Genomic DNA, 56,662 nt, shown 5'->3' on the forward strand with positions numbered 1-56,662 from the left:
AACTGGCCGACGTCCAGCACCGCCTGCTGGATGCCGCCGCCGAACGGGTCAAGCCGGGCGGACGTCTGGTCTATTGCGTCTGTTCGCTGGAACGCGAGGAGGGCGAAACGCAAGTGATCGCCTTCCTGCGCCGCAACCCGGCCTTCCGCACGACGCCTGCCGTGCCCGCCGACATCGGCGCGCCCGAAGAGGCCCTGACCCCCGAAGGCTGGCTGCGCATCCTGCCGTCCATGTGGGCAGAGAAGGGCGGGCTGGACGGCTTCTTCGTCGCCCGGCTGGAGCGCATTCAAAAGTCTTGACGGATAAATCTACCTATGTAGATTTATCTCATGCCTCGCTCCCGCGCGCCATCTCCTGCCACCCGTCGTCTCCTTCAGGAGCTGGCCAGCCCGTGGGCCTGGCGTCACGGCTATGACCTGGCACGCGTCACCGGGCTGAAGTCCGGAACCCTCTATCCGCTGCTGATCCGATTGAATGCGGACGGCCTGCTGGAGGCGGAGTGGCGGGCATCGGATGAGCCAGGTCGCCCGCCTCGACACGTCTATCGACTGACCCAGAGCGGTCTGCAGTTCGCCCACGCCCTGGCCGAAGAGAGCCCGGATGCGGCAGTGTCTCCAACGCCGGAAAGCGTACGGTGACGCCCCCCCGGTGGCGGTCCATTGCCGGAGGTATCGCTCGTCTCGCTCTTCATCTCATGCCGCCCGGCCAGCGCGATTGGGCCGAGGCGATGGTGCACGAGACCGCGTCCATTGCTGAAGGACCCCGGGCGGTCGCGTTTGCGCTGGGCTGCGTCTGGACCGCCTTGTGTGCTGCGGTCAGGGACCGGGTCGCGTCCCTTATCCAGCGTGCCCGATCTCGCTCACCGTCCGGCAACCCAGGAGACGCCGATATGAACCCGCAATCCTTCGGCACTGCGTCGCGCGACCCGATCATCGGCATCGCCTGTGCGATCGCCGCCGTCGGTCTGGGCACCGTCTATATGACCCTGGGCGGCGCGCCGGACCGTCTGATCATCATCAATCTGGCCGCCCTGTTGATCGGGATAGGTCTTTGCCTATGGCTGTCTCAGTCACGGAGCCTGAAGGCAGAGCGGATCGCGCTGATCGCGCCGCTGCTGGGGACCAGCCTGCTGGCGACAGCGCTGCTGGGCCTTCAGGCCGACGGGTCATCCCGCTGGATCGGTGTCGGCGGACTGATCGTGCAGCCGAGTCTGCTGTTCGTGCCCCTTCTGGTCATGCTGCACGTCCGAAGTGGCAGCGGGTGGACGGCGGCGGGACTGGCGCTGTCAATCGCGGGCACGGCGGCCCAGCCCGATCGCGCCATGGCCGGGGTTCTGGTCGGATCGCTGGTCGTCCTTGCGCTGATGCGACGCGAGCGCCGCGACCTGTGGCTGGCCCTCGGCGCGCTCGTCGGCTTCGTGGTGACGGTCGTCCGTCCTGATCGAGGCGGCATCTCGCCCTTCGTCGACCAGATCCTGTTTTCGTCCTTCGAGGTGCACCCACTCGTCGGCACCGGCCTGGCGATAGGGGTTCTGCTGCTGGTCGCCCCGGCGGCGGCTCAGGCGATGCGAGCGGGCGACCGAACGACGGGCCTGGTTTTCGGATCCATCTGGTCGCTGGTGGTCATCGCCGCGATGATGGGCAACTATCCCACGCCGCTGGTGGGCTATGGCGGCAGCGCCATCATCGGCTATCTGCTGAGCGTCGTCTTCATGAGGCCGGCGGCACCAGTCCAAACGGGTCGGGCGGCATCGATCGGGACAGCCTCTAGCGATAGCGAGGCCGACGCCCCCAGGATGATGCCTGCCGCCTGAGCGACCGGCGGCCTCACCCCCGCCAGAATCCAACGATCTTCTTCACCTCATCCACCACCGGATCGGCGATGGCGGAGGCGCGTTCGGCACCGTCTTTCAGAATCCGATCGATCTCGGCGGGGTCGGCCATCAGGCGGCGCATTTCGGCGGTGACGGGAGCCATGGCCTCGACGGCCCGTTCGGCCAGGGCGGGCTTGAAGGCCCCGAAACCCTGACCGGCGTACCGGGCCAGAACCTGTTCGCGGGTCAGGTCGGCCAGGGCCGCATAGATGGTGACCAGGTTCTTCGCCTCGGGCCGGTCGTTCAGCCCCTCCAGGGTGTCCGGCAGGACATCGGCGTCGGAGCGGGCCTTGCGGATCTTGGCTACGATGGTGTCGGCGTCGTCGGTCAGGTTGATGCGCGACTGGTCTGACGGGTCGGACTTGCTCATCTTGGCCGAGCCGTCGCGCAGGGACATGACCCGCGGCGCAGGCCCTTGGGTCAGGGGTTCGGGCAAGGGGAAGAAGCCGGGCACGCCGAAGTCGTTGTTGAACTTCTGGGCGATGTCGCGGGTCAGTTCCAGATGCTGTTTCTGGTCCTCGCCAGTCGGCACCTCGGTGGCCTTGTACAGCAGGATGTCGGCCGCCTGGAGCACCGGGTAGGTGTAGAGGCCGACCGAGGACCGCTCCTTGTGCTTGCCCGACTTCTCCTTGAACTGGGTCATCCGGTCCAGCCAGCCGAGGCGGGCGACGCAGTTGAACACCCAGGCCAGGTCCGCATGGGCGCGCACGGCCGACTGCGGGAAGATGATCGAGCGAGCGGGATCGAGGCCGCTGGCCAGATAGGCGGCGGCGATCTCTCGCGTCTGGTCGGCCAGTTTGGCCGGTTCCTGCCAGACGGTGATCGCGTGCATATCGGCCACGAACAGGAAGCAGGGCGCGCCCTGATCCTGGAGCTCGGTGAACCGCTTCAACGCCCCCAGATAGTTGCCCAGATGCAGGGCACCGGAGGCCTGGATGCCGGACAGGATGCGGCGAGGGCCTTGATAGGCTGATGCGGTTGGAGCGGTGGTCGGGGCGGTGTCGGTCATGGCCTCGCGCTTATCGCCTCGTGCCATGGACGGCAAGGCAAAGACCTAGCGGCTTCGTCGCAGCAGACCGCGCACCTCGGCGACCGTGACGGCACGCGTGAGGAAGGCGAGGGCCAGATAGGTCAGACCGCCGACCGCCGTGACCAGCAGCAAGGCGACCTCCTTGGCTCCGACGCTCAGGTTCAACGCCGACAGGCCTTGCGCGACGGGCGCTTCGATCATCGGTCGCGCCGAGGTCGCCATGGCCACGACGACGGCCAGACCAGCAGCCGCCAGCCCGATCCGCACGAGCCGCGACAGGGCCTGCGCACTGGGCCGATAGAGACCCCGACGCCACAGGGTGCCGCCCAGCAGCAGCACATTGGCCCAGGCGGCGCCCGACACCGCCGCCGCGATCCCGGCGATGCCCCAGCCCAGCTGGAACAGGCCGATGGCCAGCACAGCATTCACCACGACCGAGACCAGGGCATATTTCATCGGCGTGCGCGTATCGCCCCGCGCGAAGAAGGCCGGGGCCAGGATGCGGATCAGCACGAAGGCCGGTACACCCCAGCCGAACTGGAACAGGGCATGCGCCGTGTTGATAGCGTCGACCTGCAGAAAGGCCCCGCGCGTGAACAGGGCATCGATCAGGAAATAGGGCATGGCCATAAGGGCCGCCGCCGCAGGTAACGTCAGCGCCATCGATAAGGTCAGGGCCTCGTCCATCGAGGCCTGCTGCTGGCCCAGATCCTGTGACGCCACGGCCCGGGACAGGCGCGGCAAAAGGGCGATGCCGATGGCCACCCCGACCAATCCCAGAGGCAGCTGATACAGGCGATCCGCCGTGGCCAGCCAGGTCCGACCGCCCGCGATGAAGCTGGACAGATTGCCCGAGATGAAGACGTTGATCTGGGTCGCGGAATTACCGATGGCGGCGGGCACGGCGGTGATGATGATGGCCTTCACCGGCGGGGTCAGGCGCGGCAGGCTCAGGCGGATGTCGGCCCCGGCCTTGCGCGCCGCCCACCAGCAGACGCCGGCCTGCGAAATCCCGGCGGCCAGCACGGCCCAGGAGGCGGCATAGGCGGCCCCGATCTGGTCGCCCTGGGCCGGAATGACGGCGGCCAGCATGATCAGGTTCAGCAGGATCGGATAGGCCCCCGAGACGATGAACCGGCCCCGCGCGTTCAGCACGCCGGACAACAAGGCTGCGATGGCCATGCAAGGCAGATAGGGCATGGTGATCTGGGTCAGGATCACCGCCAGCTTGAACCGGGCCGGATCGTCGAGAAAGCCGACGTTGATGACGGTCATCAGCCACGGCATCGTCAGCTGGGCGACGACGGTCAGGATGACGGTGGCGAAGGCGACGGCGGCCAGGGCATCGGTGGCCACCTTGTCGGCGACGGCCTCGCCCTCGGTCTCCAGAGTCTTGGCATAGGCGGGCACGAAGGCGGCGGCGAAAGCCCCCTCGGCGAAGATGCGCCGGAACAGGTTGGGGAAGTTCAGGGCGGTGTTGTAGGCATCGGCCGCCGGTCCCGCCGAGGCCCCCAGCGCCGCCGAGATGACCACGTCGCGTGCGAAACCGGCGAACCGGCTGACCAGGGTCAGGCCGCTGAAGATGGCCGACGACCGCATCATGCCGCCGCCCTTGCCGGACGTCGGCCCCGAGGCGGGCGGTTGGACCAACGGCTCCGTCGTGGCCGAGGCCGTGGGCACGGCAGCGGCGGGCTCGATCGGCTCGGAGGCGTTGCTGGAAGCCGTCGGCTTGTCGGTCGGGGTCAAGGCCATGGTCCGGTGGAGGATATCAGGCGCGGTTTAGACCGCTTCCGGCGGGCGCGATACGGGCATTGATTTGCGCTCTCGCCCCAGATCGGAGACGTCGCGCACGCTGGCGCGGACGGGGGCGGACTGGCGTGGGCCCGGCTCGGCCTGTCGATCCAGTACGAGCTCGAGATCGCGCCGCAGGGCATCCAGCGCCTTGCCGGGCTTTGGCGTCCGGCCCTTCGCGTCCGTGACGTAGAAACTGTCCACCGCCCGCTCGCCGAAACCGGCGATATGAGCCGAGCGGATCGACAGGCGATGGTCGGCCAAGGTGCGGGCCAGATCGGCCAGCAGGCCGGGGCGGTCGGCCCCGGACACCTCTACCACCGCTGCGCCCGGCGTCTGGTCCAGATCGATGATGACGGTGGGGCGCACGTCGAAGGCGGCCCGGCGAGGGTTGGGTGCGGAAGTGGGCAGGTTTGCGGCACGGCTCTTGCCCCGCGCGGCGGCTTCCAGGGTTGCGATCAGCCGCGTGAGACGACGCGGCTCGGCCTGGCCATAGGGGGCACCTGCCCCGTCCTGAAGCTCGAACACGTCCAGCGCCATACCGTCCGCAGCGGTGGCCACCCGGGCCCCGACGACGTCCGCCCCCGCCTCGGCCAGGGCCCGCGCCAGATCGACGAACAGGCCGGGCCGGTCGCGCGCGGCCACCGCCACCCGCGTCGCGGCGCTGGCGGTTTCGGAATCGGTCGTCGTCAGCACCTGCGCCGATGCGCCCTTGTCCAGGGCCTCGGCCACCAGCTCGGGATGGTCATCCAGAGGCTCGGCCCCCGTCACCGTCTCTCCCCGGAACACTGCCTCCGTCCGCTGATAAAGGTCGCGGATCAGCTGGCCCTTCCAGCCGTTCCAGACGCCCGGTCCGACGGCGCGGATGTCGGCCACGGTCAGCACCAGCAGTGTCCGCAGCCGTTCCGGATCGCCGACCAGATCGGCAAAGGCCCGCACCGTCGCCGGGTCCGAGACGTCGCGTTTCTGGGCATAATCACTGAGAGCCAGATGGTTCAGGACCAGCCAGACCACGAACTCGGTCCGGCGCGGGTCCAGCCCCAGCCGGTAGCAGGCCCGGCGCGCGGCGATGGCTCCGTCCTCCAGCTGGCCCCTATCGCCGCCCTTACCCACGTCATGCAGCAACATGGCCAGCATCAGGGCCTCGAAGTCGTCGATGCGGTGGACGATCTCGGTCGCGGTCGGATGGTCGGCCTTCAGCTTGCCACGCCAGATGTCGTTGATGATGCCGATGGCCTGGAGCGTGTGCTCGTCGACCGTATAGGCGTGGTACATGTTGAACTGGGTCTGACCGACGATCCGCCCCCATTCCGGCAGGAACCGGCCCAGCAGGCCCGTCTCGTTCATCAGGGTCAGGACGCGATATGGCCTTTGACCCTGCGCCAGGATGTCGAGGAAGGCCCGCGTCGCCTCCGGGTCCCGTCGCAGCGACGGGGTGACCAGCGACAGGGAGCGCGTCACCGCGGAAAAGGCATCGGGGTGCAGGTCCAGATCATGCTGGTCCGCCACCCGGAACAGATAGAGCAGCTTCTCCGGGGTCTGGGCGAAGACGTCCGCCCCCGTGACCGACAGCCGGCCCGCATCCTCGATGAAACCCTCCACGCCCAGCTTTCGCCTGCGGCCGGGGATCAGGCGCGACAGGCTCATCGTCCGCTTCTGGTGCCGGGCCTCCAGCTTGGCCGACATGGCCCGGGTCAGAGCCCCGACATCGCGCGCGACCAGAAAGTAGCGCCGCATGAACCGCTCCACCGCCGGCTCGTCCCCCCGCCCGTGCCAGCCCATGCGGCGAGCGATCTCGGGCTGGAGGTCGAAGGTCAGCTTCTCTTCGGCCCGTCCCGCCACCCGGTGCAGATGCGCCCGCGTGCGCCACAGGAAGTCGAACGCCTCCTCGAACGTCCGCCGCTCTCGCGCCGTCAGCAGGTCATCGAGAACGCGCGCGCCCAGCGGGCTTTCAGGAGCCAGCGAACGGGCGATCCAGAACAGGGTGTTGAGGTCGCGCAGGCCGCCCTTGCCGTCCTTGACGTTCGGCTCGACGCGATAGCGGACGGCACCGGTCTTCTGGTGGCGGACGTCGCGCTCCTCCAGCTTGGCGGCGATGAAGGCACGAGGGTCGGCCTTTTCGACCAGAGCCCGGAATTTCTGCTCGAACTCCTCGGCCAGGGCCACATCCCCGGCCAGATAGCGCGCTTCCAGCAGGGTGGTGCGGATGGTCATGTCGGTCCTTGCCAAGGCCAGGCATTCATCCAACGACCGCGCGGACTGACCCACCTTCAACCCCAGATCCCACAGGACATGGAGCATGAACTCGATCACCTGCTCGGTGCGCGGACTGGACTTCCAGGGCCGCAGGAACAGCAGGTCCAGGTCCGAATAGGGGGCCAGAACGCCGCGTCCGTAGCCCCCGACCGTGATCAGGCTCAGACGTTCGGCCGCCGTCGGATTGTGCGCGGGATAGAGGGTCTCCGTCGTCACCCGCCACAGCGCCGTCAGCAGGTCGTCAGCGGCGGCGCAATACAGCCGGGCCACTTCGACGCCTTCGCCGCCTGCTTCCAGACGCCGTCCTGCGCGAGCACGCGCGGCCTCCCAGGTTTCTCGCAGGATGGCAGCGACGGCGGTCGGGCCACTTGAAGAAGCGGCCGCCTCGACAAGTCGCGCATCGAGGGCGTCTATCACCGGCCCGCCAGACCCTTCAGCCGGTACAGGGCCTCCAGCGCCTCACGCGGCGACAGCTCATCCGGCTCGATCCCCTTCAGCGCGTCCTCGACGACGGAGGGGGGCGGCGGGGCAGGCGGCTCGGCGATAGCGAACAAGGGCAGGTCGGACAGATTGCTGACCGCGGCCTTCTCGCCCTCCAGCCGATCCAGCACTTCGCGGGCGCGGCTGACCACGGCAGTCGGCACACCGGCCAGCCGGGCGACCTGCACACCATAGGAGCGGTCGGCGGCCCCTGGCGCGGCCTCGTGCAGGAAGACCAGTTCGCCGTTCCACTCCCGCGCCTTCATGGACAGGTTGCAGACATGGGCCAGCCGCGTCTCCAGCCCAGCCAGCTCGTGATAGTGGGTGGCGAACAGAGTGCGGGCCCGGTTGCGGTCATGCAGGGCCTCGGCCACGGCCCAGGCGATGGCCAGGCCGTCATAGGTGGCGGTGCCGCGCCCGATCTCGTCCAGCACGACGAAGCTGGCGTCCGTCGCCTGGGTCAGGATGGCGGCGGTCTCTACCATCTCCATCATGAAGGTCGAGCGACCACGCGCCAAGTCGTCGCCGGCTCCCACGCGGCTGAATAGCCGATCAACGACGCCCAGCCGCATGGCGCGGGCGGGCACGAAGACCCCGGCTTGAGCCAGCACGACCAGCAGAGCGTTCTGGCGCAGGAAGGTCGATTTACCCGCCATATTGGGCCCGGTGACGATCGACAGGCGGGCGCAGGCGCTACCGGAGCCATCCAGTCGGCAGTCGTTGGGCGTGTAAGGTTCGCCTGACTTCTTGACCGCCGCCTCGACCACCGGATGGCGACCCGCGGTGACTTCGAAACAGGTGGTGTCGTCCACAACGGGTCGGACCGCCCCCACCTCCTCGGACCATTCGGAAAGGGCGGCATGGGCGTCCAGTTCGGCCAGGGCCTCGGCCACGTCCTGAAGCGGCAGGGCGAGCGCCTGGACCGTGCGCCGCCAGCCCTCGAAGGTCTCGCCCTCGATGGCCAGGGCGCGGTGACCGGCCTGGCTTATCTTCGCATCCAGTTCGGACAGTTCGACGGTGGTGAACCGCACCTGATTGGCCAAGGTCTGGCGGTGGATGAAGGGGCTGGCCTCCGAGGGGCGCAGCAGTGGCTCGGCCGCCTTGGCTGAGGTCTCCAGGAAATAGCCCAGCACGGCATTGTGCCTGATCTTGAAGGGCACGCCGCTGTCGGCGACGGCCCTGGCTTCCAGATCGGCGACGACGCGGCGGCTGTCGTCGCGCAGGGTGCGGGCCGCCTCCAGTTCCGGGCGATAGCCGGGTGCCACGAAGCCGCCGTCGCGGGCCAGATGCGGCGGCTCGGCGACCAGACCCTCGGTCAGGTCGATCTGCAGCCGCGCCAGGTCTGGCGACAGGCTGAGCCGGTCCAGACAGGCGGCGATGCGGGCGGGCGCGCCGGTCAGGGGATCGCGCTCGGGCGGAAAGAGGCCCGCGATCCGTTCGGCAGTGGCCAGGGCCGTGCGCACGGCGGCCAGGTCGCGCGGCCCGCCCCGCCCCAGCACCAGCCGCGAGGTCGCGCGCGCCACATCGGCCGAGGCGCGCAATGTGTCGCGCAGATCGCGCCGCAGGTCTCGGCGCTCCAGCAGCCATTCGACCGCATCCAGGCCGTGATTGATGGCGACGGGATCGCGCAGGGGCCGGGCGATCCGCTCGGCCAGGGCCCGCGCGCCGCCGGACGTTACCGTCCGGTCGATACAGGCCAGCAGCGACCCCTCACGCTCGCCGCGCTGGGTGCGGTCGATCTCCAGGCTCTGGCGTGTGGCCGGATCGATGGCCAGAAAGCCGGTCTCGCCCGAGCGGCGCGGCGGGGTCAGGGCCGGGATGCGGCCGGCCTGCGTCGTGTCCAGATAGGCGGCGATCAGGCCCAAGGCCGAGACCTCCGCCTCCTCGAACGCGCCGAACCCGTCCAGCGAGGCGACGCCATACAGCCGCTCGATCCGCACCCGCGCCCCGACGGGTTCGGCCAGGGCCTGGGGTAGGGCCTGCACCACCCCGCCCGAGCCGTTCAGCGCATCCTTGGTGGCCTCGTCCGAAAACAGGCGGTCCGGCACAAGCACCTCGGAGGGCCGGAATGACGCCAGGGTCGCACCCAGATCCTCCAGCGCACAGGCGACGGCATCGACGGTCCCGGCCGACAGCTCGACCACCGCCACAGCCGCCCGGCCCTTGCGCACCGCCACCGCCGCCAGCCGGTTGGCCCCGCGGGCGTCCAGCAGACTGTCCTCGGTCAGGGTGCCGGGCGTCACCACCCGCACGATGTCGCGGTGGACCACGGCCTTGGAGCCGCGTTTGCGGGCCTCGGACGGCGCCTCCATCTGTTCGCAGATGGCGGCCTTGAACCCCTGGCGGATCAGCCGTGCCAGATAGCCGTCCAGCGCATGCACCGGCACCCCGGCCATGGGAATGTCCTCGCCCTGGTGCTTCCCCCGCTTGGTCAGGGTGATGCCGAGCGCCGCCGAAGCGATCTCCGCATCCTTGAAAAACAGCTCGTAGAAGTCGCCCATGCGGAAGAAGACGATGGCATCCGGCTGGCTGGCCTTGGCCGCCAGAAACTGGGCCATGACCGGCGTCGTTCCCTCAGCAGAGGGTACGGGATCGACTTTCGGCGGATGGACGAGGGGAGCGTTCATGGGAGCGCCACAGGGTGGCGGATTGTGCGGATCGCCTCAAGCTGGAAAGGTGACCTGATCCATCATGGAGGCCAGGATGGGCAGCTTCGAATCCATGCTCAGCGGCGGTCACCCCAATTCCTTGGGGCGCACCGTCGAGGTCGTCGATTTGGTGCTGGCCGACAGAGAGCGGTTGGGCGAGCTGTTCGCCTGCTACGGTAGCGCCGACCCGGTGGTCCGCCTGCGGGTCTCGAATGCCATGAAGCGGATCGAGGCCGAGCGCCACGACTGGCTGGTGCCGCTGATCGACCCCCTGATCGACGATGTGGGACGGCTGGATCAGGATTCGGCGCGATGGACCCTGGCGCAGCTTTTCCAGCGCCTGGCCGACGACATGAGCGAGGATCAGAGGGCGAGGGCCAGGAGGCTGCTGAAGTCCAACCTGGCGTCCGCAACGGACTGGATCGTCCTGATCTGCACGCTGGAGACCTTGGCCGAATGGGCGAGGACCGACCCCGAGCTCGATCGCTGGCTCGTCCCGCATATCGCGCGGTTGATGGCCGATCCGCGCAAGTCCGTCGCCCGGCGCGCGGCCAAGGTGCAGGCGCGGCGCGGCTGACCCTCTTGCGCAACACGTGTTGCACTGCGACAAACACGACAGGCGGTTAAGGGAACGCGGTCAGATACCGCGGCTGTGCCCGCAACTGTAGGCGGGGAGGTCCGTCGTTCGATCCGGGCGCAATCCCGGCACCACTGGGCGTCGTCAAGACAACTGGGAAGGTGTGGACATGGACCGCCGATCCGCAAGCCAGGAGACCTGGCCGCCCCCCGTCGCTCGTCCGCTGTCCGGGACCAGACAGAGGCGTGGGGCCTGCCCCCTGCTGACACCGGCAGGGATGTTCCGTCGAAGCGACCCGATCTCTGCGCCGTTCCGGACCTGTCCGGAGCGGGTTGGTCGCTTTCATCGTCCCGTCGCGCGCGACGCCGGGGCCATACGGAGCCGCTCACATGAAGCGTCATCTCTTCCTCTCGACCGCCCTGGCGGCGGTCGGTTTCGCCGCGCCTGCCTGGTCTCAGGATGTTCCTGAACTCCAAGAGGTGGTCGTCACGGCCACCCGCATCCCCGCCATCGTCGCCGAGACGCCCGGGGCGCGCGTCATCGACCGCGCGACCATCGAACAGCGCGGCGCGGTCTTTGCCGCCGATATCCTGGCCGACGTGCCCGGCCTGTCGGTCGTTCGCAGCGGAGCCTTCGGCGGCGTAGCCCAGGTCCGCATGCGCGGGGCCGTGCCGGGCAAGACCTTGGTCCTGGTCGATGGCGTGCCGGTCAACGACCCCGCCGAAATCGCCGGGGCCTATGACTTTTCCGGCTTCGAGCTGGGCGACATCGACCGTATCGAGGTGCTGTCGGGACCGCAGTCGTCGCTGTGGGGGTCCGACGCCATCGGCGGGGTGATTGCCTTCACCACCCAGGAGGTGGACGGGATGCGTGCCGAGGCAGAGGCGGGGTCGTTCGGCACCCTGCGCGGGCGACTGGCGGCAGGCATGGCCAATGAGACCTATGCCTTCGGGGCCTGGGTCTCGCGCTTCGACACGGACGGGATCAGTGCCGCGGACGAGGCCGACGGCAACCCCGAGGCCGACGGGTTCGAGAACACCACCGTCGGGGCCAAGGGCCGCTATGCCTTTACCGATACCGTCTCAATCGACGGGGCGGCGCGCTGGTCGAACAGCCAAGCCGATTTGGACGGCTTTCCTGCCCCGAGCTTCGCCCTGGCCGACACGCTGGACACCACCGAGAGCGAGCAATGGTCCGGCTTTGGACGCGTGCGTCTGAAGGCCCTGGGCCTGGACCACCAGTTCAGCGTCTCGGCCTCCGACATCGTGCGCGACACCATCTCCGACTTCCCCTCGCGCTTCGAGGCGGATCGCCAGGTCTATCGCTGGCAGGCGGATGGCCAATCTGGTGACACCCTGAACTATGCGTTCGGCGTGGAGCGCGAGGAGACGTCAGGCAGTCTATCCAGCGGGTTGGAAGACGATCTGGGCACCACCTCGATCTTCGGCGTCGCCCGCTATGACGCGACCGAGCGGCTGAACCTGTCCGGGGCCCTGCGCTGGGACGACACTGACGACTTCGGCTCGGAGACGACGGGGCGGGTCTCGGCGGCCTACAGGCTGGACGGCGGTTTCATCGTCTCGGGCGCTTACGGCACCGGCTTCAAGGCTCCGTCGGTCAGCCAGGCGGTGTGCGATTTCTGCTTTGCACCCCTGCCCTATCCCGAACTGGTTCCGGAGACGGCCGACAGCTTCGAACTGACTGTGGGATGGGCGTCGTCCGATGGCCGTATCGAGGGCCGGGCCACCGTCTATCGCCTGAACGTCGAGAACCAGATCAGCTATGTCGCGGGCCGCTACATCAATGTGGCCGAGACGCGGTCCGATGGCGTGGAGCTGGAGGGACGCGCCCTGCTGGGCGGCGGTTTCAACCTGACGCTCGCCTATGCCTGGACCGATGCCGAGGATCGCACGACCGGTGCCCGCTTGCTGCGCGTACCGGAACACGCGGGCTCGGCCACCCTGGGCTGGACTGGCGAGCGGCTGTCGGGGGCTTTGACCGTCAGGGCTGAAGGCGATCAGGACGACTCGGGCGGATTCGCCACGGCCACTCGCGAGGGCTTCGTCACGGCCAATCTGAATGCGGCCTATGCCCTGACGGATGCGGTGACGCTGACCGCGCGGATCGAGAACCTGGCGGACGAGCGATATCAGCAGGTGCTGGGTTATGGCGAGCCGGGGCGCTCCGGCTACGTCGGGATCAGGCTGCGCTACTGATCCGGGCGGCGGAGCCGGTGGCGATGGTCGCCGGCTCCAGCTGCAGCGCTTCCCAGTCCAGGCCCGGCGCGGGCGCATGGGCGGCGGCGATGGTGGCACGCAGTTCGGCGGCCGAGGCCACGCTGGCGACCACGGCGGACACTTCCGGCAATCCAAGGGCATAGGCCAGGGTCGCCTGCATGGGATCGACCCGTGTTTCGGCCAGGCGGCGGCGGATGCGCGACAGGGCATGGCTGTGCCGCGCCATGTCCGGCGGCAAGGCCTCGCCGCTCACGAAAAGCAGGCCGTCCGCAAACACCGACGAGGCATGGATATCGACGCCGAGCGCCGCCAGTTCGCTCAGCACGCCGGTGCGATGCGCGCGCTGGTCCAGCATATTGACGGGCAGTTGCACGATGTCGGGCTGGAACCGCCGGGCCAGCAGGGCCGGGCCGTCCTCGACGGTGGCGCAGAAGCCGATCCGCTTGAACAGGCCGCGATCCTTCAGCGCCGAGAGACGGTCCCACAGGGCGCGACCCTCGGCCCCGGCCAGGTCGGCGGCGCTGGAAATCAGCAGGGCGTCGCCGCGCGGCAGACCCAGTCGCTCCAGCGAGCGACGCGCCCGCGCCTCGATCCGGTCCACGCCGTCGGAAATGGGCATGGTGCGGACCGTGACTTGAAACGGCGAGGGGAACGGCCAGGCCTGACCCAGCCAGCGTTCGCCGTCACCGTCGGGGCGGGTGGCGACCTTGGTGATCTTCGCATCGGCAGCGGTCTGAAGCAGGAACCGCAGGGCGTCCTCGCGCGCACCCGACGGCGGAACTTGCGCGCGCTCGGGCTGATGCACGACGGCGATCGCCAGTTTGTCGATCGGAGAGGGCGCACAATTCAGGATCACCCGGCGACCCTGCACCCAAAAGTTTAAGGCGAGATTGGCAAAGCCTTGCCTTATGGTTACCGACCGAACGCGGGTCTCAGGCCCCGACCTGACTCAAGGTATCCAGTACGGCCTTGCCATACCGGTCCAATTTGGTCTGACCGACCCCGGCGATATGGCCCAGAGTGTTAAGATCGCCCGGCTCGGCCAAGGCGATTTCCAGCAAGGTCTTGTCCTGGAAGATGACATAGGGCGGCACCCGCTGTTCGGCGGCGCGGTCGCGGCGCCAGGCGCGCAGGGCCTCGAACCGAGCGCGGACATCGGCCTCCATCGTCTCCAACGCGGCGTTACGGCCCGTGCGGGTGCGCTCGCGCGGGGACGATGAGGCGCGGGCCGGGGCATTGCGGACCTCCACGACCCGCTCGCCACGATAGACGGCGCGCACGGCCTCAGGCTCACCCAGCCGGATCAGCGGCTTGCCATCGTTGGGGTCCTCGACCAGCAGGCCGTCGAACATCAGGTGATCGACCACGTCGCGCCAGGTGTGACTGGCGGCGTCCGCCCCGATGCCCCAGGTCGACAGCGCCGTCTCCCAGCCCTGCACATCCCGCGTCTTGCCCAGCAGATGGTCGACGACTCGGGTCTTGCCGAACCGCTCGCCCAGCCGCTGGACCGCCGCCAGGGCTTTTTGGGCCAGCACCGTCGCATCGAAGACGGCGGGCGGATCGAGACACAGGTCGCAGACGCCGCAAATCTGGGCATCGGTCTCGCCAAAATAACGCCGCACCGCCTGGGGTCGGCAGGTGGCTCCGTCCAGCATGGCATAGAGGCGGCGGGCCTTCGACACCTGGACCGCCTTGACCTCCTCGGCCATCGGGCGACCGTCCAGCCGCTTCAGCGTCCAGGCGATGTCGGAGGGACCATACAGGGTGATGCCTTCGGCCGGTTCGCCGTCGCGGCCCGCGCGCCCGATCTCCTGCCAATAGGCCTCCAGTGACCCGGGCGGATCGGCGTGGATGACGAAGCGGACGTCCGCCTTGTCCACCCCCATGCCGAAGGCGATGGTGGCGACCATGACCGCCCCGTCCTCGGCCAGGAAACGCGCCAGTAGGCGGTCGCGCTGCCGCGCATCCATGCCCGCATGATAGGCGATGGCATTGACGCCGGCGTCGCGCAGGGCCCCGGCCACGCGCTCGCAGCCGTCGCGACTGCCGCAATAGACGACGCCCGACTTCCCCCGCCTCTGGCGGACCAGCTCGATCACATGGGCATCGGCCTTGGCGCGCGAGCCGTTCTCCTTGCGCTCGGCGGACAGTTGCAGGTTCGGGCGGGCGAAGCTGTCGACCAGAACCCGGGCCCCGTCCAGGCGCAGGGAGGCGACGATGTCTTCGCGCGTCCTGGCATCGGCGGTGGCCGTCACGGCAATGCGCGGCACACACGGGAACAGCTCCGCCAACCGCCCCAGACCGCGATAGTCGGGTCGGAAATCATGTCCCCATTGCGAGACACAGTGGGCCTCGTCGATGGCTATGAGGGACAGTGGCAGGTCGCGCAGCCGATCGATCAGATGCGGCTGGGCCAATCCCTCGGGTGAGACATAGAGCAGGTCCAGCTGACCCGCCCGCGCTTGCCGCCAGATTTCGGACCGGTCGTCCATCGAGACGCCGGAGTCCAGTCGCGCCGCCGCCACCCCCTGCTGTTTCAGCGCCTCGACCTGATCGGTCATCAGGGCGATCAGCGGCGAGACAACCAGACCCAGGCCGGGCCGCAGAATGGCCGGTATCTGATAACAGACCGACTTGCCTCCGCCGGTCGGCAGGACGGCCAGCACGTTTCGGCCCGCCAGAATCTCGGCGACCACCTGTGACTGCAGCCCCCGAAAATCGGCATGCCCCCAAACCCGCTCCAGGGTTTCGCGGGCGTCGTCCAGGGTCGGCGAGGGGGCGTTACGGACTGAGTCGGCCAGCATCGGGGCCTTGTGCCGGATTTGTTCCGGGGTCGCCAGCTTCGCCTGAGCGCAGAAAGGGGATAAGAGCCGCGCGATGACAACGACGCTCCTTTATGGCCGCCCGCCCGCCGTCTTCGATCCGCCCGGCGATGCGACCCAGGTCTCGCCCCTGATCCCCGGTTCGGCCTCGCTGGAGGACGCCGCGCCCGGCTCGGTCGACGACATCATGATCTATGCCCCGCCCGGCGTGCTGGAGCGGCGCTACACCCTGGGCCTGGCATTACGGGCACTGAAGCCCGGTGGACGGCTGGATGTCATGGCACCCAAGGACAAGGGCGGCTCGCGCCTGAAGAAGGAGCTGGAGGCGCTGGGTGTCACCGTCGGCGAGACGGCCAAGGCCCACCATCGGCGCTGCGTCGTCACCGCGCCCGAGACGGCGACGGGTCTGGACGCGGCCATCGCGGCCGGGGCCCCGCGTCTGGTCGAGGGGCTGGACGCCTGGTCCCAGCCCGGGGTCTTTGCCTGGGACCGGATCGATGCCGGATCGCTGCTGTTGGCCCAGCACCTGCCGCCCATGAAGGGCCGCGGGGCGGACCTGGGCTGCGGCTATGGGGCGCTGAGCACCGTCGTTCTGAAGTCGCCCACCGTGACGGCCCTGCACATGGTCGATCTGGACCGGCGCGCGGTCGAGGCGGCCCGGCGCAATGTCGAGGATGCCCGCGTCACAATCGACTGGGGCGATGTTCGCTCGCTGGACGCCGCGGGCGATCTGGACTTCGTGGTCATGAACCCGCCCTTCCATGACGGTGGAAGCGAGGACAGACGCCTGGGTCAGGCCTTCATCCGCAAGGCGGCCGAAATGCTGGGCAAGGGCAGCGTCCTGTGGTGCGTCGCCAACCGGCACCTGCCCTATGAGGCCGAGCTCAACGCCGCCTTCAAGCGCGTGCGCATGGTCGCCGATGCGGGCGGCTACAAGCTGTTCGAGGCGGTGAAGTGACCCTGCCCTCAACTAGCCCGACGGGCGATAGGGCACCCAAAAAAGTCCCCACAAGCCGAGTGGACAAGCTTTTGGGCTCCCTCGGCTATGGGTCCCGCACCGAGATGGCGCGGCTGGGTCGGGCGGGCGGCATCGTGCTGGACGGGGTTGAACTGACCGATGTGGCCAGGCGCATTCCCGTCACACCCGACCTGCCGAGCCGGATGCAGGTGGACGGCCGACCGCTGGACCCGCCCGCCGGCCTGGTCATGATGCTGCACAAGCCCCTGGGCATGACCTGTTCGCGCAAGGAGGACGGGGCGCTGGTCTATGATGTCCTGCCCGATCGCTGGCGCAGGCGCGACCCGGCCATTTCGACCATAGGCCGGCTGGACAAGCAGACGACAGGTCTGCTGCTGCTAACCGACGACGGCGACCTGCTGCATCGGGTGATTTCGCCCAGACGCCATGTGGCCAAGGTTTACCGCGCCACCCTGGCCCGACCGCTGGTCGGCACCGAACAGGCGGTATTCGAGGCGGGCGGTCTGGTGCTGGAGGGCGAGGACAAGCCCCTGTCGCCCGCCGTTCTGGAGGTGCTGTCGCCGACCGAGGCGCGACTGACCGTGACGGAGGGGCGCTATCATATGGTGCGGCGGATGTTCGCGGCGGTCGGCAATCATGTCGAGGCCCTGCACCGCGAGCGGATCGGGGGTCTGAGCCTGCCGGGCGATCTGGAGCCCGGTCAGTGGCGGCTGATGACGCCGGACGAGATTGCGCTGATCTTCGCCTGACGGAACCGCAAGGCTTGTCGCCGCTTTAGCCTGCGCCCTGGAGACGACGGACATGAGCGGCGCGACACACAAGCGGGATTTGCGAACCAGCCGACCGCTCTGGGCGGACAGCCCGGGCCTGGGCGTCCCTGTGCATCCCCTGAAGGCGGCTATCTCTGTCGATGTCGCCATCGTGGGGGCCGGCATCACCGGGGCCTTCATGGCGCGCGAACTGAGCCGCGATCATTCCGTCGCCGTGCTGGATCGCCGCCCCCCGCTGACAGGGTCGACCCTGGCCTCGACCGCCATGCTGCAGTGGGAGATCGACCTTCCGCTGACCGCCCTGACCGACAAGATCGGGGCGGAGCAGGCGCGTCGCGCCTATCTGCGGTCCTTCGACGCGGTCCAGGCCCTGAAGCGGATCGTGGCGGAGGAGCGGATCGTCTGCGGCCTGAAGGAACAGTCGTCGCTGTATCTGGCCGGCGACACCTATGGGCACCGCGCGCTGGAAGCCGAGGCCGAGGCCCGCGCCGCCATCGGCTTGGACAGCAGCTACGTCGGGCCCGCCGAACTGCGCGACAGGTTCGGCATCGATCGCACCGGGGCCATCTTCAACACGGGCTCGGCCAGCGCCGATCCTGGCCGACTGGCTGCCGGTCTGTTGCGACGGGCCCAAGCGAACGGGACCAAGGTCTATTCCCCTGTCGAGGTCATGAAGGCGGTCAGCGATCCGGACGGGGTTACCCTGCTGACCGACGCCGGCCATGCGGTGCGGACGAAACATCTGATCTTCTGCTGCGGCTATGAGTTCCCCGAGGGTGTGCCGACGCCGGGCGCGAAGATCATTTCCTCCTGGGCCCTGGCCTCGAAGCCGCGCGCGACCTGCCCCCGGTGGCTTAAGGACACCCTCGTCTGGGAAGGGTCCGACCCCTATCTCTATTTCCGCATGGGGGGTGACGGTCGGCTGATCGTCGGCGGCGAGGACGAGGAATCGCCCGACGCCCATGAGGACCTGGCCAAGCTGAAGCGCAAGCGCGACACCATTGCCGCCAAGCTCAAAGGCTTGCTCCCCGATCTGGAGTTCGAAGTGGATTACAGCTGGGCCGCCGCCTTCGGCGAAAGCAGCGACAGCCTGCCGTCTATCGCCCCCGTTCCCGACATGGCCCACAGCTGGGCCGTCATGGGCCTGGGCGGTAACGGCATCACCTATTCGGTGATCGCCAGCCAGGTCGTCGCGGCGGCGATCCGTGGGAAGACCGATCCGGATGCGGACCTGTACAGGCCGTGACTCGACCATGGCCATCCAGATGGCTATATTGCACCCATGACCCACTACTCCGTCGCGGAAGCCAAGAATAATCTGCCCAAGCTGCTGGACCGCATGCTGGCGGGCGAAGATGTGGTCATCACCCGTCGCGGAAAAGCAATCGCTCGGCTGGAGCCGGAGTCCAGGCCGGAAACCGGCTTCAAACTCGATCTGGAGTGGCTTGACGCCAATCGGGTCGAACCTGCATCCGGTCCTGTCGATACGGCTGCGCATGTTGCCGAGATGCGGCGCGGATATCGGTATTGAGGACCTATCTGGATACCAGTGTGGTCGTCTCCTTTTTCATCAGCGACGCGCATGCCACGGTCACCCGGACATGGGCGGCAACCGCGCCCGCCGTCGCGCTGAGCGACTGGACACTGACAGAATTCACATCGGCCCTGTCGCACCTCGTTCGCGCCAGAATACTGAGCGAGCGCGAGCGCAACATCGCCGAGATGGCGTTCGACCGATGGGCCCAGGGAGGGACCGTTCTGGAAGTTCACCGCGAGCGATTTCATGAAGCCCGGATGCTGATGCGGAGACATCCGCGTCTTCGCGCACCTGACGCCCTTCATCTGGCCATTGCGCGGCAGGCAGGACTGGCTGTGGCGACGCTCGATCACGATATGCGGGAAGCGGCGATGATCGAAGGCATGGACACGATCGACCTATGACCAGCGTCAAGATCTGCGGGCTCACGACGCCTGATACTCTGGATGCCGCGCTGGACCATGGCGCAGCGTTCGTGGGAGCGGTGGTGTTTCCGAAAAGTCCGCGCCACATCGCCCCCTTGCATGCCGCGACGCTGTTCGAGCGGGCACGAGGGCGGGCCAAGATCGTGGCCGTCACCGTCAATGCGGATGACGCTCTGCTGACCGAGATCGCCCTGATCCTGAAGCCGGACCTGATCCAGCTCCACGGCTCTGAAACGCCTGAGCGGGCGAAGCAGGTGCGCCGTCTGACCGGCGCCGGGATCATCAAGGCCCTGCCGGTTTCGACGCCTGAGGATCTCCAGGCCGCCGATAGTTGGGACACCGTCGCCGACCATCTGATGTTTGACGCGCGACCGCCCGAGGGCTCGGACCTGCCCGGCGGCATGGGCGCACGGTTCGACTGGGCCATGATGCAGGGCCGCACCTATCGCCGTCCCTGGTTCCTCGCCGGTGGGCTGAATCCCGAGAATGCGGCCCAGGCTGCGGCGATCAGCGGCGCACCGCTGCTGGACGTGTCCTCTGGCGTCGAAAGCGCGCCCGGTGTTAAGGACGCAGCCCGGATCGCGGCGTTCCTTCAGGCTGTGTGACGGAGACCGCATTTCCGCCTTCGCTGCCTGCGAGACCACGCCCGTGAACGCCATCATCCCCAACCAGTACGCCATGCCCGACGCCGAGGGCCGGTTTGGCCCCTATGGCGGGCGATTCGTCGCCGAGACCTTGATGCCGCTCGTGCACGAGCTGACGGCGGCCTATGATGCGGCCAAGGCCGATCCCTCGTTCCAGGCCGAGCTCGACGGCTTTCTGACCGACTATGTCGGCCGGCCCAGCCCGCTGTATCTGGCCGAGCGACTGACGGACCATTTCGAGGGGGCGAATATCTGGTTCAAGCGCGACGAGCTGAACCACACGGGCGCGCACAAGGTGAACAACTGCATGGGGCAGATCCTGCTGGCCATGCGGATGGGCAAGACCCGGATCATCGCCGAGACCGGGGCCGGTCAGCACGGCGTGGCCACCGCCACCGTCTGTGCCCGCTTCGGCCTGAAATGCGTCGTCTACATGGGCGCGACCGATGTCGAGCGTCAGTCGCCCAACGTCTTCCGCATGAAGTTGCTGGGGGCCGAGGTGGTGCCGGTGACCTCCGGCCGCGGCACGCTGAAGGACGCGATGAACGAGGCGATGCGCGACTGGGTCACCAATGTCGAGGACACCTATTATCTGATCGGCACGGCGGCGGGCCCGCATCCCTATCCGGCCATGGTTCGCGATTTCCAGAGCGTGATCGGCAAGGAGACGCGCGCCGCCATGCTGGCCCGCAAGGGCAAGCTGCCGGACGCCTGCGTCGCGGCTATTGGCGGCGGCTCGAACGCCATCGGCCTGTTCCATCCGTTCATCGACGATGCGGGGGTAAGGCTGATCGGGGTCGAGGCGGCAGGGCGCGGCCTGGATGGGCCCGATCATGCGGCCTCGCTGCAGGGCGGTCGGCCTGGCGTACTTCACGGCAACCGCACCTATCTGCTTCAGGACGACGACGGCCAGATTCTTGAGGGCCATTCGATCTCGGCCGGTCTAGACTATCCCGGCATCGGGCCGGAGCATGCTTGGCTTAAGGACATGGGCCGCGCCGAGTATCGCGCCGCCACCGACGCCGAGGCGCTGGAGGCGTTCCAGCTGTGCGCGAGATTGGAAGGCATCATTCCGGCCCTTGAACCCAGCCACGCCCTGGCTCGCATCGGCGAGATCGCCCATGAAATCGGCAAGGACGGCGACGTCGTGCTGAACATGTGCGGGCGGGGCGACAAGGATATCTTTGCCGTAGCGGCCCATCTGGGCGTGGAGCTTTGACCGTGAAAACCATGATGATGATCGCCGTGGGGGCGCTTCTGGCGGCACCCGCACTGGCCCAGACGGCCCCGACACCCGCCCCATCAGCGCCTCCCGCCCAGACCGTCGAACTGCCCGAGGTGCCAGGTGCGACTGCGGACCCGACCTGCGGCGGCCGGGCAGAACTGGCCCGCATCGCCTTCTGCATCTCCTCGACCCAAGCCGGCATGCAGAGCGTGGCCGACGCCTATTCCGCCGAGTTCGCCAAACAGGGCTGGCTGGTCGGTGCCGGCGACGCCAATCTGATCGTCTATGTCCGCCGCAAGCCCGCGGGCGGCTGCGAGGCCTTCCAGATGCAGGCCTTCGCTGCAGACGATCGCGTGCCCGCGCCGGGCGCACCCGCCTATCTGGCCTTCGCCACCATCCCTGGCGACATCTGCAGCGATCGCCCCGCCGGGGCAGGAGCGGCACCCCAGTGACGACCGCCCGCATCGACGCCCGCTTTGCCGCACTGAAGGCCGAGGGCCGCGCTGGTTTCGTCGCCTATGTCATGGCGGGAGACCCCACGCGCGATCAGGCGCTGGAGATCCTGCGCGGCCTGCCCGCCGCCGGGGCAGACATCATCGAGCTGGGCTTTCCGTTCAGCGATCCGATGGCCGAGGGGCCGCCGATCCAGCGTGCTGCATTGCGGGGATTGAAGGCTGGCCTGACGCTGAAGGGTACGCTCGATCTGGCCGCCGCCTTCCGCCAGGGGGATGCGGATACCCCCCTGATCCTGATGGGCTATCTGAACCCGATCGAATCCTATGGCTACGAAGCCTTCGCCCGCGATGCGGCCGCCAGCGGTGTGGACGGGGTCATCGTCGTGGACTGTCCGCCGGAAGAGGCCGCACCCTTGAGTGATGCGCTGGATGCGGCCCAGGTCTCGCTGATCCGCCTGGCCACGCCGACATCCGACGACGCGCGGCTGAAGATCATCGCCGAGCGGACCTCGGGCTTCGTCTACTATGTCTCGGTCGCAGGTGTGACCGGGGTCAAGGAAGCCCAGGCCCTTTCGGTGGCCCCGGCCGTGGAGCGGGTTCGCAAAGCGTCCGGCCTGCCGGTCGCCGTCGGCTTCGGCGTCAAGACGCCCGAGCGGGCCGCCGAGATCGCCCGCGTCGCCGATGCCGTCGTCGCCGGCTCGGTCCTGGTCGACGAGGTCGCCGCCGCGCTGGACGCGAACGAAGCCCCCGCCCCGCGCGTTCTGGCCAAGGTCCGCCAACTGGCCGATGCGGTCAGGGGTGCGCGGACGCCGGAAACCGTCTAAAGCCGCGTCATGATCGACAAGACCAAACCCGCCGCCGCCGTCGCAAAGCCCGAGGCCGCCAAGCCCGCCGAGAAGCGCGGCGGCTGGCTGTCACGCTTCGCCCCCGGCGTGCGCAAGATCGTCAACCGCCGCGATGCGACGCCGGACAATCTGTGGGTCAAGGACCCCGACAGCGGCGAGATGCTGTACCGCCCGGACCTGGAGGCCAGCCTGTGGGTCACGCCGTCCGGCCGTCATATGCGCATCGACGCCCCGACCCGCCTGGCCGCCACTTTCGACGAAGGCAAATATCAGTCGATCGACACGCCCGACGTGCCCGAGGATCCGCTGAAGTTCTCGGACGGCAAGCCCTACAAGGATCGTCTGGCGGCCGCGCGCAAGGCCGCGGGCCGCAAGGATACCATGGCCATCGGCTTCGGCACCCTGGACGGAACACCCGCCGTGGTCATCGTCCAGGACTTCACCTTCATGGGGGGCTCGCTGGGCATGGCGGCGGGCGAGGCCTTCATCAAGGCCGCGCAGGAGGCCGTGAAGCGCGGTGTGCCGCTGGTCTGCTATACCGCCGCCGGCGGGGCCCGCATGCAGGAGGGCGCGCTCAGCCTGATGCAGATGGCCCGCACCACCCTGGCCATCCAGGAACTGAAGGCGGTCAAACTGCCCTTCGTCGTCGTCCTGACCGACCCGACCACCGGGGGCGTGACCGCCAGCTATGCCATGCTGGGTGATGTCCATCTGGCCGAGCCGGGTGCCCTGATCGGCTTTGCCGGTCCGCGCGTGATCGAGGCGACCATCCGCGAGAAACTGCCGCCGGGTTTCCAGCGCGCCGAATACCTTCAGGAAAAAGGCATGGTCGACAAGGTCGTGGCCCGCGCCGATCTGCCGGCCACCCTGGGGCGCATCCTGTCGATGCTGATGGACGGCCAGCGCCGCGCGGCCTGATCCCGCGGCCATGGACCCCATCTCCGCACGCCTGCGCGCCCGCCACCCCCAGCGGATCGACCTGTCGCTGGACCGGATGCGTCTTCTCTGCGCGGCTCTGGGTGATCCGCAGGAGCGGTTGCCGCCTGTGATCCATGTGGCCGGGACCAACGGCAAGGGCTCGACCGTCGCCTTCATCCGCGCCATCGCCGAGGCGGCGGGGCTGACGGTCCACACCTATACCTCGCCGCATCTGGTGCGCTTCAACGAGCGCATCCGGCTGGCGGGCCGGCTGATAGAGGACGCGCCGTTGAACGCCATTCTGGACCGGATCGAGCGCGTGGCGGGCGAAGCCACCGTCTTTGAAAGCACAACCGCCGCCGCCTTTCTGGCCATGAGCGAGACACCCGCCGACCTGGCCATCGTCGAGGTCGGCCTGGGGGGCGTGCTGGACGCCACCAACGTCATCGCGCGCCCGCTGCTCAGCGTCATCACTCCCGTCGATCTGGACCACGCCGAGTTTCTGGGCACCTCCATGCGTGGCATTGCGGTGGAGAAGGCGGGCATCCTCAAGCCCGGCGCGCGCGGCCTGATCGGTCGCCAGTCCGACGAGGCGATGGACGCCATTACCGTGGCCGCCGAGGCCGTGCACAGCCCCCTGACCGTCATGGGCACGGACTTCGACGCCTTCGCCGAGCGTGGCGGCATGGCGTTTCAGGATCAGGAGCGGTTTCTGGACCTGCCGCTGCCCGCACTCGCCGGCGCGCATCAGATCGACAATGCCGGGCTGGCCGTCGCGGTCGCTCTGGAACTGGATCTGCCGGAGGACGCCATCGTCGAGGGCCTGACCGCCGTTCGTTGGCCCGCCCGCATGCAGCGGCTGACGGCGGGGCCCTTTGGCGATATGGCGCGCGCCGCCGACGCTGAGCTGTGGCTGGACGGGGGCCATAACCCGCACGCGGCCCGCGCCCTGGCCGAGGCCTTGGCCCAGCGCCAGGCGAAAGCGCCGCGCCCGCTGGCCCTGATCGTCGGCATGCTTGGCAACAAGGATGCCGGTGGCTTTTTCGACGCCTTCGGTAACAGCACCGCCCACGTCTTCACCGTACCCTTCGACGGCGCGGCGGCGGAGCCGGAAGCGCTCGCAGCGGTGGCGCGTGGTCACGGCCTGGGGGCGACGCCCATGACCTCGGTGAAAGAGGCTCTGTCGCGCGCGCTCACTTTGGAAGCCGGGCGCGTCGTTATCTGCGGCTCGCTGTATCTCGCAGGCGAGGTGCTGGGGGCCAGCCGCGAGACCTGGCCGGACTGACCGGCCAGGCGCTCTAACCGATCAGGCGGCGGACGGACCGATGCCGGCCTCGGCCAGCCATTCGACGATCTTGCCCTTGGGCATGGCACCGACCTTCATGGAGGTCATCTGACCGTCTTTGAACAGCATCAGAGTCGGGATGCCCTTCACGCCCAGTTTCGACGGCACCATGGGGCTGTCGTCTATATTGACCTTGGCGATCGTCACCTGGCCGTTCAGTTCGTCGGCGATCTGCTCCAGCGCCGGGCCGATCTGTTTGCACGGACCGCACCATTCGGCCCAGAAATCGACCAGCACGGGGGTGCTGGATTTCAGGACGTCGGCGTCGAAGCTGTCGTCGGTGACTTTTACCGTCGCCATAAAAGAACACTCCTTTGGGGTGCTATCGCTCACGACGCGGTCGCTCGCTGCTTGAGCACGGATGTCTGGCCGCCGCGCATATGCGATTCGGCCCAAGACATCCGATGTGGGAGCGATTGCGCAGAAAATCAACGCGCCGCGACAAGGGCTGCGTCGAGAAGAGGCACAGGCACCGGCATCAGCCTGGGCCCATCGGTCCAGACCAGAGCAGCCTCGACCGGGCGATCCGGATAAAGCTGTCGCAGGATGGAGACATACAGCGCCGCCTGAAGCACATAGGCCGGATCGGCGTCTTCGATCCGGTCCGGTGCGGGTCGGTTGCTCTTGAAATCGACGACCAGAATGCGGGTCGGCTCAATGACCAGACGGTCCATGCGCCCTGAGATGGGCACGCCATCCACCACGCCGGTCAGAGCCACTTCCGCGCGCGAGCCCGGCCCGAACACGGGCGCGAACCGGGGATCGTCGAGAACGCCGAAAGCCGCCTCGATCATCTCCTGTCGCTGCGCCTCGTCGATGTCCCGCTCGCGAGACAGCATGCGCGAAGCCGCTTTAGCGCGGTCGACAGGTGCGATATCAGGGAGCCGTTCCAATAGGCGGTGGATAAGGTCGCCGCGGCGGAACCGGCCCAGCGACGCACCTGACCCCGCGAGCGGCGACGGCGCGGCGATGCGGACTGCGCCCTCCATCGTCGAAGGCGAGGCGAACCGGGCGGCGGTGTCGGGCGCGGGGTCTGTGCGTGCCCAGGCCGGGACCTCGATCCTGTCAGCGATAGCGCCGACACCTGCCGCAAGAATGTCCGGATCGACGCCGAACCGCTGTCGCCCGTCGCCGATGTCGCGCACCTGCCCGCCCATCCGCTCGAAGGTCTCCGTCAGCACGGCCCACCAGCTGCCCTCGTCATAGCCCAGTTTCGACTTTCCGCTGCCGCGCCCCAGGATCACGATCCGGTCCCGCGCCCGCGTCAGGGCGACGTAAAGCAGTCGCAGCGTCTCGGCATCGACCCGGTCCTGACGCGCCTGACGCGCTTCGCCCGAGGCCTCGCAGTCTTCTTTCTCTGAGCCAGGGCACATCAGCCAGGCCTCGGTTCCGTCCGGTTGCTCGATCGGCATCAGGGTCGGCCCCTGCGCCTTGGCCCGTGCGGTCGTGTCGGGCAGGATCACGATCGGGGCCTCCAGCCCCTTGGCCCCGTGCACCGTCATGACGCGCACCTCGCCCCGCGCCCCCTCCAGCTCGCGTTTCACTTCGACGTCGGCCGCCTCCAGCATGGCCAGGCAGGTTTCCAGATCGGTCGCGCCGCGCTGTTCGGCGGCCAGAACCTGGTTCAGGGTCTCGTCGATGGCCTCCTCCGCCTCGCGGCCCAGCCGGGTCAGGAAACGAGCCCGGCCTGAGACGCCCGTCTCGTCCACCCGGTTCAGTAGGGCCGAAAAGAAGGCGAAGGGGTCACCACGATCCCGGGCCTCGATCGCAAAGGCCAGAAGGTCGCGCGCCCGACGCCATTCCGGCCGTTCGTCGGCCCGCGCCTGCAGCTCGCGCCACAGCCTGAGTCGCTTTGGATTGGCCCCGGCCAGTTCGTACAGGCCGTCCTCGTCCACGTCGCAGAAGGGGCTGCGCAGTATGCCCGCCAGGCTGAGATCGTCATCGGGATACAAGACGAACCGCGCCATCGCGATCAGGTCGTCGAACACGATATGCGACGACAACTTCAGCCGATCCGCCCCCGCGACCGGCACGCCTGTGGACTTCAGGGCGCGGATAATCTCCTCGAACGTCGCATCGCGGCGGCGGACCAGCACCAGAAAGTCGCCGTAGCCACAGGGACGAAGTTCCCGTTTGGCCTTATCCTGCACCGCCACCCCGGTCTCGACCTGTCGTCGGATCTCACGGGCCAGATCAGTCGCCATCCGCTTGCGCGCGCTCTGAACCGGCTCCTGATCCAGCGGGTCGTCCCAGGCGTCGCGCTCGGGTGGCTTTTCGTCGATGTAGAGGGGCCACAGGTCGATGCAACCGTGATCGTCCGCCCGCATCGCCTTGTGCGGCGGAATGGCCGCGATCTCCTGACCGACCAGGGCCCGCGTCCGCTCCGGCCCCTCGAACACCGCATCGACGAAGGCCAGAACCTCGGGCGTGGAGCGGAAGGAGGTCGCCAGTTCGACACCCTGGAACGCCTGACCCGCCCCGCGCACCAGGCTGTCGTATCGCTGGGCTTCCTGACGCAAGCGTTCCGGCCGTGCGCCCTGGAAGGAATAGATAGACTGTTTCTCGTCGCCGACGGCGAAGACGGAGCGGTCCACCTTGCCGGCCCCGAACCGCTGTGAGCCCTCGCCCGCGAAGAAGCCCTCGGTCAGGGCGCGCAGGATGTCCCATTGCTCGGGGGCCGTGTCCTGGGCCTCGTCTATCAGGACGTGTTCGATGCCGCCGTCCAGCTTGTACAGAACCCAGGCGGCGCTGGCCCGAACGGTCAGCAGCTCGACCGTCCGCGCGACCAGATCGCCGAAGTCCAGCGCGCCCTTCTTTTCCTTGGCCTGGTCATAGAGGGCCCCATGCGCCTGGGCCAGGGTCAGGACGTGGACGGTGTCCTCGGCGCCTCGCGCCTTGCGCACCTGTCCCAGGGCCGAGACCACCTTGTCCTGCATCGCCGTCAGCCAATCGCGGGCCTGAGGCGGGGCACTCTTGGTCGCCATCGACTTGCGTGGCGAACCGCTGGTCAGGAAGACGGACGAGACATCGGGGAAGGTCCAACCGGCAGACCACATCCGGTCGGCGCAGGCCTGATCCGTGACCGAGCCGGTCGCCATCTGTTCGGCGACGGCCAGCCATTCGGACCGGTCCAGCCAGCGCATGAAGTCGTCCTGGATCGCCGCGACATCCCGGTCGGGATCGGCCCCGACCAGGGCGTGCGGACCCGGAGCCAGCCCCTCAGCGACGCGGCGGGTGTAGTCGATCAGACGAACGCGATCCTGCTCCACTCGGGCCAGCAAGGCCTCGAAATCGGGCCAGCTCAGCTCGACCGCGAAATGGGCATAGGCCCGGCCGATCGCGCCGTCCTCGTCCTTCAAGGCTTCACGCGCGAGATCCTCGCGCGCGCCGTGCGACAGGGCCGTCGCCGCCTGATCTTCCAGCACGGTGAAGCCCGGCGTGACACCCGCCTCGATCGGAAACCGCCGCAGCAGCTTTTCGCAGAAGGCATGCAGGGTCTGGATCTTCAGCCCGCCCGGCGTATCCAGCGCCTTGGCGAAAAGTTGGCGCGCCTTGGACAGGTCCAGGTCCGACAGCGCCGCCTCATCGCGCCCGTCCAGATCCGCCAGCGAACGGGCCAGCGCCCGGTCATCCATGACCGCCCAGGCCCCCAGCCGGTCGAACAGCCGGGCCTGCATCTCTGCCGCGGCGGCCTTGGTATAGGTGACGCACAGGATCTCGCCGGGCTGGACCTCCTGCAGCAGCAGCCGCGCCACCCGATCGACCAACGTCGACGTCTTGCCCGAACCCGCATTGGCCGTGACGAAGACCGACTGGCGCGGGTCCGCCGCCGCGATCTGATAGGGGTCGGGCAGGATGCGGGCTGAGGGATTCGCGCTCATGTCTCGCCCTCCTCGCCGCCGACGACATGCCATTCCCAGACGCGGGCCAGGTGATCGTAGTTGCCGCCGAAATTACCCATGAACTGGGGCGCGACCCAGCTCAGATAGGGGGTTCGTTCGCTGTCGAACCGCGCCACCCGCGCTTTCAGACCGGCGAGCGCGGCCTCAGACAGATGCACCGCCTCCGCCCCCTCCGCCAAAGTCTTCGCCTCGCCTGGCACCTTGCGACCGACGACGCGGACATAGGTCAGCTCCTCCGGCTCGACCGGTCCGGAGGTCTTCGATCCGGCCTCGGCCAGGATGGCCCCGGTCAGGGTCAATTGCGGCGCAAAGCCGGTCTTGAGCTGTTTGGCCGAGGGGATCTGTCCGGTCTTGAAATCCAGAACCGCCGCGCCCGAGCCCGACAGTTCGATCCGATCGGCCTTGGCCGTCAGGGTAAAGGGCCCGGCGGGAGCCTCGAACGTGAGAGTCAGCGACTCCTCCACGCGAATGTCGATGCCCCGCGCCCGGCGCCGCATCTCGAACCCGGCCAGCCAGCGGGCGGCATTCCTCGCCAGCGGGGCCTCGCGCGCCATGGCCGCGTCCTCGAAGCCGTGATGGGTCAGTTCCTCATGCAACAGTCTGGAGATCTCGCCCTCGCAATCCTCGGGCAGGACATCGGGCCAGCTGAGGGTCAGTCGCTCCACCGCCTTGTGCACAGCCTGACCACGCGCGATGGCCTCGGCCGACTGACCGGGCCGGTCGAGTTGGCGCAGGTTCAGCACACAGCGGGCATAGACCGCATAGGGATCGCGCACCCAGCGCTCGACGCCCGTCACAGGCAACTGGCGCGGGCGGCGGTCGACCGGCGGGCGCGGTGCGGGGCGGCGGGCATAGTCGGGCGTAGCGCGGGCCGGGGCGTCCAGGGCACGGGCCTGATGCAGCCGTACCGACGGCTGGTGCAGGCTGACGGGGGTGTCGTCGGCGTTTGCCCCGCGTGTGAGCATCTCCAGCCGCCACAACCAGCGCGACTTGACCGCCGGCTGGCCGCCCCGGCGCTCGGAATGGATCAGGATGGCGTCCTCGGCGCAAGCCGCCTGGACGAAGTCCTGAGCGGTCTGGCCCAGACGGCGCTCGGGCGGCGGCAGGCCCAGGCTCTTGCGCATCGGCCGCGACAGGAAGGGATCGGTCGGGGCGGCATTGGGCCAGACGCCCTCCTCCAGACCGGCCAGGATCATCCGGTCTGCGCGCACCAGCCGGGCCTCGATGGCCCCCAGAATGCGCAGGCGCGGCTGGCTGGCCCCGCCCGTCCGCACCGTCTGCTCCGTCAGAAGCGTCGACACCAGATCGGCCATCTCGGTCGCCGTCACCGGCGGCAGGGCCGCACCGCCCTCGATCAGGCTGGACAACAAGGCGGCCGCCGCCTCTCCATCCGGCCCGGCCCAGACCTGAGGCCCGGCCAGGCTTTCGATCAACCCGGTCAGGGATCGCGCCGCCTGATCCAGAGAGGCCGTCGCCCCGAAACGGGCGCGGGCCGCGTCGGACAGGCTTTCCAGCCGATCCAGAAGCTGTCTCGCCATCGAGACATCCGCCAGTGTCCGCTCCGATGGTGGCTGGCAATCATCGCGCGGCTGGGTAGCCTTCAGAAGGGCCCGGCGGGCTCCGGACCAGTCCCGCCGCCGGGGGCCCCGCAGGGCGTGACGCTCCAGTGCCGCAACCGCCTGCGCATAATCGGCGTCGTTCAAATCGATCCGCACCAGCGGGTGTTTCAGCAGGCCCAGCAGCACATGCGGCTTCAGCGGCTCGGCCATGAACCGCGCCGCCAGATCGACCAGCCGCCCTGCCGCCATCCGCGATAGCGGCTGGCCGGACGAGCTGTCCGCCGTGATCCCCCATCGCTCCAGCCGCGCCTCGACCCGTCGCCCCAAGGCCAGGTCTGGCGTGACCAGGGCACACGTCCTGCCGGGCTCTTCCAGCGTCTCGCGCATCATCAGGGCGACGGCGGCGGCGGCGTCTTCCTCGGCCCGGACGGTGACGACCGACAGACCCTCCAGCCCCTCGGCGATGGGATCGACCGAGCGGGTGGTCGCGGCAGTGGCGCGAAGATCGCGGATCGTCTCGCGCCAGTCGGCGGTGGCCTGGGCCGGACGCAGGGCCTCGTTCAGCAGCCGCTGGCGGGCGCGCCCGCGTGATGCGGCCTCGGCCGGTTCGGGCGGTCGAAACCAGGGCCGGACCTGGTCGCGCGCGACACCGGCCCGGTTCAGCAGCCGCCAAAGGGCGTTCTGCGGGTGCTGTTCGCTCTCGCCCAGGTCTTCCCAGACGCGAGCCTCCAAATCGAAATCCAGACCAGGCAGAACCACGCACCCCTGGGGTGCGGCGGTGACGGCGGCCAGAACATCGGCGGCTGCCGGCGCGGACCCGGTGGAGCCTGCGGCGATCACGGGCTGCTGTGGCGGGCGCTCTGTCCAGGCGGTGGCCAGCAGGCGCAGCAGCTTTGCCCGCCGCCAGGCCGGATCGACCAGACCCATGGCCTCCAGCCGCCGAGGCCAGGCCTCCACCGCCAGACCCAGGAACTCTGCCGACGCCTGCCAGTGTTCGGCCAGATCGCCCTCGACCAGGGTGGCGACCCGGGCCATGTCCTCGACCTCTTCTAGCTGGCAGGAATCGAGAAAGCCGCCCAGCGCATCCGCCATCTCCAGCGCGCGCAGAGGCGTCAGGCCAGGCCGGAAATCCTCGACGATCATCCGCGCCATCTCGAACCGGCGCGTCAGGGGGGCGATGGCGGGCGGCAGGTCCAGACCCAGTTCTCCGGGCGCAAACGGCGGCTCATCCTCCTCCAGATCGCCCAGTGGCCTGACCTGCGGCAACAGCAGGGACCGCCCCTGCGCCTGACGAGTCAGGGCCGAGGTAAAGGCCCGCGCCGCGCGGCGGTTCGGCAGAAGGATGACCGCATCAGACAGGGCCTCGGGCGGATGCTCGCCCAGCCAGGTCAGCACCCCCGCCGCCAGATCGTCCAGAAACGGCCGACGCGCCTCGATGGCGTACCAGCGCGGGGAGAGGCCCGAGAAGGGGTCGAACGCCGTGCTCATCCGCCCTGCGCCAGCCGCGCCTCGGCCTCGTCACGCGCTTGCGGGTCGCCGACATGCATCCAGTCGCCGTCCAGCACGCAGCCATACAGCCGCCCTGCCGCCGCCGACTTCCGCCACAGGCCGCTGAGCGAGAATGGCCCCTCCGGGCCCTCGGCGACATAGTCGGGCCGGCACATATGGACGCCCATATAGGCGAAGGGGGCCGAAGCAGCATCGCCCCGGAACGTCAAGCGGCCATCGCCGGCGAGAAAGACATCGCCGTCGCCCTCGAAGCCGATGGAGCCTTCGCGGCGGGCCAACAGCAGGGCGGCATCCATTCGCTCCGGGTCCCACAGACGAGACAGTTCGGCCAAGGCGTCGGCGCGGTCGATCCAGACACTGTCGATATTGGCCACGAACACCGGCGCGTCGCCCAGCAGGGTCGCGGCATTCTTCAGCCCACCGCCCGTTTCCAGAAGTTCGGCCCGCTCGTCGGAAATGACGATCTCGGGCCCGCGCCCGCGTGCGGCCAGATGCGCCTCCAGACGGTCGGCGAACCAGTGGACATTGACCACGGCTTTTTCGACGCCCGCGTCCGCCAGTCGGTCCAGCACATGGTCGATCAGGGCTCGCCCCCCGACCTCGACCAGCGCCTTGGGCCGGTCATCGGTGAGTGGACGCATACGTGTGCCGAGGCCGGCGGCCAGCACCATGGCGGTCTTTGGGGCTGTGCTCATCGACGGCTGTCCTCAGGGACGTGGCGGGCAAACCAGTCGCGGACAGGCTCCAGTCCCGGCTTGTCGAGGTTGGCATTCAGGTGCTGCCACATGCGCGGCATGAAGGCGCGATAGCGTGGCTTGCCGTCGCGCACGATCAGGCGGGCAAAGATGCCCAGGATACGCGCCTCATTCAGTGCCGCCAGGCCGGCATAGTCGCGCATGAAGGCCTCGCGCTCGACCTTGGGCCTCAGGGCGAAATAATGGTCCAGTGCCCGGGCCTCCAGCGCAGGGGGCACATCCCGCCGCGCATCCTGCAGCAGGGAATGCAGGTCCCAGGACGGGTGCGCCTTCACCGCGTCCTGAAAGTCAATCATGCCGACCCTGGCCGGTCCCACCCGACCGTTCAGCCGGATCAAGTTCTCGGCGTGGTAATCCCGGTGCGCCATGACGGTCGCCCCGTCCTCGCCCCGCGCCACCACCGGAGTCCAGGCCGAGTGCCAGTCGTCGATGGCGGCGGCGTCGAAAGTGAGACCCGGCTCCAGTTGGGGCATCCACTCCACGAACAGATCGGCCCCGCCTTGCAGCGCCGTCGCGTCGTAGGTTTGTAGCGACCAGTCGCCCGCCGCCCCGGTCAGGACATTCGGCGTCGGGGCGTCGTGCAGTCGGGCCAGGGCCTCGACCGCCGCCAGATACAGCCGCTCTTCCGGTTCGCCGGCTTCGATGACGCGGGCGAACAGATCGTCGCCGAAGTCTTCCAGTACGGCCAGACCGGCAGGAGCATCGACCGCGATGATCTCTGGCGCGGACAGGCCCAGGCTTCGCAAATGCGCGGCCACGGCGGCGAAGGCCTCGATGCGGCCGGCAGACAGGCGGGCCGTGGCGTTCCAGCCGGAGGCGCGGCGTTGCTCGGGCGTCCAGGCGGGGTCGGCGGGCGGGCTCTCGGCCGAGGCGGCCTGGTCCATCAGCATCAGGGTGGTGCCCGAGGGCAAGGTCAGCCGCTCATAGCGACGCGTAGATGCATCGCCAGGCAGCGGGACGCGCACGGCCTCGCCTAGGCCGGCGGCCTTCAGAAACTCGACGCGTTGATGCTCGCGGTCAGACATGCAGATCCTTCAGCTTCGTCTCCCACGCGCCTGCGCCAGAAACGGTCGCAACCCTTCCCTCGCCGTCTTCGGACAGGGTGACGATCAGCTGGTCTGGCCCCAGCCAGGCGGCGGGATCATCGCCCAGACGTTCTGGCCATTCGATCACGGCAAATCCGGTGTCCAGCGCCTCGTCCAGCCCGATCTCGACGGCTTCCTCGGGCCGGGTCAGTCGATAGAGGTCGAAATGGGCGACCGGCGGATCGCTGTCGTAGAATTGCACCAGGGTGAAGGTCGGCGAGGGTACGTCTTCATCGGGCGTGGTGAGGGCGCGGATCAGGCCGCGGGCCAGGGTCGATTTTCCCATGCCGAGCGGGCCGTAAAGCAAGAGGGCCTCGCCCTGTCCCATGAGTGGGGCAAGCGCAGCGCCCAGCCGCGTTGCGGCCTCGGCATCGGCCAGCGGGATCGTCAGCCCGCTCATGCGAAATCCGCGTCCGGCTGGCCCGGCAGGACCCGTTCGGTGAAGGCCTTCAGCGCATAGGTCGCCTTGCCCGCATCAATATCCAGCCGCGAGGCCGGGATCGGCTTGCCGACCTTCAACTGGAACGCCCCGCGCTTCTTGTTCAGCAGTTCGTGAAACAGGGTGATGTCGCGCAGTTCCTGCGAGACCCGGTCGAAAAGGTGAAACAGTTTCGACGTCGGTCCCGCCACATGGATGGGCACCACGGGCGCGTCGTATTTGCGGGCCAGCGACGCCGCCGTCTGCGCCCATTCCGGATCGGTCAGGCTGCCGTCCTTGCCCACGCGGGCCAAACGGCCAGCCGGGAACATGACAATGCAGCGTTCGGCTTCGAACGCGTCCTTGGCCGCCTGAAGCGTGGCGCGGGTCTTCTCACGCGTGCGCTTTTCCTGGACCCATTCGACGGGAATGATGGCCTCGCCCAGGCGTGGCGCGACGCGGATCGCATCGGCATTGGCGAAGAAGATGGCGTCGTCTCGCCGTTTGTGCACCGCGTCGAAGACCGCGATCCCGTCGGCGATGCCGGTCGGGTGATTGGCGACGATCAGACAGCGGCCCGTCGCCGGTATCCGCTCCAGATTCAGTGCAGAGACACGCAGATCCAGCAGGTTGCTGACGTACTTCAGCGCCTCCTGACCCGACAAGGGCAGGATGGCGTCTGCCATGCGCACGGCGTGGCGAAACCCCAGCAGGCGATAGAGCAGCGGCCGCACCACCGGCCAGACCACCGACCGGGTCAGGCGAGGGGCCCGCTCGGCGATCAGCACCTCGCAGATGTGCGGTTCAGGCTTTGTCTTTACGGGGGCCGAAGCGGTCGGGGTCATGCAGGTCCGGTTGTCGCCGTTTGCATGGACCTCCGCAAGCGGCCCGGCTTTGCCTGTGTGGATGACGGTGCTAGGCCAGTCGCCTGATTGAGGAGAACCGTCCGATGCGTCACCGCTCCCTGCTTGCCGGCGCCTGCTGCGCCCTGGCGCTCGTCGCCGCCGTTCCGGCCCTGGCCGAGGCCCCAACCGCGGCGTCGCCCGCCGCAGCGACATCCGCTCAGGGCCAGACGCCCTTCACCTATCAGGACATGATCCCGGCCAATCGCCTGGGCGATCCGCAGGTGTCGCCGGACGGGCGCTGGGTCGTCTATTCGGTGACGACCACGGATGTGGCGGCTAACAGCCGGGCGGGTGCTCTGTATGCCCTGGACCTGACCAATCCGGGCGAACCGGTGCGGCTGGCCATCAACGAGGGCGGGGCCAATACCGCGCGCTGGGGCGCGGATGGAAAGCTGTACTTCCTGTCGGGACGGTCCGGCTCCAGCCAGGTCTGGCGGGCCGAGGCCGACGGCACCGGACCCGTGCAGGTCACAAACCTGCCCACCGACGTCAATGCCTATCGCCTCAGCCCCGACGCCGGGCGCGTGGTCGTGTCCCTGGCCGTCTATCCCGAGGCCGAGACCCTGGCCGCTTCGGTCGAGCGCAGCCAGGCCGTGGCGGCCCAGAAGAACACCGGCCAGGTCTATGACCGCATGTTCGTGCGCCACTGGGACACCTGGAACGACCACACCCAGAACCATCTCTTCGTGCAGGACATCGGCGCCACCGGTGCGGCGACGGGCGAGCCGGTCTGGGTCACCCGCGGCTTCGACGGCGACACCCCCTCCAAGCCTTTTGGCGACGAGAGCGAATTCACCTTTGCGCCCGACGGCCAGTCCGTCGTCTTCGCCTCGCGTCAGGCGGGTCAGAGCGAGCCCTGGAGCACCAATTTCGACCTCTATCAGGTCTCTGTCTCGGCACCGGGACAGCTGAACAATCTGACCGACGACAATGAGGCCTGGGACACTGGCCCCGTGTTTTCGCCCGACGGTCGTACCCTGGCCTATCGCGCCATGGCCCGGCCCGGTTTCGAGGCCGACAAATACGCCGTCTTCCTGCGCGACGTGGCCTCTGGCCAGGTGCGCCAGATCGCGGCCAACTGGGACCGGTCGGCGGACAGCCTGCAATGGTCGAAGGACGGTCAGACCCTGTACACCACCGCCGGCGACGTCGGTCAGACCCGCCTGTTCGCCATCGATGTGACGTCAGGCTCTGTCGTGCCGATCACGGGCGAGGGCCATGTCTCGGCCTTCCAGCAGACGCCGTCCGGCTTCGTCTTCGCCCAGGACAGCCTGACCCGGCCCAGCGAGCTGTTCGTCAAGACCTTCCGGGGTCGCGAAATGCCGACCCGGATCACCAATGTGAACCCGCAACTGGACGACCGTGCCTTCGGAGAGGCCGAACAGTTCACCTTCGCCGGCTGGAACGGCGAGGAGGTCTACGGCTATGTCATCAAGCCCGCCAATGCCTCCCCGGGTCAGAAATACCCGGTTGCCTTTCTGATCCACGGCGGGCCGCAGGGGTCGTTCGGCAACAGCTGGTCCTACCGCTGGAACCCCATGACCTATGCGGGCGCAGGCTATGCGGTGGTAATGATCGATTTCCACGGCTCGACCGGCTACGGCCAGGCCTTCACCGATTCCATTAGCCAGCACTGGGGCGACCGCCCGCTGGAAGACCTGCAGAAGGGCTGGGCCGCCGCGCAGGAGAAGTACGACTTCATCGACGGCGAGAACGCCTGCGCGCTCGGCGCGTCCTACGGCGGCTATATGATCAACTGGATCGCGGGCAACTGGTCGGGCGCGTTCGACTGCCTGGTCAATCACGACGGGGTCTTCGACACCTTCGGCATGGGCTATTCGACCGAGGAGCTGTGGTTCACCGAGTGGGAATATGGCGGCACGCCCTGGGAGAACCCGCGCGGTTATCAGGAATTCAATCCCGCCAACCACGTCCGCAACTGGCGCGATCCGATGCTGGTCATCCAGGGCGATCTGGACTTCCGCATACCGACCGCCCAGGGCCTGTCGACCTTCACGGCCCTTCAGCGCAAGGGCATCGACAGTCGGCTGGTGGTCTTCCCCGATGAAAACCACTGGGTGCTGCGCCCGGCGAATAGCTTGCAATGGCACAACGAGGTCTTTGGCTGGCTGGACAAGTATCTGAAGCCGGCGGAGTGATCCGGACCTGACGGCAGAAAGCCCCGCAGTCGCGCAGACTGCGGGGCTTTCTTCTTGGGGCGCTATCACTCGGCCCGCGGGGCCTCGTTGCTTGAGCGCATTAGTGTCTGATCACCGCGCAGCGATCGACCGGGTCAGATTGACGTAGCGATCATGCTCGCGGGCCGTCATGCAGCGCGGCGTGAACCAGGTCTCGCCCGTGCGGCGGACATCGACGGCCTGACGGGCGGTGATGAAGACCGGTGCCGAGCCGTATTCGCGCGTGAAGGCGACGCGGGTAGCGGCGTCGGCGTCGCAGACCATGACGGCACGCGGCTGAGCCACCTGCTGTGACGCCCGCGGCGCAGGCGGAAGCTGGGCCTGGTTCGGGGTCGAAAAATTCTGGGCCAGGGCGGGCGCGGCGCTGGCCAGAACCAGCAGAGTTGCAGCCGAAACAGCGGACAGGCGCATCGGGAAATCCTCCAAATTCTCCCGAATTCGCTCCGGGTTCGGACGGAAGAATGCGCGCTTTTCTGCATTTGTAAAGTTTTGACGACAGTTTCGGGAATGAAAAATGACGGGCGCGGCGAGCGTCGACCTTCAGGGCATTAATTTCGTTCGAGATTGAGCCGAAGCGTGGCTTCGTGCGTATCTGACGCGAAGCCGCATTCCACAGGACACCCATGACCCGAAGAGGCCTGTTCGCCCCCCTGCTGGGCCTTGCCGCCGCCGCCTGTTCGCCGTTGTCGCTGTTGAACGCAGTCGGACCACGCGATCGCGGGGCCGGGCGTGTGGCGCGCGACCTGGCTTACGGCGACGACCCCCGCCAGAAGATGGACGTCTATGCGCCCGCCCAGGCGACAAACCTGCCGGTGCTGGTCTTCTTCTACGGCGGCGGCTGGGATTCGGGAGATCGCACCGTCTATGGTTGGGCCGCCCAGGCCCTGGCCGCGCGGGGCTTCGTCGTCTTCGTGCCCGACTATCGCCTGGTGCCCCAGGTGCATTTCCCGGCCTTCATCCAGGATGCGGCGTCCGCCACGGCGCGGGCAGGCGAACTGGCCGCGACCTATGGCGGCGATCCGGCCCGCCTGGGCGTCCTGGGCCATTCCGCCGGGGCGCATCTGGCCATGATGATCACCCTGGACCGCCGCTATATGGCGGCCGTGGACCAGCCCGAACTGATCAAGGCCGCCGCCGGCCTGGCGGGGCCTTATGACTTCCTGCCCTTCGACGTAGCCGCCTCGCGCAATGCCTTTGGCCGCGCATCGGACCCGACCCTGACCCAGCCGGTGACCTTCGCCCGCGCCGACGCGCCACCGCTATGGCTGGGGCACGGCACCGACGATGTTGTGGTCCATGACGAGGACACCGTCATCCTGCGCGACCGGATGATCGCCGTCGGTGGGCGCTGCGAGGCGAAACTCTATCCGGGGCTGAACCACGCTGACCTGATCGCGACCTTCTCGCCTCTGTTCCGCAAGAAGGCTCCGGTTCTGGACGACGTCACCGCCTTCCTGCGCCGCGAGCTCGGCTGAAACCGCGCGGTCTACCCGACGTAGCGGTGCAAAACCCGCGCTCAAATAGCAAGCGACCGCGTCGCGAGCGCTAGCGCCCCCAATGAAGCGTGGCTGTCTCGCCAAGGTCATCTTCTTCCGCTAGGGGAGATCATGACAAACACGATGACAGCCTCGACGCAGGCATTGGCGGCCCTGGACCGCCTCGAAACCCTCTACGCCCAATCCGTCGCGAACTTGCGCGCCGCCGTGGGCAGCTTCCTGAAAACCGGCGAGCGCGCCGATGGCGAGGCCCGGGCCAAGGGCCTGTTCGCCTATCCCGAGCTGCGGGTCAGCTGGTTCGGCGACCGGCCCGACAATCTGGCCAGCCGCGCCTATGCCAGGCTCTCACGCCCCGGCGTCTATGCCACCACCATCACCCGGCCGGACCTTTACCGATCCTATCTGCTGGAACAGCTGACCCTGCTGGAACAGGACTATGGCGCGACGTTCGAAGTGCGGCCGTCCGAACAGGAGATTCCGTTTCCCTATGTGATGGACGGCTCGGACGTCGTGCTGGACCGGACCCAGACCGCCGCCGTCGCCCGCTATTTCCCGACCACGGACCTGGCTCATATCGGCGACGAGATTTCCGACGGCCTGTTCGACCTGGGCAAGGACCTTCCGCTGGCCCAGTTCGACGGCCTGCGCACCGACTTTTCGCTGGCGCGGCTGCGGCACTATACCGGCACGCCGGTCGAGGACGTCCAGTCCTATGTGCTGTTCACCAACTACAATCGCTATGTCGACGAGTTCGTGCGCTGGGCCTGTGCCCAGCTGACCGACCCCGACAGCGCCTATGAGACCCTGTCCTGCGCAGGCGGCGTGGTGCTGACGCGCGACACGCCGGATTTGGAGGCAGCGGCCATGGACGCGGCCTGGAAGAAGCACCAGATGCCGGCCTATCACCTGACCGCGCCGGGTCATGCGGGCATCACCCTGGTCAACATCGGGGTCGGGCCGTCCAACGCCAAGACGATCTGCGACCACCTGGCCGTGACCCGCCCGCACGCCTGGATGATGATCGGCCACTGCGGCGGCCTACGTCCCAGCCAGACGATCGGCGACTATGTCCTGGCCCACGCCTATCTGCGCGACGACCATGTGCTGGACGCGGTCCTGCCGCCGGACATTCCGATCCCCTCGATCGCGGAGGTTCAGCGCGCCCTCTACGACGCCGCCAAACAGGTCTCCGGCGCGCCGGGCGAAGAGGTCAAGCGCCGCCTGCGCACCGGCACGGTCGTCACCACCGACGACCGGAACTGGGAGCTGCGCTATTCCAAGTCGGCGCTGCGCTTCAACCAGAGCCGCGCCGTGGCCATCGACATGGAGAGCGCCACCATCGCCGCCCAGGGCTATCGCTTCCGCGTGCCATACGGGACCCTGCTGTGCGTGTCGGACAAGCCGCTGCATGGCGAGATCAAACTGCCGGGTCAGGCCAACCGCTTCTATGAGGGCTCCATCTCGGAACACCTTCAGATCGGCATCCACGCCATCGACCTGCTGCGAGCCGAGGGCAACCGCCTGCATTCCCGCAAGCTGCGCGCCTTCGACGAGCCGCCGTTCCGCTAGACGGGATATCGACGCCTACAGTCCAGGACTTCTGTTTCCGCAACCTACCTGCCATAGGTGTGCGCTAAGCGTTGCTGTACAGGAATTCGCTGCATGACGACCGCCATCGATGCGCAATTCTGGGACCGGATTTCGCGCAAATATGCGAGAGATGCCATCGCCGATCAGGCGGGATATGAGCGCAGCCTGGAACGAACCCGCGCGCTTCTGGGGCCCGACGATCATGTCCTGGAACTGGGCTGCGGAACCGGCAGTACAGCCCTGCGACTGGCCGGGGACGTGCACCGCTATCTGGCGACGGACCTTTCCGCCGGAATGATAGAGATCGCTAGGGAGAAATATGCCGCCGGACCCGTCCCGTCCCTCACCTTTCAGGTCGGGACGGCAGAGGCCTCGGTTCTGGAGGTCGGGCGCTACAATGCGGTTCTGGGGTTCAACTATCTGCACATGGTCCGCGATGTGCCCACGACCCTGGCCCGCATCCACGCCCTGCTGGCCCCGGGCGGTCTGTTCATCTCCAAGACGCCCTGTCTCGGAGACATGAACCCGCTGTTGAGCCATGTTTTGCTGCCGGTCATGCGGGCAATCGGCAAGGCTCCCTATGTGAGCGTCTTCAAGCAGGCGGACCTTTGCGAGCGTGTCGTCTCGTCCGGCTTCGAGCTTCTCGCCAACGAAGACCATGCGACCAGGGGCGGAATGCGCCGCCCCTTCATCGTGGCCCGCAAACGCTGACGGCGATCAGCGTTTCAGCCGCTTCGCATTGGCCACCGCCGTGCGGTGGATGGGCTTCAACGCCTCGGCCTGGCCCTTCAGCAGTTCGGTGTTGAGGGTCAGTATCTGGCCCGCCGCCCGGCTCCACCAGCCCAAGGCATAGCTGTATTGCGCCTGCATGGCCGCCGCCGGGGTCGAGGCCCCGGCGATGGCCGAGGCGGCGCGGCTGGCGAGGCCTGCCTCGGTGACGGCATTGGCGTTCAGCCTCTGGCCGATGTCGCCGAAGGTCTGGCCCAGGACTGCTGCCGATTCCGACAGGGCCTCGACCTTTTCGCTGGTCATCAGCGACAGTTCCTTCAGATCGACCTTGGCCGGGTCGGTCAGGCCGTCGGCCATGATCTTCATCCGGGCGGCGATGACGTCGCCCGCGGCCGACAACATCTCGCCGCCGGACCAGGCTGTGTCGCCGGCCCTGGCCGCGTTCCGGTTGAGCTTGCGGCCCGTCTTCAAGGCGCGATCGATGGGGGTCATGATCCAGCCCTGCGCCTCATTCAGCCCTGCGGCAAGACTTCGTTCGAGAAGTCGGCCACATCCTTGAGCAAGGCGGGCACGGCGGCGTCTATGATGGTCTGTCCCTTTTCCGGACTGGCCTGCGCCGGGTCCGAGCCGATGCGGCCGTCGGGGAAGCGGGCGCGATAGTCGAGCGCATCGCGGATTGGCCCGGACGGCGCGATCTGCGGGCTGTAGTCGGCTGTCTTGATCCAGTCCGGATAGGCCGCCTGGGTCACCGCGATCTCGGACGGGGTCGCATGCATGCCGTGGCCGGTCGGGAAGAGGCGATTGCACAGGCTGTTGACGCCCGGCAGGTCCCACCAGTTCTTCAGCTTCAGCACGAAGGGCGGGCGCTCCTCGACAAAACTCCACTCCGCATAGATTTCCGCGAACGTCGCCTCGATGGTGGCGACATTGCCGCCGTGGCCATTCAGGAAATAGATGCGCTCGAAGCCGTGCCGGCTCAGCGACGACACCCAGTCGGTAATCGCGGCCATGAAGGTCGAGGGACGCAGCGAAATCGTCCCCGCAAAGGCCAGGTGATGCTGGGCCATGCCGATATTGAAGGTCGGAGCGACAACCAGGCTCTCATCGGTCTTTACCGCCGCATGGGCGATGATTTCGGGGCACATCCAGTCGGTGCCCAGAAGGCCCGTCGGCCCGTGCTGTTCGTTGGAGCCGATCGGCACCACCACGGTCTTCGTCTGCTTCAACCGTGCATCGATCTCGGGCCAGGACGACAGATGGATCAACATGGGCGACGCTCCTTGAACTACTTTGACCGTGGTCTAGGCCGATTGGCGAGGAGGGCCAAGGCTCAGCCCGGCGCGAACGCCTTGAGGAATCGCTCCGCCGTCTCCCGCGCCCGCGCCTCCAGATTGAAGGGCGGATGGGGGATGTTCAAAATCGTGCGCAGATGGCCGTGGCCCATGATCATGCCGACATACAGCTCGGCCGCGGCATCCGGATCGGGGATCGACAGATGCCCGGCGCGATCCTGCTCCGCCAGCCAGGCCGACAGCCGTCTCAATCCCTCGGCTGGACCGGCGCGATAGACGGCCTGGGCCAATTCCGGCGCGGTCGGCGACATCAGCGCCACCCCGCGCAGCGCATCCGGCCCGGTGTCGCCGCGCATCTTGTGCAGCAGCCCCTCGGCATAGCCGGCCAGCACCGCCAAAGGCTCGCCGCCCGTGCGCAGCGGCTCGGTCAGGGCCGCCGCCCGCCGCGCCGCCAGGGCCTGGCCGATCTCCACCTTGGAGGCAAAGCGATTGTACAGGGTCTGTCGCGACACGCCTGCCCGACGCGCGATGGACTCCATGGAGGTCAGCGCGCCCTTCTCGGCGAACAGGGCCAGGGCCGCGTCCAGAATGGCTTGGGTCTTCGCCTCATCGACCTGTCCCGCCACCCGCGCCATCAGTGGGCGTCCATCGCAGGCCCGGCGGCTCCAGGCTTCACCGGACGCGCCAGCAGGGTGACGAAGCCCGCAAAGGCACAGGCGATGGCCAGCAGCGCAAAGGCGTCGCCGAACGCCAGCGTCGTGGCCTGTCTTTGCAGCATGCCATAGACCGCCTTCATCGCCGCGCCCGCCGGATCGATGGAGCCGGCGAACCGCTCCTGCATGCCCGCCAGCATCGTCGCCATCCGGTCGTCGGTGACCGGAATGGCCTGGGTCAGCTCATTCATGTGCAGGGCCGTATTCTGGGTCAGTGAGGTGTTCAGCATCGCCAGACCAAAGGCACCGCCGACGTTGCGCGACAGGTTCACCAGGCCCGAGGCGTTCTTGACCATGTGATCGGGCAGGGTCGACATCGTTACCTGTTGTGCCGCGATCATGGCCAGCATGACGCCGACGCCGCGCATGGCCTGCACACCCGCGAACTGCCAGAAGCCCCATTCGGTCGTGACCGCATGGGCATCCCACATGCCCCAGGCGCACAGCATGAAGCCCACGAACATCAGGATGCGCAAGTCCAGCAACCGCACCAGCCGCCCGGCGAAGGGTGCCGTCAGGAACATCGACAGACCCGACACCACCATGGTCGTCCCGACCTCGGCCGGCGAATAATTCTGCACCCGCGACAGGAACAGCGGCAGCAGGAAGGTCCCGCCGAACAGTGCCGCGCCCACGGTGAAGGTCATCACCACCCCCACCATGAAGTTCCGGTTGGCAAAGGCCCTCAGTTCCACGATCGGATTGCGATAGGCCAGCGATCGCCAGACGAAGGCCGGACCGGTCACCGCGGCAACGACGGTCAGCAGCAGGATCATCTCATCGGCGAACCAGTCGTTCTTGGACCCTTCTTCCAGCACGAATTGCAGGCTCATCAGAAAGGTCGCCATCAGGGCCAGGCCCCACCAGTCGAACCCCTTGGACAGGGACGGATCGCCCTTGTCGAAATTGGCGTAGCGCCCGACCAGAAACAGCACCAACATACCTGGGATGACGTTGATGAAGAACAGCCAGCGCCAGCTCAGCCATTCCGTCAGGTGCCCGCCCAGCGTCGGCCCGATGGTCGGGGCCAGGGTGACGATCAGGCCCATCACGATACTGGCCGTGACCCTCTGCTTGGGCGGAAAGGCGGTGAAGGCGACGGCGAAAACGGTCGGGATCATGGCTCCGCCGACGAACCCCTGAAGCGCGCGAAAGAAGATCATCGCCTCGATCGAGGACGACATCCCCGTGGCGATGCTCATCAGCAGAAAGCCCGAGCAGGAAACCAGAAACACCTTCTGCGTGCCCCACAGCCGCGACAGATAGCCTGACAGCGGGATCATCACGACCTCGGGGATCAGATAGGCGGTCTGGATCCAGCTGATCTCGTCCGCCGAGGCCCCGATGCCGGACTGGATCTGTGGCAGGGACGAGGCGACGATCTGGATGTCGAGAATGGCCATGAACTGGCCGATCACCATGCCGGCGAAGCCGAGCAGCAGGATGGTCCAGTTGACGGAAGGTGCGGTCGGGGGCGCACCGCTGTCGGTCACTGTGGGGGCGGCGGCCGTCATGGCCCTAACGCCCGACCTCAGCCGTCTGGGTCACCCCGGCGGCGGCTTCGGCGAAGCTCAGCCCGCCCGGGCTCTTCAGATCGACCTTGACCGCCACCGACAGCCCGGGACGCAGGGCCGCTCCGGCGCGATCGACGCGGATGCGCACCGGCACGCGCTGGGTGATCTTGGTGAAGTTGCCGGTCGCGTTCTCGATGGGAATGAGCGCGAACTCCGACCCCGTGGCCGGGGCGAAACTGTCGATATGACCGGTCAGGTCCTCGCCCGGAAAGGCGTCGGCGTGGATCTGCACCGTCTGGCCCAGACGCAGGCGATCGACCTGGGTCTCCTTGAAGTTGGCGACGATATAGGCGTCGCCCAGCGGCACGATGGACAGCACCTGTCCGCCAGGCCGCACATATTGTCCGACGCGCACGCCGCGCGCGCCGACCACACCGGCGACGGGCGCGCGAATGACGGTCCGCTCCAGCGTCAGCTGCGCCTGTTCCAGCTGGGTCCGCGCCTGCTGCACGGCCGCCAGCGACTGTTCGCGGGTCGAGCCCAGGACGCCGACCGTGCGCTGTTCGGCGACCAGGGCCGCCTGGGCCTCGGCCACCGAGGCCTGGGCCGTGCGGGCCCCGGCGCGTTCGGTCTCGATCCTCTGCTGCGAGACCCAACCCTGCTGGGCCAGGCGGTCGTAGCGTTCGACCTGCTGGGCGGCCAAATCGGCCTGGGCGCGGGCCTGGGCGACGCCGGCGGCGCGGCTGGCGATAGTGGCCTGCTCCTGGATGGCGCGGGCATCGACATTGGACACCGCCGCCGTCACCGCCGCCAGATTGGCCTCGGCCTGGGCCACGTCGGCCTTCGCATCGCGGTCGTCGAGCCGCAACAGCACCTGACCGGCCTCGACCCGCTGGTTGTCGGCGACCAGCACCTCGACGACATAGCCGTCGATCTGGGGGCTGACGCTGGTCGTGTCGGCATGGACGAAGGCATTGTCCGTGCCCTCCCACCGCTGCTGTCCCTGCCACCAGACCACACCGCCGATGGCGATGGCGACGGCGGCGATCCCGCCGACGATCAGGGGCAGGCGTTTCTTGAGAACGGGCGACAGGGCCATGGGACAGTCTCGGGGAGGAGAAGAACGTGGCGCATAAATGGACAAGACTGTCCAGAAATCAACCCTCCGTTTTCGGCCTTGGGAAACCGGGTTCGCACGGCTAGCGTGTACGGGCTGAAGTGCGGGTCGCGGAGCGAACTTGAAACACCCAATATTCTGGATCGCCTGCCTGGCCGCGGCCGTCTCCTGCCTCTCGACTCTCGGTCCCCTTCCTGCGGCTGCTCAGGAAACGTCGAACGCCGCCGTCATTCCGATGGACCCGGCTGTTCGGCAAGGCACTCTGCCCAACGGATTGCGCTACGCACTGCTCTCCAACGATCGTCCGGCCGGCGGGCTTTCGATCAGGCTTCGCTTCGATGTCGGCAGTTATGAAGAGCCGGACGGCCAGGGTGGCATAGCTCACTTTCTGGAGCATATGGCCTTCAATGGCACTCAGGGTCTGGCCGAAGGCGAGTTGGCCCGACGCTTCGCCGAAGCCGGCGTGGCCTTTGGGCGGGATCAGAACGCTTCCACCTCGACCTTCGCGACCACTTACAAGGTCGATCTGCCGGGGACCGATGCGGCGAGTCTGGCGCTCGCATTCGGGTGGATGCGAGACATTGGCGATGGCCTCTTGCTCACACCTGACGCGGTGAATCGCGAGCGTGGTGTGGTGCTGGCCGAACATGACGCTCGCCTGGGCCCGGCGCTCACATGGCGCGAAGCCTATCAGGCCTTTGCCGCTCCCACCGCCAGAAGTCGCCTGCGCCAGCCTATCGGAACTCCAGAAAGTATTCGCACCATCGACGCCCAGGCCATGGCCGCGTTTCACCGCTCCTGGTACCGCCCGGACAACGCCGTGCTGACGGTCGTCGGCGACCTGCCCTTGGATACTCTTGAAACTGCGGTACGCGACAATTTCAGCAGCTGGACGGCGACAGGCGAGCCCCCGCCCAGATCGCAGGCCACACCGTTCGACCTCGCCCGCCCGTTGGATGTGATGGCCTACTCCAGCGAAACCCTGCCCACTGGCGTCAGCGCCTGCCGCTTGACCGCCTGGAAGGCGCTGGGCCCCGATACACTCTCGCGCCGCCGTGCCAACATCGTCAGGGGCCTGTGGACGGGCATTCTCAACCGTCGTCTGGCCTTGCTGGCTCAGGGGGCCGACGCCCCGTTCACCTCGGCAGGTGTCGCATGGTCGCCCTGGACGCGCGAGGCCAACGCCGTATGCCTGAATGTCACGCCGGCTGCAGAAGGCGACTGGGCGCGAGCCATGACATCGGCTTTGACGGAAGTCCGTCGGCTTCAGGCGCATGGTGTCGAAGCGCGCGAGATCGCCCGCATCGTAGACGCCCAGAAACGGTTCAACGCCACAGCCATCGAACAGGCTGACGACCGCTACAGTGAAAGCCTTTCCGACGCCCTCGTGTCTGCCTTTCCGCTCCATGACCTGGACGCCAGCGCGTTCGTTCACCCGAGCAGCATTCCCGACATCTATGACAGCGTCGTCGCCGGCATCTCCGCCAATGACGTGCGCGAGGATTTCGCTCGCGCCTGGAATGGCTCGGAGCCTCTGATCTCGATCGTGATGCCGCAACCCCCGAACGAGGACGACGTGAAGGCTGTCTGGCAGCAGGTGTCGGCCTCTCCCCTCCCGGCGGCACAGATGGACGAATCCGCCGCCACCTGGGCCTATGGCGAAACGGGGACACTTGGCCGGATCGTCTCGCGCGAAACGATCGCAGCGCCGGAATTCACCCGCGTACGGTTCGACAACGGACTTGTCCTGAACGTGAAGTCCGTAGCCTTCACTCGGGATCTGATCACCATGGCCGTGCGACTGGGTGACGGCCGTGCGGGAGTCGCCGATGCCGACTATCAGGCCGCCAGCATGGGTGCCGCCTTTGTGAACGCCGGCGGGCTGGGTAAACACAGCTTGCGCGATATCCAGGACATGTTCCCGGATCGACGCATCGGGCTGAGCCTGCAGATGCTCGAACGCGCATTCCAGCTGTCGGGATCGACCCGACCCGCGGACCTGGAGCTTCAGCTACAGTTCGCGAGCGCTCTGCTCAGCGATCCCGGCTTCCGGGACGATTTTGTCGGGCAACGCCGTCAGGCCATCGATTCGCTTTACCGGGCCTACCGCACCCAGCCCGCCACGGTGCTTTCCCTCGCACTGGCCGAGGAGCTCACACCTGGCTCGCCGCGTCTTCTGCCTCCACGCGAGGCCATGGACGCACTGACCATGGCTGATTTCGAGCGCATCTTCCGGCCCGTCCTGACCCAGGCACCCCTGGAGCTCACCATCGTGGGCGACATGCCCGAGGACGAGGTCATTGATCTTGTCGCCCGGACCATGGGGACCTTGCCCAGCCGCACACCGACAGCATCGACGGCGGGCGAGGTATTCCTGCTGCGGTTCGGTGACGATCGCCCCACGATCAGCGCTACTCACGAAGGTCCCGCTGCCCAGGCGTTCGTCTCGGCCATATGGCCCCTGTTCGTCTCCGAGCCGTCGCGCCGCAGGGAACAGAGGGCCCTGGAGTTGCTGCGGGCCATACTTCAGGAGCGAGTGCGTGATGAGGTCCGCGAGTCATTGGGCGCGACATATAGCCCGAGCACCTCGCACAGTTTCGACGATTTTGGAGACCAGGGCTCCATGACGGTCGCCGTCGCCACCTCGCCGGCTGATCTGGACCGGGTCACCGAGGCGGTGCGTCGCGTCGTCGCCGATGTCGCTTCCGGCACGGTGACCCAGTCGGAGCTGGACAATGTGCGGACACCCGTCCTCGCGCGCATCGCAGACAATCGTGCCACGAACAGCTGGTGGTTCGGAACACTGAACGGGTCGGCCCGCGAGCCGTACAGGCTTCGCGATGCCGTGGAATGGGAAGTCGATTACCGCGACATGACTCTCGAAGAGCTGAAGGCGGCGGCCAGGACCTGGCTTTCCGGACGCCCTATCGAAGCGGTCGTGGTCTCCAGCGCGACACCCCCGTCAGATCCGTGAAAGGCGCATTGTCAGCTCATCGGCCGCGCTCGAAGACGCCCAAGCGCGCCCCCCGTGCCTTGGGCTGGCCGCCGGACGAGCATCGGGTCGAGACGATCTTCCAGCGGCTGGCGGCCACCATGCCCGAGCCGAAGACCGAGCTGGACTTCACCGATCCCTTCACCCTGGTCGTCGCCGTCGCCCTGTCGGCCCAGGCGACGGACGTCTCGGTCAACAAGGCGACCGACAAGCTGTTCAAGGTCGCCGATACGCCCGCGAAGATGCTGGATCTGGGAGAGGAGGGGCTGGTGCCCTACATCGCCTCCATCGGCCTGTATCGCGGCAAGGCGCGCAACGTGATCGCGCTCAGCCGGATCGTGCTGAAGCAGCATGGGGGCGTCGTTCCCCTGAACCGCGCCGACCTCCAGGCCCTGCCCGGCGTAGGACGAAAGACGGCCAGCGTGGTGCTGAACGAACTGGGCATCGAGCCCGCCATCGCGGTGGACACCCATGTGTTCCGCGTCTCGCACCGCCTGGGCCTGGCCAATGCCGCCACGCCGGACAAGGTCGAGGCGCAACTGCACAAGGTCGTACCCGCCGCCTGGCTGCCCAAGGCGCATCACTGGCTGATCCTGCACGGCCGCTACACCTGCACGGCGCGCAAACCGAAGTGCGCAGCCTGCGTGATCTCCGACCTGTGCCCGTCGCGCGGCGACCTGATGGCGTCGGGAGAAGCCGCCTAGGCCCCGCGCTCGGCGGCGGGGATGAAGCCGTTGGCCAGCAGCGCATGCAGGGCCTGGACGTGGCCGTCGCGTGCCTCCACCGGCGCGGAATCCGAGGTCATCACCACCGTCAGCCGCAGGTCCGGCACAACAAAGACCATCTGGCCGCCATAGCCCCAGGCGTAGAAAACATCGTGGCCGCGCGCCTTGCGCATCCACCAGCCATAGCCGTGGCCGTCGCCCGTCCAGCGCGAGTTTCCGCGCGGCTCCCACGAGGCCTCGACCCAGCCTTCCGGCAGGACCCGGACGCCCTGATGCAGGCCATCGTTGCGATACAGTTCGCCGAACGCCAGCAGGGCGCGTGGCGACAGCCGCATCTCATTGCCGCCGAAATAGATGCCCTGCGGATCGGCGGGCCATTCGGGAATGGTCAGGCCCATGGGCTCACCCAGCAGGTCGCGCGTCAGGGCCAGGGTGGACCGCCCCGAGGCCCGCGTCAGCACCGCCGAGGTCAGGTGCGAAGTGCCGGTGGAATAGATCAGCGTCCCGCCCGGATCGCTTTCGAACGGCTGGGCCAGGGCGTATCGGACCCAGTCGCGGCTGGACACCCAGGCCCCGTAGTTGGCTCCGGACGTCGAGGCCAGACCGGCCCGCATCGACAGAAGATGGCCCACCGTCAGGGCATTCAGGCGTGGATCGGGATTGGCCGGAAAGCGGTCGGACAGAAAAGGTGCGACGGTCTGATGCACCCCGGTCAGCAGGCCCTTGCCGATCGCCGCCCCGGCGACGGCGGCCAGCACGGACTTTGAGGCGGACTTGACGTTGACCGCCGTATCCAGACCCGGCCCGCGCAGCACCTCCTCGACCAGAGGCCGGCCGTCCCGCGCCACGATCATGGAGCGCATCTTGGGCAGATCACGGGCCGCCTTGACCGTCGCCGCCGTCAGGGCGGCATCCAGACCTTCGGTGAGAGGGGCGATCTCCGGGGCAGGCACCGCCGACTGGCCGCAGGCGACCAGAGGTAAGGACAGGGCAGGCAAGCTCAGGCCGGCGGCAAGGAGATGTCGGCGTTTCATGCCCAACGACATGGGGACGCCGGCCCGTCCGCGACAGGCGACCTCACGCCGCAGCCTGGGCCAGCCTTGCCTTGACCGCCTGCGCGAACCGCCGTCCGCCCTCGGGCGCGAAGCCCAGATAGAAGTCCGGTTCGATCAGCTCCGCCTCCATCAGCAACCAGCCCCCATCGGGACCGCGCGCCATGTCGATGCGGGCGTACAGCAGGTCCTCGTCGATCGCGGCCAGCGTGCGCTGCGCAAGGTCCCAGGCCCCCTCGGGCGGCTCGGGCAGGGCGACATACTGGCCGCCGTACTGGACCTGAATGCGGAAGTCGCCGTTGACGGGCCGCTTGTTGACCACATGACTGAGCCGGCCGCCGAAGATCAGCAGGGAGATCTCCCCCTCCGTTTCGATGGACGGCAGATAGGGCTGGATCATCGCCGCCCCGTCGGGCGCGCCCAGCATCTGCTCACCGCGTGACAGGCGCAGCGTCTGCCACGCCCCGCCCGAGACGCGCGGCTTGACCACCACCGTATCGGTGCCGAACCGGTCGAAGGCGGCATCGACATCCGCCTGGGTCACGCCCTCGACCCACTGCGTCCGGGGCATCGCCACGCCGCGCTCGGCCAGTCGCCCCAGATAGGATTTGTCCGAGTTCCAGGTCAGCACCGAGGGCGGGTTCAGCATCCGCACCCCCGCCGCCTCCCACGTGGCGCAGGCTTTCACCCAGCGCGCATGATCGCGGTGATAGCCCCAGACGATCAGCGGCAGGACCAGCAGAAATGCCTTAAGCGCCGACCCGTCCTCGATGTGGTCCGTCCAGGCCATTGGTTCGACCGTGATACCCTCCGTCGCCAGCGCCGCCTGCAACCGCTCCAGCACCCCCGGCCACTGGCCCGCATAGGAGGGATCGGACGGGTCGGGGGTCAGGACGGCGATCTGGGTCATGGCGGCGATCTAGCGCGAAAGCCCCGCGCCGGGTAAGGCCTCGCGATGACCCAGAACACCGCCTCCGAAATCCTCTTCGACGTCTGCGCCGTCGGCAATGCCATCGTCGATGTGCTGGCCCCCTGCGACGACGCCTTCCTGAGCTCTCAGGCCCTGACGCCCGGCTCGATGCAGCTGGTCGATGCGGGCCAGAGCGCGGCCCTCTATGACGCCATGGCGGCGGGCGTCGAGGCTTCGGGCGGGTCGGCGGGCAATACCGTGGCGGGCGTCGGCTCCTTCGGCGGCCGCGCGGCCTATGTGGGCAAGGTGGCGGACGACACCCTGGGCGGCGTCTTCACCCACGACATCCGCGCCGCCGGCGTGGCGTTCGACAGCCCGGTCCTGACCGGCGGGGCCGAACAGGGTCTGGGCACCGGTCGCTGCCTGATAAATGTCACGCCGGACGGCCAGCGGACCATGTGCACCTTCCTCGGGGCCGCCAACCAGCTGTCGGCCGACGACATCGACGCCAACCAGATCGCGGCCTCGGCCATCGTCTATCTGGAGGGCTATCTGTTCGACCCGGCCCCCGCCCGCGCCGCCTTCGAGGCCGCCGCAGCTGCCGCCCACGCCGCAGGCCGCAAGGTCGCCATCACCCTGTCCGACACTTTTGTCGTCGCCCGCTGGCGTGCTGAACTGCTGGCCTTCATCGAGGCCTCGGCCGACATCGTCCTGGCCAATGAGGCCGAGCTGACGGCCCTGTTCGAGACGGAAGACTTCGACGCCGCCGCCGCCCGCCTGTCCTCCATGACCGAGGTCGCCGCCATCACCCGGGGGGCCGAGGGCTCGGTACTGCTGGCCGGCGACGACCGGGTCGAGGTCGCCGCCTTCCCGGTCGACAAGGTCATCGACACCACCGGCGCAGGCGATCAGTACGCTGCCGGTGTCCTGCTGGGCCTCGCACGCGGCTTGTCGCTGAAGGACGCCGGAACGCTGGGGTCGCTGGCGGCTTCGGAAGTCATCGCCCACTGGGGCCCGCGACCAATGACGTCGCTGGAAGCGCTGGCGAACGACGCGGGGCTGGCGCTCAACCCCGCCTGATGGTTACATACAGCGCCCCGTCGCCCCCGTGGTGGCGCGCCGCCGGGGCGAAGCCGGAGACGACCCCGCGCAGGGCCGGGCCGGTCAGCCACTCATGGACCGAGCCCCGGATCACGCCGGTGCCGCCGCGCCGCCCCTGGCCCGTGATCACCAGCACCGAGCGATAGCCGCGCGCCTGCGCCCCCATCAGAAAGGCGGTCAGGGCGTCCTGGGCCTGAAACCGGCCATAGCCGTGCAGGTCGATCCGCGCCTCGATCGGGTCGCGCTCGCGTGACAGCCGCCGCTGGCGACGCGGCTCCAGCACCTCCGGCACGCTACGGGAGGCGGGGGGAGATACGGGAGGAGAAAAGGACGGCAGCAGCCGGGGCGCGGTCTTGACCTTGCCGGTCGGGTGCGGTGCGGGCGGCGGATCGGGCTGAACCGCCCCGACCACGATGCGCGGGGCCTTCTTCGGCCGTGACGGGGTCACCGATCCGGCCACGCGGGACCAGATGTGCCGGTCGTCGGGGCTCAGATCGTCCCGCCTGCTCACGGGATCGAGCTCATGTCGTGCCGGGCGCGGTCCCGTCGGCATCCTCGTCCGAACCCTGATCCTGCGGCCCCGGCGCATAGGCCAGCAGGTCGCCGGGCTGGCAGTCCAGTTCGCGGCACAGGGCGTCCAGCGTCGTGAACCGCACCGCCCGCGCCTTGCCCGTCTTCAGGATCGACAGATTGGCCAGGGTCACGCCCACGCGATCGGCCAACTCGGTCAGCGACATGCGCCGTTCGAGCAGGATGCGGTCAAGCTGGATGCGGATGGCCATGAGGATGCTCTAACCCAAAGCGTCTAGATCGTTAATTCGGATTCTCGGCGCAGACGTGCGCCCTCCTTGAACACCTCGGCCAGGACGAAGACGACCAGAACCGAAAAGGCGGGGGTCACCAGGTCGAACAGGCCTGGTGCCTCCAGCGCCCCGCGGACCAGTCGCGACACCAGACTCTGGCCCAGCCAGGCTCCGCCGGTCACGACCGCCAGGATGATGCCGATCTGGCGCAGCCGCCCGGTATTGGCCGGCTCGAACGGATCGCCGATGCGCAGGGTGTTCACGATGCGGCGCAGGTGCCGCAGGATCAGGGTGAAACCGCCGAAATAACCGGCGAAGGCCCCGATGCCGAACAGGATATAGGCGCGCGGTACCGGCACGCTGGTGCCGCCGTCGTCGCTGGTCGCGGTCAGGCCCATCGGCCCCATGGGCACAAAAGCCATCACTATGAAGAGTATGAGGGTGGCCAGCGTCAGCAGGGCCAGGATCCAGAAGGCCGCCCAGAGCGCGACGCTCAACAGGCTGGACACGGATCCGAAGGTCAGGCCCGGCAAACGCGCCGGGGTGCGGCTGGCCGCAGATCGCAGTTTCGGCACGCGCATTCGAAAGGGCCTATTCGTCGTCAGGCCGGGGCAGAGGGCGAGGATGCCGCGCGGGGTCCGGCGAACCCACACGCGGTCTTAACTCTCGCGCTTGTCATGCCGATCGTCAAAGCTCCGTTTTGTTCTTACAGGCCTTGGACGAGCGTCGCGATCAGGGCGACCGGCAGGGCGGCGAGCAGCATGGTGTTGATCACGCCGTGGCCGATCTTTTCGATGAAGTAGGAAGCGTTCATGGTGTTCATTGTCGTTCTCCGTTGATCCTGAGTGAGGGATGTTTTCACCCCTCGTTTTGTGTCCGCTGCATCGATCTTGCCGTTTTCGGCTGGATCGGAGAACGTCGCGGCGTCCGTCCTTGAAACAATAGATAGGCCGTGCGCTGAGCTAAGTCATGTTACATATCGTTTAACGATATTAAACTTTGGCAATGGATTGTAACGGAGCGGGTGAAGGCGATGAATCTGAAGCTTATCAAGGGGATGCGGCTGGTCCTGGCGACGCACAATCCCGGCAAGGTGCCCGAGATCGAGGCGCTGCTGGGCGGACATTACAGCGTCGTCACCGCCGGCAGCCTGAACCTGCCCGAGCCGGACGAGACCGAGAGCACCTTCGTCGGCAATGCCCTGCTGAAGGCGCGCCATGCGGCGGACCTGTCGGGCGAGGTCGCCATTGCCGACGATTCCGGCCTGTCGATCGCGGCGCTGGACGGCGCTCCCGGCATCTTCTCCGCCCGCTGGGCCGGGCCGGACAAGGATTTCGCCTTCGCCATGAAGAAGGTCGAGCAGCGGTTGGAGGAAATCGGCGCGCAAGACCGCAGCGCCTGGTTCACCTCGGCCCTGGCCGTAGCCTGGCCGAACGGTCCGGCCGTGGTGGTCGAAGGCCGCGTCGACGGCACCCTGACGTTTCCGCCCAGGGGCACGCGCGGCTTCGGCTATGACCCCATCTTCATCCCCGAGGGCCACACCCAGACCTTCGGCGAACTGGACCCCGCCTTCAAGGACTCCATCAGCCACCGCGCCCGAGCCTTCGAAAAGCTGCGGGATGCATTGATTGAGTGATTTTTCTTCTTGATGGCTGCGGGAGAAGGATGGTGGCATGCTCCCTCTTTCGTCCAACCGTCACAATCCTCTGGTCTAAGCGCCACGAACCTTTCGGAGCGCCTTCACATGACCCGCACCCTTCTCGCCGCCGCCTCGGCCGTCGCCCTTATGGCCCTCGGGGCCTGTGGAGATGGCGGGGCGGGGTCGCAGACGGCGCGCTCGGGTATCTGGTCGGCGGGCTCCTCGACCGTCTTCCCGTTCGCCAACCGCGTGGCCGAAAACTTCCAGCGCACGACGGGCGGGGCCTCGCCGCGTGTGGAATCGCTGGGCACCGGCGGCGGGATCCAGGCCTTCTGTCAGGGCATCGGCCCGGCGACGCCGGACATAGCCAATGCCTCGCGCCCGATGAAGAAGTCGGAATACGACATGTGCGTGGCCAACGGCGTCACCGACATCGTCGAGATCAAGATCGGTTTCGACGGCATCGTCATCGCCACGGCGCGTTCGGGCAACAGCTTCAACTTCTCGCTGGACGACCTGTACGAAGGCCTGGCCAAGGAAGTGCCGGGTGCGAACGGTGCCTTTGTCGCCAACCCGGCCACCACCTGGAACATGGCCAATCCGGCCCTGCCGAACCAGCGCATTCAGGTCTATGGCCCGCCGCCCACCTCGGGCACGCGCGACGCCTTCCTGGAGCTGGGCATGGTGCCCTCGGCCAAGGCCAATCCGGTGCTGGCGGCCCTGGCGGAGTCCGACGAGGACAGGTTCGAGGCCCTGGCCCAGACCCTGCGTGAGGACGGCGGCTGGGTGGACTCGGGCGAGAACGACAATGCCATCGTCCAGACCCTGACCCGCACCCCCGGCTCGCTGGGCGTGTTCGGCTTCTCCTTCCTGGAGCAGAACCTGGACACGGTGAAGCCCGAGACCATCGACGGCATCGCGCCGACCGTCGACACCATCGCGGACGGTTCCTACCCCCTGTCGCGCAGCCTCTACATCTATGTGAAGAAGCAGCACGTCGGTGTGACGCCGGGTCTGGAGCAGTTCGTCATGGAGTTTATGAGCGAAGCCTCCGCCGGTCGCGGCGGCTATCTTCAGGACCGTGGCCTGGTGCCGCTGCCGGCGAGCGAGCTGGCCGCCCAACGCGCGATCGCACAGGGCATGACCGTGATGCAGGCTCCGGCGGAGTGATGCTGGTCGTGGCGGCAGTGCTGGGTCTCGTCGGCGTTCAGGAGGCCGCACCCACGCCCCTGACGCCGTTCCGGGACGTGCCCTGGACCCGCAGCCCGCAGGTTGAATATCCGGCCGCGGCCCTGTCGCGCGGTGTGGACCGCGGTGTGGTGACCATCGACTGCGCGGTTGAAGCAACGGGCGCGCTGTCGGACTGCCGGACTACGGAGGATCAGCCGGCCGAACTGGGCTTTGGCCGTATGGCGCTGTCGGCCATGCGTCAGGCCCGGGTGGACACCCAGCGCTGGACCCAGTCGCGCGTGGCGGTGCGCCTGTCGTTCGTCTCCAGCGAGGCCTAGACCTTCGACGGCAGGAACGGCGAGAAGGTGATGACCGTGAAGGTGTCGCGGATGTGCGGCCGGGTCTGGACCGACTTCGTCACGAAGGTGCCGATGTCCATGTCTTTCGGCAGCTGGAACTTGGCCAGCAGGTCGTACTGGCCCGAGGTCGAATAGACCTCCGAGACGTGCTCGACATTGTCCACCATGTCGGCGGCGACATCGTTGGCATGCCCCAACTCGCATTTGATGAAGACGAAGATGGCGGTCATCATGGCGGGGGTCCGGGGGTTGAAGATTGGAAGTCAGGCAAC

At 67.9% G+C, this 56,662-nt stretch carries 50 protein-coding genes, 1 pseudogene and 1 riboswitch; of the genes and pseudogenes, 26 read left to right on the top strand and 25 right to left on the bottom strand.

Annotated elements, in window-relative coordinates; translation table 11 throughout:
- From JHC81_RS02830 to JHC81_RS02840, 3 genes and pseudogenes are all read left to right on the top strand, one after another.
- Positions 1-299 (top strand): annotated as a pseudogene (locus JHC81_RS02830) (rRNA methyltransferase); the annotation flags it as partial.
- A gap of 30 nt (positions 300-329) precedes the next feature.
- Positions 330-638, top strand: a complete 309-nt coding sequence (locus JHC81_RS02835; protein ID WP_292170384.1) for a PadR family transcriptional regulator — start codon at positions 330-332, stop codon at positions 636-638.
- Between the two features lie 251 nt (positions 639-889).
- Positions 890-1,813, top strand: a complete 924-nt coding sequence (locus JHC81_RS02840) for a hypothetical protein (RefSeq protein WP_292170387.1) — start codon at positions 890-892, stop codon at positions 1,811-1,813.
- A gap of 13 nt (positions 1,814-1,826) precedes the next feature.
- Here the strand turns inward: JHC81_RS02840 and trpS are convergent, their stop codons facing one another.
- The 4 genes from trpS to mutS form a co-directional block, all read right to left on the bottom strand.
- Positions 1,827-2,882: a tryptophan--tRNA ligase gene (gene trpS / locus JHC81_RS02845; RefSeq protein WP_292170389.1), complete on the bottom strand. Its 1,056-nt coding sequence runs from the start codon at positions 2,880-2,882 to the stop codon at positions 1,827-1,829.
- A 45-nt stretch (positions 2,883-2,927) separates the two neighbouring features.
- The gene (gene murJ, locus JHC81_RS02850; protein WP_292170526.1) at positions 2,928-4,505 is read right to left on the bottom strand and encodes a murein biosynthesis integral membrane protein MurJ; all 1,578 of its coding nucleotides are present in this window, start codon (positions 4,503-4,505) and stop codon (positions 2,928-2,930) included.
- Positions 4,506-4,682: 177 nt separating this feature from the next.
- Complete coding sequence (gene glnD / locus JHC81_RS02855; RefSeq protein ID WP_292170391.1) at positions 4,683-7,367, bottom strand: [protein-PII] uridylyltransferase; 2,685 nt, start codon at positions 7,365-7,367, stop codon at positions 4,683-4,685.
- Complete coding sequence (gene mutS / locus JHC81_RS02860) at positions 7,364-10,057, bottom strand: DNA mismatch repair protein MutS (protein ID WP_292170392.1); 2,694 nt, start codon at positions 10,055-10,057, stop codon at positions 7,364-7,366. The genes glnD and mutS overlap by 4 nt, the downstream gene beginning before the upstream one ends.
- 76 nt (positions 10,058-10,133) lie before the next feature.
- Here mutS and JHC81_RS02865 point away from each other — a divergent pair, with 76 nt between their 5' ends.
- Both JHC81_RS02865 and JHC81_RS02870 read left to right on the top strand, forming a co-directional pair.
- Positions 10,134-10,655: a hypothetical protein gene (locus JHC81_RS02865; RefSeq protein ID WP_292170395.1), complete on the top strand. Its 522-nt coding sequence runs from the start codon at positions 10,134-10,136 to the stop codon at positions 10,653-10,655.
- A gap of 11 nt (positions 10,656-10,666) precedes the next feature.
- A riboswitch (cobalamin riboswitch) is annotated at positions 10,667-10,876 on the top strand.
- Between the two features lie 168 nt (positions 10,877-11,044).
- Positions 11,045-12,871, top strand: coding sequence for a TonB-dependent receptor (locus JHC81_RS02870; protein ID WP_292170398.1), 1,827 nt, complete (start codon positions 11,045-11,047; stop codon positions 12,869-12,871).
- Here JHC81_RS02870 and JHC81_RS02875 read toward each other — a convergent pair.
- Positions 12,855-13,748 carry an aldo/keto reductase gene (locus JHC81_RS02875; RefSeq protein ID WP_292170401.1) on the bottom strand — a complete coding sequence of 298 codons (894 nt, stop codon included), beginning with the start codon at positions 13,746-13,748 and terminating at the stop codon, positions 12,855-12,857. The two genes, JHC81_RS02870 and JHC81_RS02875, sit on opposite strands and share 17 nt — an antisense overlap.
- Before the next feature lie 76 nt (positions 13,749-13,824).
- A complete protein-coding gene (recQ, locus tag JHC81_RS02880; RefSeq protein WP_292170404.1) occupies positions 13,825-15,696 on the bottom strand; it encodes a DNA helicase RecQ in 1,872 nt (623 codons plus the stop codon).
- 73 nt (positions 15,697-15,769) lie between these two features.
- Between recQ and JHC81_RS02885 the strand changes: the two genes are divergently transcribed.
- The 11 genes from JHC81_RS02885 to JHC81_RS02935 all read left to right on the top strand — a co-directional run bounded on the left by JHC81_RS02885 (position 15,770) and on the right by JHC81_RS02935 (position 24,797).
- Positions 15,770-16,672 carry a class I SAM-dependent methyltransferase gene (locus tag JHC81_RS02885; protein ID WP_292170406.1) on the top strand — a complete coding sequence of 301 codons (903 nt, stop codon included), beginning with the start codon at positions 15,770-15,772 and terminating at the stop codon, positions 16,670-16,672.
- A 104-nt stretch (positions 16,673-16,776) separates the two neighbouring features.
- Complete coding sequence (locus JHC81_RS02890; protein ID WP_292170528.1) at positions 16,777-17,442, top strand: pseudouridine synthase; 666 nt, start codon at positions 16,777-16,779, stop codon at positions 17,440-17,442.
- Between the two features lie 52 nt (positions 17,443-17,494).
- Positions 17,495-18,709, top strand: coding sequence for an FAD-binding oxidoreductase (locus tag JHC81_RS02895; protein WP_292170410.1), 1,215 nt, complete (start codon positions 17,495-17,497; stop codon positions 18,707-18,709).
- Positions 18,710-18,745: 36 nt separating this feature from the next.
- On the top strand, positions 18,746-18,994 hold the full coding sequence (locus JHC81_RS02900) for a type II toxin-antitoxin system prevent-host-death family antitoxin (protein WP_292170414.1): 249 nt from the start codon (positions 18,746-18,748) through the stop codon (positions 18,992-18,994).
- Complete coding sequence (locus tag JHC81_RS02905; RefSeq protein WP_292170417.1) at positions 18,991-19,404, top strand: type II toxin-antitoxin system VapC family toxin; 414 nt, start codon at positions 18,991-18,993, stop codon at positions 19,402-19,404. The genes JHC81_RS02900 and JHC81_RS02905 overlap by 4 nt, the downstream gene beginning before the upstream one ends.
- Complete coding sequence (locus JHC81_RS02910; RefSeq protein WP_292170420.1) at positions 19,401-20,030, top strand: phosphoribosylanthranilate isomerase; 630 nt, start codon at positions 19,401-19,403, stop codon at positions 20,028-20,030. Before JHC81_RS02905 ends, JHC81_RS02910 begins: the two co-directional genes overlap by 4 nt.
- A 43-nt stretch (positions 20,031-20,073) precedes the next feature.
- On the top strand, positions 20,074-21,288 hold the full coding sequence (gene trpB, locus JHC81_RS02915; RefSeq protein WP_292170423.1) for a tryptophan synthase subunit beta: 1,215 nt from the start codon (positions 20,074-20,076) through the stop codon (positions 21,286-21,288).
- Positions 21,289-21,290: 2 nt separating this feature from the next.
- Positions 21,291-21,746: a hypothetical protein gene (locus JHC81_RS02920; RefSeq protein WP_292170426.1), complete on the top strand. Its 456-nt coding sequence runs from the start codon at positions 21,291-21,293 to the stop codon at positions 21,744-21,746.
- Positions 21,743-22,573, top strand: coding sequence for a tryptophan synthase subunit alpha (gene trpA, locus JHC81_RS02925; RefSeq protein ID WP_292170429.1), 831 nt, complete (start codon positions 21,743-21,745; stop codon positions 22,571-22,573). The genes JHC81_RS02920 and trpA overlap by 4 nt, the downstream gene beginning before the upstream one ends.
- 9 nt (positions 22,574-22,582) lie before the next feature.
- Complete coding sequence (gene accD, locus JHC81_RS02930; RefSeq protein WP_292170433.1) at positions 22,583-23,512, top strand: acetyl-CoA carboxylase, carboxyltransferase subunit beta; 930 nt, start codon at positions 22,583-22,585, stop codon at positions 23,510-23,512.
- Positions 23,513-23,522: 10 nt separating this feature from the next.
- A complete protein-coding gene (locus JHC81_RS02935; RefSeq protein ID WP_292170436.1) occupies positions 23,523-24,797 on the top strand; it encodes a folylpolyglutamate synthase/dihydrofolate synthase family protein in 1,275 nt (424 codons plus the stop codon).
- Between the two features lie 21 nt (positions 24,798-24,818).
- On the opposite strand, the gene trxA is transcribed toward JHC81_RS02935, so the two are convergent.
- The 7 genes from trxA to JHC81_RS02970 all read right to left on the bottom strand — a co-directional run bounded on the left by trxA (position 24,819) and on the right by JHC81_RS02970 (position 34,930).
- Positions 24,819-25,157, bottom strand: coding sequence for a thioredoxin (gene trxA, locus JHC81_RS02940; RefSeq protein ID WP_292170439.1), 339 nt, complete (start codon positions 25,155-25,157; stop codon positions 24,819-24,821).
- A gap of 128 nt (positions 25,158-25,285) precedes the next feature.
- On the bottom strand, positions 25,286-28,738 hold the full coding sequence (gene addA / locus JHC81_RS02945; RefSeq protein ID WP_292170441.1) for a double-strand break repair helicase AddA: 3,453 nt from the start codon (positions 28,736-28,738) through the stop codon (positions 25,286-25,288).
- Positions 28,735-31,806: a double-strand break repair protein AddB gene (gene addB / locus JHC81_RS02950; RefSeq protein ID WP_292170445.1), complete on the bottom strand. Its 3,072-nt coding sequence runs from the start codon at positions 31,804-31,806 to the stop codon at positions 28,735-28,737. The genes addA and addB overlap by 4 nt, the downstream gene beginning before the upstream one ends.
- The gene (gene murU / locus JHC81_RS02955) at positions 31,803-32,522 is read right to left on the bottom strand and encodes an N-acetylmuramate alpha-1-phosphate uridylyltransferase MurU (protein ID WP_292170448.1); all 720 of its coding nucleotides are present in this window, start codon (positions 32,520-32,522) and stop codon (positions 31,803-31,805) included. The genes addB and murU overlap by 4 nt, the downstream gene beginning before the upstream one ends.
- On the bottom strand, positions 32,519-33,607 hold the full coding sequence (gene amgK, locus JHC81_RS02960) for an N-acetylmuramate/N-acetylglucosamine kinase AmgK (RefSeq protein ID WP_292170451.1): 1,089 nt from the start codon (positions 33,605-33,607) through the stop codon (positions 32,519-32,521). Before amgK ends, murU begins: the two co-directional genes overlap by 4 nt.
- The gene (tsaE, locus tag JHC81_RS02965) at positions 33,600-34,067 is read right to left on the bottom strand and encodes a tRNA (adenosine(37)-N6)-threonylcarbamoyltransferase complex ATPase subunit type 1 TsaE (protein WP_292170453.1); all 468 of its coding nucleotides are present in this window, start codon (positions 34,065-34,067) and stop codon (positions 33,600-33,602) included. Before tsaE ends, amgK begins: the two co-directional genes overlap by 8 nt.
- Complete coding sequence (locus JHC81_RS02970) at positions 34,064-34,930, bottom strand: 1-acyl-sn-glycerol-3-phosphate acyltransferase (RefSeq protein ID WP_292170455.1); 867 nt, start codon at positions 34,928-34,930, stop codon at positions 34,064-34,066. The genes tsaE and JHC81_RS02970 overlap by 4 nt, the downstream gene beginning before the upstream one ends.
- Before the next feature lie 104 nt (positions 34,931-35,034).
- Between JHC81_RS02970 and JHC81_RS02975 the strand changes: the two genes are divergently transcribed.
- Positions 35,035-37,149, top strand: coding sequence for a S9 family peptidase (locus tag JHC81_RS02975; protein ID WP_292170458.1), 2,115 nt, complete (start codon positions 35,035-35,037; stop codon positions 37,147-37,149).
- Positions 37,150-37,260: 111 nt separating this feature from the next.
- On the opposite strand, the gene JHC81_RS02980 is transcribed toward JHC81_RS02975, so the two are convergent.
- Positions 37,261-37,599 carry a hypothetical protein gene (locus tag JHC81_RS02980; protein WP_292170461.1) on the bottom strand — a complete coding sequence of 113 codons (339 nt, stop codon included), beginning with the start codon at positions 37,597-37,599 and terminating at the stop codon, positions 37,261-37,263.
- A 212-nt stretch (positions 37,600-37,811) separates the two neighbouring features.
- Here JHC81_RS02980 and JHC81_RS02985 point away from each other — a divergent pair, with 212 nt between their 5' ends.
- The 3 genes from JHC81_RS02985 to JHC81_RS02995 all read left to right on the top strand — a co-directional run bounded on the left by JHC81_RS02985 (position 37,812) and on the right by JHC81_RS02995 (position 40,985).
- The gene (locus JHC81_RS02985; RefSeq protein WP_292170464.1) at positions 37,812-38,663 is read left to right on the top strand and encodes an alpha/beta hydrolase; all 852 of its coding nucleotides are present in this window, start codon (positions 37,812-37,814) and stop codon (positions 38,661-38,663) included.
- 144 nt (positions 38,664-38,807) lie between these two features.
- Positions 38,808-40,253, top strand: coding sequence for an AMP nucleosidase (locus JHC81_RS02990; protein WP_292170530.1), 1,446 nt, complete (start codon positions 38,808-38,810; stop codon positions 40,251-40,253).
- 93 nt (positions 40,254-40,346) lie between these two features.
- Positions 40,347-40,985 carry a class I SAM-dependent methyltransferase gene (locus JHC81_RS02995; RefSeq protein ID WP_292170466.1) on the top strand — a complete coding sequence of 213 codons (639 nt, stop codon included), beginning with the start codon at positions 40,347-40,349 and terminating at the stop codon, positions 40,983-40,985.
- A 6-nt stretch (positions 40,986-40,991) separates the two neighbouring features.
- Here JHC81_RS02995 and JHC81_RS03000 read toward each other — a convergent pair whose 3' ends face one another.
- From JHC81_RS03000 to JHC81_RS03020, 5 genes are all read right to left on the bottom strand, one after another.
- Positions 40,992-41,495 (bottom strand): phasin, encoded by a 504-nt coding sequence (locus JHC81_RS03000; RefSeq protein ID WP_292170467.1) that lies wholly within the window; start codon positions 41,493-41,495, stop codon positions 40,992-40,994.
- Between the two features lie 20 nt (positions 41,496-41,515).
- Positions 41,516-42,271 (bottom strand): creatininase family protein, encoded by a 756-nt coding sequence (locus tag JHC81_RS03005; RefSeq protein ID WP_292170469.1) that lies wholly within the window; start codon positions 42,269-42,271, stop codon positions 41,516-41,518.
- Positions 42,272-42,333: 62 nt separating this feature from the next.
- Entirely contained in the window at positions 42,334-42,930 is a 597-nt protein-coding gene (locus JHC81_RS03010; protein ID WP_292170471.1) for a TetR/AcrR family transcriptional regulator, read from the bottom strand.
- On the bottom strand, positions 42,930-44,522 hold the full coding sequence (locus JHC81_RS03015) for a DHA2 family efflux MFS transporter permease subunit (protein ID WP_292170473.1): 1,593 nt from the start codon (positions 44,520-44,522) through the stop codon (positions 42,930-42,932). Before JHC81_RS03015 ends, JHC81_RS03010 begins: the two co-directional genes overlap by 1 nt.
- Before the next feature lie 4 nt (positions 44,523-44,526).
- A complete protein-coding gene (locus JHC81_RS03020; protein ID WP_292170476.1) occupies positions 44,527-45,621 on the bottom strand; it encodes an HlyD family secretion protein in 1,095 nt (364 codons plus the stop codon).
- A gap of 292 nt (positions 45,622-45,913) precedes the next feature.
- On the opposite strand from JHC81_RS03020, the gene JHC81_RS03025 reads away from it, so the two are divergent.
- Together JHC81_RS03025 and nth are read left to right on the top strand one after the other, a co-directional pair.
- Positions 45,914-48,613 carry an insulinase family protein gene (locus JHC81_RS03025; protein WP_292170477.1) on the top strand — a complete coding sequence of 900 codons (2,700 nt, stop codon included), beginning with the start codon at positions 45,914-45,916 and terminating at the stop codon, positions 48,611-48,613.
- Between the two features lie 8 nt (positions 48,614-48,621).
- Positions 48,622-49,335 carry an endonuclease III gene (gene nth, locus JHC81_RS03030; RefSeq protein ID WP_292170479.1) on the top strand — a complete coding sequence of 238 codons (714 nt, stop codon included), beginning with the start codon at positions 48,622-48,624 and terminating at the stop codon, positions 49,333-49,335.
- Here nth and JHC81_RS03035 read toward each other — a convergent pair.
- Both JHC81_RS03035 and JHC81_RS03040 read right to left on the bottom strand, forming a co-directional pair.
- Complete coding sequence (locus JHC81_RS03035) at positions 49,332-50,390, bottom strand: serine hydrolase (protein ID WP_292170482.1); 1,059 nt, start codon at positions 50,388-50,390, stop codon at positions 49,332-49,334. The genes nth and JHC81_RS03035 overlap by 4 nt on opposite strands.
- 43 nt (positions 50,391-50,433) lie before the next feature.
- On the bottom strand, positions 50,434-51,318 hold the full coding sequence (locus JHC81_RS03040) for a transporter (protein WP_292170485.1): 885 nt from the start codon (positions 51,316-51,318) through the stop codon (positions 50,434-50,436).
- Positions 51,319-51,363: 45 nt separating this feature from the next.
- Between JHC81_RS03040 and JHC81_RS03045 the strand changes: the two genes are divergently transcribed.
- On the top strand, positions 51,364-52,398 hold the full coding sequence (locus tag JHC81_RS03045; RefSeq protein WP_292170488.1) for an adenosine kinase: 1,035 nt from the start codon (positions 51,364-51,366) through the stop codon (positions 52,396-52,398).
- Here the strand turns inward: JHC81_RS03045 and JHC81_RS03050 are convergent.
- Genes JHC81_RS03050 through JHC81_RS03060 form a run of 3 tightly spaced genes read right to left on the bottom strand, consistent with a single transcriptional unit; the run spans position 52,385 to position 53,803 of the window.
- Positions 52,385-52,930 (bottom strand): Smr/MutS family protein, encoded by a 546-nt coding sequence (locus JHC81_RS03050; protein ID WP_292170491.1) that lies wholly within the window; start codon positions 52,928-52,930, stop codon positions 52,385-52,387. The two genes, JHC81_RS03045 and JHC81_RS03050, sit on opposite strands and share 14 nt — an antisense overlap.
- 10 nt (positions 52,931-52,940) lie before the next feature.
- A complete protein-coding gene (locus tag JHC81_RS03055) occupies positions 52,941-53,201 on the bottom strand; it encodes a helix-turn-helix transcriptional regulator (RefSeq protein WP_292170494.1) in 261 nt (86 codons plus the stop codon).
- Between the two features lie 23 nt (positions 53,202-53,224).
- A complete protein-coding gene (locus JHC81_RS03060) occupies positions 53,225-53,803 on the bottom strand; it encodes a DUF2975 domain-containing protein (RefSeq protein WP_292170497.1) in 579 nt (192 codons plus the stop codon).
- Between the two features lie 452 nt (positions 53,804-54,255).
- Between JHC81_RS03060 and rdgB the strand changes: the two genes are divergently transcribed.
- The 3 genes from rdgB (at position 54,256) to JHC81_RS03075 (ending at position 56,369) form a co-directional block, all read left to right on the top strand.
- A complete protein-coding gene (gene rdgB / locus JHC81_RS03065) occupies positions 54,256-54,858 on the top strand; it encodes an RdgB/HAM1 family non-canonical purine NTP pyrophosphatase (RefSeq protein WP_292170498.1) in 603 nt (200 codons plus the stop codon).
- A gap of 108 nt (positions 54,859-54,966) precedes the next feature.
- Complete coding sequence (locus JHC81_RS03070; protein ID WP_292170500.1) at positions 54,967-56,031, top strand: substrate-binding domain-containing protein; 1,065 nt, start codon at positions 54,967-54,969, stop codon at positions 56,029-56,031.
- On the top strand, positions 56,028-56,369 hold the full coding sequence (locus JHC81_RS03075; RefSeq protein WP_292170503.1) for a TonB family protein: 342 nt from the start codon (positions 56,028-56,030) through the stop codon (positions 56,367-56,369). Before JHC81_RS03070 ends, JHC81_RS03075 begins: the two co-directional genes overlap by 4 nt.
- Here the strand turns inward: JHC81_RS03075 and JHC81_RS03080 are convergent.
- Complete coding sequence (locus tag JHC81_RS03080) at positions 56,366-56,623, bottom strand: Lrp/AsnC ligand binding domain-containing protein (RefSeq protein WP_292170506.1); 258 nt, start codon at positions 56,621-56,623, stop codon at positions 56,366-56,368. The two genes, JHC81_RS03075 and JHC81_RS03080, sit on opposite strands and share 4 nt — an antisense overlap.
- Positions 56,624-56,662: the final 39 nt, after the last annotated feature.

It is taken from the genome of Brevundimonas sp. (assembly GCF_016463295.1).
Lineage (GTDB): Bacteria > Pseudomonadota > Alphaproteobacteria > Caulobacterales > Caulobacteraceae > Brevundimonas.

What these genes read in the sequence shown, in the direction of transcription:
- JHC81_RS03035 (WP_292170482.1), bottom strand. Translation starts at nt 50,390, where the DNA reads ATGAAACGCCGACATCTCCTTGCCGCCGGCCTGAGCTTGCCTGCCCTG.
- JHC81_RS03015 (WP_292170473.1), bottom strand. Translation starts at nt 44,522, where the DNA reads ATGACGGCCGCCGCCCCCACAGTGACCGACAGCGGTGCGCCCCCGACC.
- JHC81_RS02840 (WP_292170387.1), top strand. Translation starts at nt 890, where the DNA reads ATGAACCCGCAATCCTTCGGCACTGCGTCGCGCGACCCGATCATCGGC.
- amgK (WP_292170451.1), bottom strand. Translation starts at nt 33,607, where the DNA reads ATGTCTGACCGCGAGCATCAACGCGTCGAGTTTCTGAAGGCCGCCGGC.
- JHC81_RS02970 (WP_292170455.1), bottom strand. Translation starts at nt 34,930, where the DNA reads ATGACCCCGACCGCTTCGGCCCCCGTAAAGACAAAGCCTGAACCGCAC.
- JHC81_RS02895 (WP_292170410.1), top strand. Translation starts at nt 17,495, where the DNA reads ATGAGCGGCGCGACACACAAGCGGGATTTGCGAACCAGCCGACCGCTC.
- JHC81_RS02865 (WP_292170395.1), top strand. Translation starts at nt 10,134, where the DNA reads ATGGGCAGCTTCGAATCCATGCTCAGCGGCGGTCACCCCAATTCCTTG.
- murJ (WP_292170526.1), bottom strand. Translation starts at nt 4,505, where the DNA reads ATGATGCGGTCGTCGGCCATCTTCAGCGGCCTGACCCTGGTCAGCCGG.
- JHC81_RS03000 (WP_292170467.1), bottom strand. Translation starts at nt 41,495, where the DNA reads ATGACCCCCATCGATCGCGCCTTGAAGACGGGCCGCAAGCTCAACCGG.
- JHC81_RS03070 (WP_292170500.1), top strand. Translation starts at nt 54,967, where the DNA reads ATGACCCGCACCCTTCTCGCCGCCGCCTCGGCCGTCGCCCTTATGGCC.
- JHC81_RS02910 (WP_292170420.1), top strand. Translation starts at nt 19,401, where the DNA reads ATGACCAGCGTCAAGATCTGCGGGCTCACGACGCCTGATACTCTGGAT.
- recQ (WP_292170404.1), bottom strand. Translation starts at nt 15,696, where the DNA reads ATGCTGGCCGACTCAGTCCGTAACGCCCCCTCGCCGACCCTGGACGAC.
- addA (WP_292170441.1), bottom strand. Translation starts at nt 28,738, where the DNA reads ATGAGCGCGAATCCCTCAGCCCGCATCCTGCCCGACCCCTATCAGATC.
- JHC81_RS03055 (WP_292170494.1), bottom strand. Translation starts at nt 53,201, where the DNA reads ATGGCCATCCGCATCCAGCTTGACCGCATCCTGCTCGAACGGCGCATG.
- tsaE (WP_292170453.1), bottom strand. Translation starts at nt 34,067, where the DNA reads ATGAGCGGGCTGACGATCCCGCTGGCCGATGCCGAGGCCGCAACGCGG.
- JHC81_RS02885 (WP_292170406.1), top strand. Translation starts at nt 15,770, where the DNA reads ATGACAACGACGCTCCTTTATGGCCGCCCGCCCGCCGTCTTCGATCCG.
- JHC81_RS03045 (WP_292170488.1), top strand. Translation starts at nt 51,364, where the DNA reads ATGACCCAGAACACCGCCTCCGAAATCCTCTTCGACGTCTGCGCCGTC.
- rdgB (WP_292170498.1), top strand. Translation starts at nt 54,256, where the DNA reads ATGAATCTGAAGCTTATCAAGGGGATGCGGCTGGTCCTGGCGACGCAC.
- JHC81_RS02980 (WP_292170461.1), bottom strand. Translation starts at nt 37,599, where the DNA reads ATGCGCCTGTCCGCTGTTTCGGCTGCAACTCTGCTGGTTCTGGCCAGC.
- trxA (WP_292170439.1), bottom strand. Translation starts at nt 25,157, where the DNA reads ATGGCGACGGTAAAAGTCACCGACGACAGCTTCGACGCCGACGTCCTG.
- JHC81_RS02835 (WP_292170384.1), top strand. Translation starts at nt 330, where the DNA reads ATGCCTCGCTCCCGCGCGCCATCTCCTGCCACCCGTCGTCTCCTTCAG.
- JHC81_RS03010 (WP_292170471.1), bottom strand. Translation starts at nt 42,930, where the DNA reads ATGGCGCGGGTGGCGGGACAGGTCGATGAGGCGAAGACCCAAGCCATT.
- JHC81_RS02990 (WP_292170530.1), top strand. Translation starts at nt 38,808, where the DNA reads ATGACAGCCTCGACGCAGGCATTGGCGGCCCTGGACCGCCTCGAAACC.
- JHC81_RS03080 (WP_292170506.1), bottom strand. Translation starts at nt 56,623, where the DNA reads ATGATGACCGCCATCTTCGTCTTCATCAAATGCGAGTTGGGGCATGCC.
- JHC81_RS02995 (WP_292170466.1), top strand. Translation starts at nt 40,347, where the DNA reads ATGACGACCGCCATCGATGCGCAATTCTGGGACCGGATTTCGCGCAAA.
- JHC81_RS02900 (WP_292170414.1), top strand. Translation starts at nt 18,746, where the DNA reads ATGACCCACTACTCCGTCGCGGAAGCCAAGAATAATCTGCCCAAGCTG.
- addB (WP_292170445.1), bottom strand. Translation starts at nt 31,806, where the DNA reads ATGAGCACGGCGTTCGACCCCTTCTCGGGCCTCTCCCCGCGCTGGTAC.
- JHC81_RS02975 (WP_292170458.1), top strand. Translation starts at nt 35,035, where the DNA reads ATGCGTCACCGCTCCCTGCTTGCCGGCGCCTGCTGCGCCCTGGCGCTC.
- JHC81_RS03020 (WP_292170476.1), bottom strand. Translation starts at nt 45,621, where the DNA reads ATGGCCCTGTCGCCCGTTCTCAAGAAACGCCTGCCCCTGATCGTCGGC.
- JHC81_RS02870 (WP_292170398.1), top strand. Translation starts at nt 11,045, where the DNA reads ATGAAGCGTCATCTCTTCCTCTCGACCGCCCTGGCGGCGGTCGGTTTC.
- murU (WP_292170448.1), bottom strand. Translation starts at nt 32,522, where the DNA reads ATGAGCACAGCCCCAAAGACCGCCATGGTGCTGGCCGCCGGCCTCGGC.
- mutS (WP_292170392.1), bottom strand. Translation starts at nt 10,057, where the DNA reads ATGAACGCTCCCCTCGTCCATCCGCCGAAAGTCGATCCCGTACCCTCT.
- JHC81_RS02985 (WP_292170464.1), top strand. Translation starts at nt 37,812, where the DNA reads ATGACCCGAAGAGGCCTGTTCGCCCCCCTGCTGGGCCTTGCCGCCGCC.
- JHC81_RS02890 (WP_292170528.1), top strand. Translation starts at nt 16,777, where the DNA reads ATGGCGCGGCTGGGTCGGGCGGGCGGCATCGTGCTGGACGGGGTTGAA.
- JHC81_RS03005 (WP_292170469.1), bottom strand. Translation starts at nt 42,271, where the DNA reads ATGTTGATCCATCTGTCGTCCTGGCCCGAGATCGATGCACGGTTGAAG.
- JHC81_RS03060 (WP_292170497.1), bottom strand. Translation starts at nt 53,803, where the DNA reads ATGCGCGTGCCGAAACTGCGATCTGCGGCCAGCCGCACCCCGGCGCGT.
- JHC81_RS02935 (WP_292170436.1), top strand. Translation starts at nt 23,523, where the DNA reads ATGGACCCCATCTCCGCACGCCTGCGCGCCCGCCACCCCCAGCGGATC.
- accD (WP_292170433.1), top strand. Translation starts at nt 22,583, where the DNA reads ATGATCGACAAGACCAAACCCGCCGCCGCCGTCGCAAAGCCCGAGGCC.
- trpS (WP_292170389.1), bottom strand. Translation starts at nt 2,882, where the DNA reads ATGACCGACACCGCCCCGACCACCGCTCCAACCGCATCAGCCTATCAA.
- JHC81_RS03040 (WP_292170485.1), bottom strand. Translation starts at nt 51,318, where the DNA reads ATGACCCAGATCGCCGTCCTGACCCCCGACCCGTCCGATCCCTCCTAT.